Origin of the sequence: Enterococcus sp. DIV2419 (genome assembly GCF_051711865.1) — a bacterium.
Lineage (GTDB): Bacteria > Bacillota > Bacilli > Lactobacillales > Enterococcaceae > Enterococcus > Enterococcus faecalis.
This window is the reverse complement of record NZ_JBIONS010000001.1, coordinates 1228817-1286487: the sequence shown is the minus strand read 5'-3', so window position 1 is coordinate 1286487 and position 57671 is coordinate 1228817. Positions and strand designations below refer to the sequence as shown.

58 protein-coding genes, 1 other RNA gene and 2 pseudogenes (2 of these 61 running past the window's edge) are annotated in these 57671 nt (G+C 36.7%); 14 read left to right on the top strand and 47 right to left on the bottom strand.

Going from position 1 to position 57671, the window contains the following annotated elements:
- Positions 1-180 carry the 3' portion of a PfkB family carbohydrate kinase gene (locus IGI97_RS05985; RefSeq protein WP_002401795.1) on the top strand. 1734 nt of this gene lie to the left of the window's left edge, so the window shows 180 of its 1914 coding nt (coding positions 1735-1914); its start codon lies off the left edge, out of view; its stop codon occupies positions 178-180.
- A gap of 118 nt (positions 181-298) precedes the next feature.
- Positions 299-1807 (top strand): helix-turn-helix domain-containing protein, encoded by a 1509-nt coding sequence (locus IGI97_RS05980; RefSeq protein ID WP_438738194.1) that lies wholly within the window; start codon positions 299-301, stop codon positions 1805-1807.
- A 302-nt stretch (positions 1808-2109) separates the two neighbouring features.
- Here IGI97_RS05980 and IGI97_RS05975 read toward each other — a convergent pair whose 3' ends face one another.
- From IGI97_RS05975 to IGI97_RS05945, 7 genes are all read right to left on the bottom strand, one after another.
- On the bottom strand, positions 2110-2955 hold the full coding sequence (locus IGI97_RS05975) for a hypothetical protein (RefSeq protein WP_438738192.1): 846 nt from the start codon (positions 2953-2955) through the stop codon (positions 2110-2112).
- The gene (locus IGI97_RS05970) at positions 2948-3475 is read right to left on the bottom strand and encodes a 5-bromo-4-chloroindolyl phosphate hydrolysis family protein (RefSeq protein ID WP_048737323.1); all 528 of its coding nucleotides are present in this window, start codon (positions 3473-3475) and stop codon (positions 2948-2950) included. Before IGI97_RS05970 ends, IGI97_RS05975 begins: the two co-directional genes overlap by 8 nt.
- A 283-nt stretch (positions 3476-3758) precedes the next feature.
- On the bottom strand, positions 3759-4478 hold the full coding sequence (locus tag IGI97_RS05965; protein WP_002357140.1) for an MIP/aquaporin family protein: 720 nt from the start codon (positions 4476-4478) through the stop codon (positions 3759-3761).
- 7 nt (positions 4479-4485) lie between these two features.
- Complete coding sequence (gene glpO, locus IGI97_RS05960) at positions 4486-6315, bottom strand: type 1 glycerol-3-phosphate oxidase (protein WP_438738190.1); 1830 nt, start codon at positions 6313-6315, stop codon at positions 4486-4488.
- Positions 6316-6335: 20 nt separating this feature from the next.
- Entirely contained in the window at positions 6336-7841 is a 1506-nt protein-coding gene (gene glpK / locus IGI97_RS05955; RefSeq protein WP_002357138.1) for a glycerol kinase GlpK, read from the bottom strand.
- A 276-nt stretch (positions 7842-8117) separates the two neighbouring features.
- Positions 8118-9584, bottom strand: a complete 1467-nt coding sequence (locus IGI97_RS05950; protein WP_438738188.1) for a helix-turn-helix domain-containing protein — start codon at positions 9582-9584, stop codon at positions 8118-8120.
- Positions 9574-10908 carry an FAD-dependent oxidoreductase gene (locus IGI97_RS05945; protein ID WP_438738186.1) on the bottom strand — a complete coding sequence of 445 codons (1335 nt, stop codon included), beginning with the start codon at positions 10906-10908 and terminating at the stop codon, positions 9574-9576. Before IGI97_RS05945 ends, IGI97_RS05950 begins: the two co-directional genes overlap by 11 nt.
- 179 nt (positions 10909-11087) lie before the next feature.
- On the opposite strand from IGI97_RS05945, the gene IGI97_RS05940 reads away from it, so the two are divergent.
- Both IGI97_RS05940 and IGI97_RS05935 read left to right on the top strand, forming a co-directional pair.
- Positions 11088-11444: a hypothetical protein gene (locus IGI97_RS05940; protein WP_002357135.1), complete on the top strand. Its 357-nt coding sequence runs from the start codon at positions 11088-11090 to the stop codon at positions 11442-11444.
- A gap of 33 nt (positions 11445-11477) precedes the next feature.
- Positions 11478-11639 carry a hypothetical protein gene (locus IGI97_RS05935; RefSeq protein WP_002357133.1) on the top strand — a complete coding sequence of 54 codons (162 nt, stop codon included), beginning with the start codon at positions 11478-11480 and terminating at the stop codon, positions 11637-11639.
- A gap of 125 nt (positions 11640-11764) precedes the next feature.
- Here IGI97_RS05935 and tnpA (IGI97_RS05930) read toward each other — a convergent pair whose 3' ends face one another.
- The 5 genes from tnpA (IGI97_RS05930) to IGI97_RS05910 all read right to left on the bottom strand — a co-directional run bounded on the left by tnpA (IGI97_RS05930) (position 11765) and on the right by IGI97_RS05910 (position 17404).
- Entirely contained in the window at positions 11765-12220 is a 456-nt protein-coding gene (gene tnpA / locus IGI97_RS05930) for an IS200/IS605 family transposase (RefSeq protein WP_010712524.1), read from the bottom strand.
- A gap of 394 nt (positions 12221-12614) precedes the next feature.
- Complete coding sequence (locus IGI97_RS05925; protein ID WP_002385841.1) at positions 12615-13055, bottom strand: hypothetical protein; 441 nt, start codon at positions 13053-13055, stop codon at positions 12615-12617.
- Positions 13056-13124: 69 nt separating this feature from the next.
- The gene (locus tag IGI97_RS05920) at positions 13125-13661 is read right to left on the bottom strand and encodes a GNAT family N-acetyltransferase (protein ID WP_104855794.1); all 537 of its coding nucleotides are present in this window, start codon (positions 13659-13661) and stop codon (positions 13125-13127) included.
- Positions 13662-13730: 69 nt separating this feature from the next.
- On the bottom strand, positions 13731-16436 hold the full coding sequence (locus IGI97_RS05915; RefSeq protein ID WP_002377094.1) for a cation-translocating P-type ATPase: 2706 nt from the start codon (positions 16434-16436) through the stop codon (positions 13731-13733).
- Between the two features lie 317 nt (positions 16437-16753).
- Positions 16754-17404 carry a YczE/YyaS/YitT family protein gene (locus tag IGI97_RS05910; RefSeq protein ID WP_033626480.1) on the bottom strand — a complete coding sequence of 217 codons (651 nt, stop codon included), beginning with the start codon at positions 17402-17404 and terminating at the stop codon, positions 16754-16756.
- A gap of 88 nt (positions 17405-17492) precedes the next feature.
- Between IGI97_RS05910 and yeiL the strand changes: the two genes are divergently transcribed.
- The 4 genes and pseudogenes from yeiL (at position 17493) to IGI97_RS05890 (ending at position 21396) form a co-directional block, all read left to right on the top strand.
- Entirely contained in the window at positions 17493-18158 is a 666-nt protein-coding gene (gene yeiL / locus IGI97_RS05905) for a transcriptional regulator YeiL (protein WP_002362037.1), read from the top strand.
- Between the two features lie 71 nt (positions 18159-18229).
- Complete coding sequence (locus tag IGI97_RS05900) at positions 18230-18625, top strand: DUF3224 domain-containing protein (protein ID WP_002369192.1); 396 nt, start codon at positions 18230-18232, stop codon at positions 18623-18625.
- 109 nt (positions 18626-18734) lie between these two features.
- Positions 18735-19916 (top strand): multidrug effflux MFS transporter, encoded by a 1182-nt coding sequence (locus tag IGI97_RS05895; protein ID WP_002365813.1) that lies wholly within the window; start codon positions 18735-18737, stop codon positions 19914-19916.
- A gap of 77 nt (positions 19917-19993) precedes the next feature.
- A pseudogene (locus tag IGI97_RS05890) lies at positions 19994-21396 on the top strand (IS3 family transposase).
- A 72-nt stretch (positions 21397-21468) separates the two neighbouring features.
- Here IGI97_RS05890 and IGI97_RS05885 read toward each other — a convergent pair.
- Positions 21469-23304 carry an LTA synthase family protein gene (locus IGI97_RS05885; protein WP_438738182.1) on the bottom strand — a complete coding sequence of 612 codons (1836 nt, stop codon included), beginning with the start codon at positions 23302-23304 and terminating at the stop codon, positions 21469-21471.
- Positions 23305-23512: 208 nt separating this feature from the next.
- Between IGI97_RS05885 and IGI97_RS05880 the strand changes: the two genes are divergently transcribed.
- The gene (locus IGI97_RS05880; protein WP_002357118.1) at positions 23513-23662 is read left to right on the top strand and encodes a hypothetical protein; all 150 of its coding nucleotides are present in this window, start codon (positions 23513-23515) and stop codon (positions 23660-23662) included.
- A gap of 150 nt (positions 23663-23812) precedes the next feature.
- Positions 23813-24163: an iron chaperone gene (locus IGI97_RS05875; protein WP_002357112.1), complete on the top strand. Its 351-nt coding sequence runs from the start codon at positions 23813-23815 to the stop codon at positions 24161-24163.
- A 10-nt stretch (positions 24164-24173) separates the two neighbouring features.
- Here the strand turns inward: IGI97_RS05875 and IGI97_RS05870 are convergent, their stop codons facing one another.
- The 22 genes and pseudogenes from IGI97_RS05870 to IGI97_RS05765 all read right to left on the bottom strand — a co-directional run bounded on the left by IGI97_RS05870 (position 24174) and on the right by IGI97_RS05765 (position 45633).
- Positions 24174-24524: a DUF2200 domain-containing protein gene (locus IGI97_RS05870; protein WP_438738180.1), complete on the bottom strand. Its 351-nt coding sequence runs from the start codon at positions 24522-24524 to the stop codon at positions 24174-24176.
- Between the two features lie 227 nt (positions 24525-24751).
- Positions 24752-24967: a hypothetical protein gene (locus IGI97_RS05865; RefSeq protein WP_002357102.1), complete on the bottom strand. Its 216-nt coding sequence runs from the start codon at positions 24965-24967 to the stop codon at positions 24752-24754.
- A 221-nt stretch (positions 24968-25188) separates the two neighbouring features.
- Positions 25189-26826, bottom strand: coding sequence for a DUF6119 family protein (locus IGI97_RS05860; RefSeq protein ID WP_438738178.1), 1638 nt, complete (start codon positions 26824-26826; stop codon positions 25189-25191).
- A gap of 70 nt (positions 26827-26896) precedes the next feature.
- Positions 26897-26980 (bottom strand): annotated as a pseudogene (locus tag IGI97_RS05855) (toll/interleukin-1 receptor domain-containing protein); the annotation flags it as partial.
- Positions 26981-27332: 352 nt separating this feature from the next.
- Positions 27333-28631 carry a phosphopyruvate hydratase gene (gene eno / locus IGI97_RS05850; protein ID WP_002357098.1) on the bottom strand — a complete coding sequence of 433 codons (1299 nt, stop codon included), beginning with the start codon at positions 28629-28631 and terminating at the stop codon, positions 27333-27335.
- Positions 28632-28762: 131 nt separating this feature from the next.
- On the bottom strand, positions 28763-29518 hold the full coding sequence (tpiA, locus tag IGI97_RS05845) for a triose-phosphate isomerase (RefSeq protein WP_002362045.1): 756 nt from the start codon (positions 29516-29518) through the stop codon (positions 28763-28765).
- Positions 29519-29566: 48 nt separating this feature from the next.
- Entirely contained in the window at positions 29567-30760 is a 1194-nt protein-coding gene (locus IGI97_RS05840; RefSeq protein WP_002366880.1) for a phosphoglycerate kinase, read from the bottom strand.
- A gap of 126 nt (positions 30761-30886) precedes the next feature.
- Positions 30887-31888 carry a type I glyceraldehyde-3-phosphate dehydrogenase gene (gene gap, locus IGI97_RS05835; protein WP_002357093.1) on the bottom strand — a complete coding sequence of 334 codons (1002 nt, stop codon included), beginning with the start codon at positions 31886-31888 and terminating at the stop codon, positions 30887-30889.
- A gap of 39 nt (positions 31889-31927) precedes the next feature.
- Positions 31928-32965: a sugar-binding transcriptional regulator gene (locus IGI97_RS05830; RefSeq protein ID WP_002357092.1), complete on the bottom strand. Its 1038-nt coding sequence runs from the start codon at positions 32963-32965 to the stop codon at positions 31928-31930.
- A gap of 420 nt (positions 32966-33385) precedes the next feature.
- Positions 33386-34264: a YitT family protein gene (locus IGI97_RS05825; protein ID WP_002357090.1), complete on the bottom strand. Its 879-nt coding sequence runs from the start codon at positions 34262-34264 to the stop codon at positions 33386-33388.
- A 142-nt stretch (positions 34265-34406) separates the two neighbouring features.
- Positions 34407-34976, bottom strand: a complete 570-nt coding sequence (locus IGI97_RS05820; protein WP_002365825.1) for a TIGR01440 family protein — start codon at positions 34974-34976, stop codon at positions 34407-34409.
- Positions 34973-35479: an ECF transporter S component gene (locus tag IGI97_RS05815; RefSeq protein WP_002395212.1), complete on the bottom strand. Its 507-nt coding sequence runs from the start codon at positions 35477-35479 to the stop codon at positions 34973-34975. The genes IGI97_RS05820 and IGI97_RS05815 overlap by 4 nt, the downstream gene beginning before the upstream one ends.
- Positions 35463-36299, bottom strand: a complete 837-nt coding sequence (locus IGI97_RS05810; RefSeq protein WP_002385835.1) for a bifunctional hydroxymethylpyrimidine kinase/phosphomethylpyrimidine kinase — start codon at positions 36297-36299, stop codon at positions 35463-35465. Before IGI97_RS05810 ends, IGI97_RS05815 begins: the two co-directional genes overlap by 17 nt.
- 153 nt (positions 36300-36452) lie before the next feature.
- Positions 36453-38222, bottom strand: coding sequence for an aspartate--tRNA ligase (aspS, locus tag IGI97_RS05805; RefSeq protein WP_438738175.1), 1770 nt, complete (start codon positions 38220-38222; stop codon positions 36453-36455).
- Positions 38223-38239: 17 nt separating this feature from the next.
- Complete coding sequence (gene hisS, locus IGI97_RS05800; RefSeq protein ID WP_438738173.1) at positions 38240-39541, bottom strand: histidine--tRNA ligase; 1302 nt, start codon at positions 39539-39541, stop codon at positions 38240-38242.
- The gene (locus IGI97_RS05795; RefSeq protein ID WP_002383130.1) at positions 39538-39759 is read right to left on the bottom strand and encodes a hypothetical protein; all 222 of its coding nucleotides are present in this window, start codon (positions 39757-39759) and stop codon (positions 39538-39540) included. Before IGI97_RS05795 ends, hisS begins: the two co-directional genes overlap by 4 nt.
- A gap of 139 nt (positions 39760-39898) precedes the next feature.
- Complete coding sequence (dtd, locus tag IGI97_RS05790) at positions 39899-40345, bottom strand: D-aminoacyl-tRNA deacylase (protein ID WP_002357080.1); 447 nt, start codon at positions 40343-40345, stop codon at positions 39899-39901.
- 23 nt (positions 40346-40368) lie between these two features.
- Positions 40369-42582, bottom strand: coding sequence for a RelA/SpoT family protein (locus tag IGI97_RS05785; protein ID WP_002357079.1), 2214 nt, complete (start codon positions 42580-42582; stop codon positions 40369-40371).
- A 214-nt stretch (positions 42583-42796) separates the two neighbouring features.
- Positions 42797-43549, bottom strand: coding sequence for a 16S rRNA (uracil(1498)-N(3))-methyltransferase (locus IGI97_RS05780; RefSeq protein ID WP_002357078.1), 753 nt, complete (start codon positions 43547-43549; stop codon positions 42797-42799).
- 1 nt (position 43550) lies between these two features.
- A complete protein-coding gene (gene prmA, locus IGI97_RS05775) occupies positions 43551-44498 on the bottom strand; it encodes a 50S ribosomal protein L11 methyltransferase (protein ID WP_002357075.1) in 948 nt (315 codons plus the stop codon).
- Between the two features lie 15 nt (positions 44499-44513).
- The gene (locus IGI97_RS05770) at positions 44514-44999 is read right to left on the bottom strand and encodes a DUF3013 family protein (protein ID WP_438738171.1); all 486 of its coding nucleotides are present in this window, start codon (positions 44997-44999) and stop codon (positions 44514-44516) included.
- A complete protein-coding gene (locus IGI97_RS05765) occupies positions 44956-45633 on the bottom strand; it encodes a DNA-3-methyladenine glycosylase (protein WP_002364174.1) in 678 nt (225 codons plus the stop codon). Before IGI97_RS05765 ends, IGI97_RS05770 begins: the two co-directional genes overlap by 44 nt.
- Positions 45634-45761: 128 nt before the next feature.
- On the opposite strand from IGI97_RS05765, the gene IGI97_RS05760 reads away from it, so the two are divergent.
- The 4 genes from IGI97_RS05760 (at position 45762) to IGI97_RS05745 (ending at position 48296) form a co-directional block, all read left to right on the top strand.
- Positions 45762-47039 (top strand): replication-associated recombination protein A, encoded by a 1278-nt coding sequence (locus IGI97_RS05760; RefSeq protein WP_438738169.1) that lies wholly within the window; start codon positions 45762-45764, stop codon positions 47037-47039.
- A 72-nt stretch (positions 47040-47111) separates the two neighbouring features.
- Positions 47112-47305: non-coding RNA, 6S RNA (gene ssrS, locus IGI97_RS05755), on the top strand.
- 7 nt (positions 47306-47312) lie between these two features.
- Positions 47313-47645 carry a hypothetical protein gene (locus tag IGI97_RS05750; protein ID WP_025189555.1) on the top strand — a complete coding sequence of 111 codons (333 nt, stop codon included), beginning with the start codon at positions 47313-47315 and terminating at the stop codon, positions 47643-47645.
- A gap of 177 nt (positions 47646-47822) precedes the next feature.
- The gene (locus IGI97_RS05745) at positions 47823-48296 is read left to right on the top strand and encodes a universal stress protein (RefSeq protein WP_002357065.1); all 474 of its coding nucleotides are present in this window, start codon (positions 47823-47825) and stop codon (positions 48294-48296) included.
- 129 nt (positions 48297-48425) lie between these two features.
- On the opposite strand, the gene tnpA (IGI97_RS05740) is transcribed toward IGI97_RS05745, so the two are convergent.
- From tnpA (IGI97_RS05740) to rlmN, 12 genes are all read right to left on the bottom strand, one after another.
- Positions 48426-48881 (bottom strand): IS200/IS605 family transposase, encoded by a 456-nt coding sequence (gene tnpA / locus IGI97_RS05740; protein WP_010712524.1) that lies wholly within the window; start codon positions 48879-48881, stop codon positions 48426-48428.
- Positions 48882-49140: 259 nt separating this feature from the next.
- Entirely contained in the window at positions 49141-50328 is a 1188-nt protein-coding gene (locus IGI97_RS05735; protein ID WP_002357064.1) for an acetate/propionate family kinase, read from the bottom strand.
- A 24-nt stretch (positions 50329-50352) separates the two neighbouring features.
- Positions 50353-51360: a class I SAM-dependent methyltransferase gene (locus tag IGI97_RS05730; protein WP_086318227.1), complete on the bottom strand. Its 1008-nt coding sequence runs from the start codon at positions 51358-51360 to the stop codon at positions 50353-50355.
- A gap of 128 nt (positions 51361-51488) precedes the next feature.
- The gene (comGG, locus tag IGI97_RS05725; RefSeq protein ID WP_002360027.1) at positions 51489-51842 is read right to left on the bottom strand and encodes a competence type IV pilus minor pilin ComGG; all 354 of its coding nucleotides are present in this window, start codon (positions 51840-51842) and stop codon (positions 51489-51491) included.
- Positions 51842-52276, bottom strand: coding sequence for a competence type IV pilus minor pilin ComGF (comGF, locus tag IGI97_RS05720; RefSeq protein ID WP_002362055.1), 435 nt, complete (start codon positions 52274-52276; stop codon positions 51842-51844). The genes comGG and comGF overlap by 1 nt, the downstream gene beginning before the upstream one ends.
- Positions 52266-52592 (bottom strand): type II secretion system protein, encoded by a 327-nt coding sequence (locus IGI97_RS05715; protein WP_438738166.1) that lies wholly within the window; start codon positions 52590-52592, stop codon positions 52266-52268. The genes comGF and IGI97_RS05715 overlap by 11 nt, the downstream gene beginning before the upstream one ends.
- Entirely contained in the window at positions 52558-53004 is a 447-nt protein-coding gene (gene comGD / locus IGI97_RS05710) for a competence type IV pilus minor pilin ComGD (RefSeq protein WP_002366895.1), read from the bottom strand. Before comGD ends, IGI97_RS05715 begins: the two co-directional genes overlap by 35 nt.
- Positions 53001-53276, bottom strand: a complete 276-nt coding sequence (gene comGC / locus IGI97_RS05705; protein WP_002356991.1) for a competence type IV pilus major pilin ComGC — start codon at positions 53274-53276, stop codon at positions 53001-53003. The genes comGD and comGC overlap by 4 nt, the downstream gene beginning before the upstream one ends.
- The gene (gene comGB, locus IGI97_RS05700; protein ID WP_438738164.1) at positions 53276-54322 is read right to left on the bottom strand and encodes a competence type IV pilus assembly protein ComGB; all 1047 of its coding nucleotides are present in this window, start codon (positions 54320-54322) and stop codon (positions 53276-53278) included. The genes comGC and comGB overlap by 1 nt, the downstream gene beginning before the upstream one ends.
- Complete coding sequence (gene comGA / locus IGI97_RS05695; protein ID WP_048737469.1) at positions 54279-55247, bottom strand: competence type IV pilus ATPase ComGA; 969 nt, start codon at positions 55245-55247, stop codon at positions 54279-54281. Before comGA ends, comGB begins: the two co-directional genes overlap by 44 nt.
- 242 nt (positions 55248-55489) lie before the next feature.
- Entirely contained in the window at positions 55490-56818 is a 1329-nt protein-coding gene (locus tag IGI97_RS05690; RefSeq protein ID WP_002356988.1) for an APC family permease, read from the bottom strand.
- Between the two features lie 286 nt (positions 56819-57104).
- Positions 57105-57671, bottom strand: partial view of a 23S rRNA (adenine(2503)-C(2))-methyltransferase RlmN gene (rlmN, locus tag IGI97_RS05685; protein WP_438738162.1) — the 3' portion only. The gene runs 507 nt beyond the window's last position; 567 of the gene's 1074 nt are visible here — the last part of the coding sequence; its start codon lies beyond the right edge, outside the window; the stop codon is at positions 57105-57107.

Here is a 57671-nt window from a genome sequence, read left to right as displayed (position 1 = left end):
TCCTATCTTTCGAAAGGTTATCCGACTGAAGCAGCCATTCAAATAGCAATTCAGGCTGCAGGATTTTCAGTTTCTAAAGAAGGGGTGATTGATTCTTTAGTTGATCATGTCACTTTGGAAAATTATTTGATAAAAAAAGAACCCGCTCTTTTTGCTCATCGTAACACCTGTGTCGACTGACACAGGTGTTTTCCTGCTGAATATCTTGTTATTTTCTCATAAACCAATGAGAATTGTTCTTTTTTATTACAATTTATTAGGTGAACTATTATAATAAAAGAGAAGTTATAACTAAGGAGTGAGTCTCATCAAAACACAAGATGCCATAAAAACATTTTTACTTTCAAAGAAAACACAAAAAAAATTGGCTGTCTTTTTATACTTAGCAAAACAAACAAACCTTGATTTATCTAGTGTTGCCCGAAAATTCGATCTTTCTACTAAAAATTTATCAATTTATCTTCGTGAAATTCAAGAAGACTTAGCAACCCTTCCTGAAAATACCTTAGAGATTCAGATTCATCACGGAAAAATTTCATTACATACGACTTCCAATGATTTTCTTTCCCACTATTTTTTATTATTTAATTATTACTGTGTCCATTCTACTGACTTCATTCTTTTTCAAGCAATTATCAAAAAAGAAAACAATTCTGTCTGGAAAGTGAGTCAAGAAACTAATTTTAGCTCATCTTACATTTACAAACGGTTAAATAACATTAATAAACTATTTGGTTTGTATGGAATTTCCGTCCATTTTTCCCCCTCCGCGAGTAAAGTGATTACAGGTTCTGAATTTCAAGTCCTATATGCTTTTCTTGATGTCTACTGGACCATCTTTTTAAATACCTTAGCCTTACCACGTTATACCTCTACTTATTTTGAAGATATACTGACGCAACATATTAAACCAGAAATTCTTGAACGCTTGGAACACGCTTCTCTACTAAAATTAAATTTACTTTTACACATCGCAAAATATCGCTTTCCATATACTTGTGAAGATGATCTCCAAAAAGAATTTGAAGAACATCCTTATTTAAGGCTTTTCTCAGACTCAAAACAAACTATTTTTTGTTCCCAATCAAATTTTTCAGAAGATCAACAGCGGGTTGTAGATATCATTGCACCCATTGCCATTGATAATTTTGATTCAGCAAAACGAGCCAAAGATTTACTGGCTGCTCTAAATGAAATTTCTTGCCCAGAATATTTCTACGTTGATTCTTTATTAACCAATTTTTGCGAAGTTTTTCAAATTCCAAAAATACGTGAATTTGATCGTCATTACTTCTTACTTATTTTATTTAAAAATATTATCTATAACCAATTATTTATTTCACAGCAACCAAATACCGCAATTCTAGATTTTTTAGTCAATAAAAATAGTACTTATCAAAAAGATTTACAGAAAGAAATCTATGCTTTTTATCAAAACTTTTCAGCGCATTCCCCTTATCAGTTAAGATTTAAGGATCAGGAGAACCCAATTTGGACATGTGAATTGTTGTTACGAATTTATAAGCACTATAGTCCCCGCAAAAAAATTAAAATTGGTGTTGCATATTCTCGCGATTTTTACATTGCTAGCTTTATTATGATGAAAATCAAGCAAGCATTTAGTGAGGATATTATTTTTGAACGAACCGATTTTTCTAGTTGTGATATTGTGATTACTGACTATCCCTTATTTGATTTACCAAAAGAAATTGACCGAATTTACATTTTAGAAGAAGAATTAACCCGAGAAGATTGGGAACTAATTTTCAGTAAAATAAGTATCGCCATTTTTGATTTGCAATATTAAAACAAACATCAAGCGCCAACCTGTCTCACCAGCCATAATGAAAACAAGCGACCTACAAACCACTTCTGCCAGTTTTAGTCTGACAGAAAATAGTTTGTAGGTCGCTTGTATATTACTGTTCTTTTCTATGTTACCTTCAAAGACAATCTAGTAGCGTACTTCAGTCCTTAAAGTGCTACGCTTCCACTGCCGATCAGTTTTTAAGCCTGAGACAAAAATCCAAAGTGTTTTTTGTCTCAGGCTCTTACATTTTTTCAACAAAGGTATTGCTAGGCGCTACTTGAAGCTGAAAACTATTTTCTCTATCGAGATTCCTCATCAGTAGACTCAAATTTAAAACTTTTTTCTATAAAAGCGACTTCTTTTGCGTATGTTTTTACAAAAGAAGAATAGTCTTTGGGATCTTTGACCTTTTCCGATTGGTCAAAAGAGAATTCTAATTCAAATCCCGTCCCATCTTTAAAGAGATAATATTTTGAGATGTCTGTATATCCTTGATTCCGTTTTAAAATATAGCCGGTTTGTACATCAGCAATTTTATCAATTGGATATGCTTTGATAAACTCTTTACTTGTATCCAAATAATCAGAAAGACTGTTGACAAGATTGCCAGAAAGGTACATACCTGCCGATGTATAATAGTCTCTTTTTTCATAAAAACTGATATTGCCTAGATATTTTGTATCTGGATACTCCTCTGTAGAAGGTAAAATTAAAAAGTTCTTTCCGCCACTGGTTTCAATATCGGCATCGCCGATAATTTCTATTTGGTAGCCTTGATTAAATAAAAGTTTATTTTCTTCTATTGTGACTTTTAGTGGTTTTTCTAAATCAACAGGTCCAGTTGTGGTAAGTCCAGCTTCTTTTAAAGGATAAACATCTTCTGATGAAGCGGAGTAATCCCAATAATCATCTTTCTCCGCAAGATCAATATATACTATAAAGCCAATTGCTACAGCAATGCCTATCCAAATAATTTTTTTGTTCTTTTTTTGTTTTTTCTTTTTTTTCGTCTGTGGTTTTACCACTTTTTTATTTGGGTTAGGAAGTTGCTTTACTGTGTCTGTTCTTGTGACAGGAAAAAACGACCATTTTGGCTTTTGAAAAAGCGCATCATATGTATCATAAAAATTCTTTTGTTTAGCCATTTTTTCTCTCCACTAATTTTTTTGATAAGGCAATTTCCTCAGATGCTTCGGAGACTAATCTTTCATAATCATCTGTGATACTTTCCGACAATACTCGTATGGTACTTAAGATACCATTGGTTGCAAGTGTTATTTCTTCTGTTGACAATTTATCTTCTTTAATGCTTAAAAACCGTTCTGATGCTCGTAAAATCTCTGGTACCTTATGATATAAAAAATCACTAAAATGAGTAATTGCTTCAGGATACTTCACTAAGTGTTTAAAGATGCCCTTAGCGGAAGCAACACCCAGTTCTACTTGTTCAATTTTTTTTAAATTTCGTGACTTATTCGTTAGTTCGTTTAAATAAATAATTTGTTTTTTTAATTCGTCCATAATTCTTTGGTACATCTCTAGGTCACTGTCCGTTAGATGGTGCGTCGTTTGATATTTTTTTAGATTTTTTTTATAACGGAAATACGTACGACCATTTCTATAAATAACCCAACCAATGTACCCAGCGCCCACTAACAAAACCATTATCCCATTCAAATCATGTACTCCTTTTTAAATTAGTATATATTACTGAACACATTGTCCAGCTTAAAATTGACAAATAAGTATGAAATGTTACTCCCCCAATTACTTGTGCACTTTTATTGTATCATATAGGAAAATTGTTCTGTTACGTATTTGGACAAATTGTCTAAATGTCTAAGGAAATCTTTTTTTGTTTAATATGTAGCAAAAAACACTTGCAAGAATTGATTACTTCTCACAAGCGTTTTTTATTGTCTAAAACAACTATTTACATTTCATTTTATTAAATAGTGAATAAATAAATTACTGCAGCTAATGAAGCACCTAAGATAGGTCCCACAATTGGCACCCAAGAATAAGCCCAATCAGAATCACCTTTTGTTTTCACAGGAATAATTTGGTGCGCTAAACGAGGTCCTAAATCACGTGCAGGGTTAATTGCATAACCTGTAGGTCCGCCTAATGATAGACCTAGTCCTAAGACCAAAATCCCAACAAGCATTGGGTTAATGCCAGCCGCTAAGTCGTTTTGAGAAAAGGCTAGTAAGCCAAAAACCAAGACAAATGTGCCGATAATTTCTGTTAAAACATTGGCTGGATAGTTACGGACAGCTGGACCAGTGGCGAAGGTTCCTAAAATAGCACCTTTGTCTTCTGTAATGTTCCAATGGGGTAAATAAGCTAACCAGACAACTAAACCACCAATAAAACCGCCTAGGACTTGAGCTACGATATAAGGTAAAACCATGCCCCATTCAAAGTTTCCAGTAATTGCCATCGCAACTGTTACAGCAGGATTTAAATGCGCTGGACTCATATACCCAGACATGTAAACAGCTAATGTAACAGCAGCGCCCCAACCTAAAGCAATAACGACCCAACCAGAAGCAAAGGCTTTGCTTTTCTTCAAGTTAACTGCGGCACAGACGCCATCCCCTAGTAAAACTAAAATCATCGTTCCGAAAAATTCACCGAATAATTGTGTCATCATCGAAGTTCCCATTTTTTCTTCACCCTACTTTCAAATTTTTTAAATCTGATTCTTCAATTACTTTTTCTAATGTTTCAATGTGTCGTGCTCTTTCTTCCGCTGTCCATTGATAATGCTGTGCCATTTCTTCAATGACTCCCGCTTTCACTTGGTCCAAACGATCACGCATAAATAATAAGTGGTTGGTCCGTCGCAATAAAAAGTCGACGGGTGTTAAAGCCATTTCTTCTTCCATCGCATAGTTTAAAGAGACAGTTTCTGTTAAGGTTAAACCAGGAATTACTTTGGCATCATCAATCATTTCAAAAACAGTTGGTACGTTGGAGCCATATAAATGAGCTAAGTATAGTGCATCCTTTTCACTTAACCCTTTAGATACGCCATGTTTTGCCAACGCTTCTAATTCTTCGTCTACCGTTGCAGGGTTCAATTTCCCGCCTGAAACTGGATAGTTTTTAGAATCAATTAAGGTGAATTCTTTCTGGTATTCTTCTGCTAAGATGGTTTGAATCATTTTCATCGCACCTTCTGCCATTTTACGATAATCTGTTAATTTCCCACCAGCCAAAGTGAGCAAGCCATCCGCTGATCTTTCCAATGAGCTGCCTCGAGAGACAGCTGAAGGATTGACTTTATTTTCCACCAAACTGTCTTCTAGATGGTTTAGGACTTCTTCAATTTCTCGTTTATCTGTTTGATTTTTTTGGTATCTGTCAACTACATCAATGACTTCATCAATACTTTTATCTGAAAGTTTGCCATTGTTTCCCCCGTTATAATCTGAGCCACCGTTAGCAGAAATTAAAGGTCGTAAGCCAGCCCAGCTGGCTTCAATATCATCAATTGTCAATTGTACCTCTGGATAACGATTATTGACTACTTCCAATAGGTAATCCACATCACTTTGTTCTACTGTTGGATGTTGAAAGTCTCCATGGTAATCTGTATCCGTCGTCCCAAAATATGTTTTTTCTTCTCTTGGAACAACGAAGACCATGCGGCCATCTTGTTTACCTGTATCAAAATACGTTGGTTGAGGAACATTTAAACGGCTTTTGTCGACAACTAAATGAACCCCTTTGGTTGGACGCATTTGTGGTGTAAATGAATCATTTTTGTTTATGCCTCTTAATTTATCTGACCAAGGACCAGTAGTATTAATCACAACATCTGCGTGAATCTCAAACTGTTCGTCAGTTAGTAGGTCCTTTGCTTGAATGCCAGTAATTTTTCCTTCATCATTGTATAAAAAGCCCACCGCTTGAACCCGACTCACAGCATGTGCCCCGTCAGCTACTGCTTGTTTAATATTTTCAATAACTAAACGAGCATCATTATTTCGGTAATCTAAATAAACACCGCCACCTTGTAAACCTTCACTTTTTAGTTGTGGCTCACGTGCCAAAACCTCGTCTTTTGTTAACAAATAGTTGGCGTACTTGGTACCTGTTACATCAGCTAACTGATCATATAAATCCATTGCTATTTTGACAGAAAATAGATTAAATGTTGCATTTGGCTCATCATAAATTGGCAATAACATGGGATCCGCTTTAGGGATGTGTGGCGCAATGGATTGAACGACGGCTCGTTCTTTCACTGTATCTGCTACCACCTCCACGTCAAACGTTTTCAAATAGCGGATACCACCATGAACTAATTTGGTTGATCGTGAAGAGGTGCCCTCTGCGAAATCCTGCATTTCAATTAACCCTGTCTTCATTTTAGCGGCACTGGCTTGCAGGGCAACGCCTGCGCCAGTAATGCCACCACCAATAATTAAGACATCTAAGTGTTGTGTTTTTAAAGCGTCGATTGATTGTCGGCGTGTTTCTATTGAGAAAGTCATAGAAAATTCCCCTTTTCCATTTACTTATTTTTACGTTTGAATTGTTGGGTAGCTGCTACTGCTTGTTGCCAACCTTCATATAAATCTTCTCGTTCTTCTTCCGCCATAATTGGTTCAAATTGTTGTCCTTCTTCTTGGAATGCTTTGATTTCTTCTAAGTCTTTCCAGAAGCCAACCGCTAAGCCCGCCAAGAAAGCTGCGCCTAAGGCCGTTGTTTCTAAGTTATGGGCTCTTTGAACAGCAGTGTTTAAAATATCTGCTTGGAATTGCATCAAGAAATCATTGTTTGCTGCTCCACCGTCTACTTTTAAGACAGGAATGTCTATTCCTGTATCTTCTTTCATCGTGTCAATAATGTCACGAACTTGATACGCAACTGCTTGAAGTGTCGCTTTGACAAAATCTTCTCTCGTGGTACCGCGCGTCAATCCAAAGACAGCCCCACGCGCTTGTGAATCCCAATATGGTGCACCCAAACCAGTGAATGCAGGAACCACATAAACTTCATTGTGCCCTGTTGACGCTTTGGCTACTGCTTCAGATTCCGCAGCCGTTTGCAACATTTTTAAGCCATCTCGTAACCATTGAATCGCTGAACCAGCCACGAAGATACTTCCTTCCAAGGCATAATATACTTTGCCGTTAATGCCATAGCCAATAGTGGTAAGCAGATTATTTTTAGAAAGTTGAGGTTCTTCGCCAGTGTTCATGACAATAAATGAGCCTGTTCCATAGGTATTTTTAACCATCCCAGGTTCAAAGGCCATTTGACCAAATAAAGCGGCTTGTTGGTCACCAGCCATCCCAGCGATAGGAACTTCACTTCCGTAAAAATGGTAATTTTTTGTTAATCCATACACTTCAGAGTTCGAAACGACTTTCGGTAACATCACTCGTGGGATATTTAAAAGATCCAAAATTTCTTGATCCCAATCTAAATCATGGATATTAAACAACATCGTCCGACTTGCATTTGAATAATCAGTGACATGAGTATCTCCCGTTAATTTCCAAACGAGCCAAGTGTCAATTGTTCCAAACATCAATTCTCCATTTTCTGCACGTTCTTGCGCACCTTCTACGTGATCTAAGATCCAACGAACCTTCGTTGCTGAGAAATAAGCATCAATGATTAACCCAGTTTTTTCATGAATCATTTCGCTGTAGCCATCTTCTTTTAGTTGATCAGCAATAGGTGTCGTTTGGCGTGATTGCCAAACAATTGCGTTATAAATGGGTAACCCAGTTGCTTTGTCCCAAACAACGGTTGTTTCCCGTTGGTTTGTAATCCCAATTCCGGCAATATCCGTTGGTTTCACTCCTGACTCAATTAAAGAACCTGCAATAACGGATTGAACAGAATTCCAAATTTCATTGGCATTATGTTCCACCCAACCTGCATTAGGAAAATATTGAGTAAATTCCTTTTGTGAACTACCAATTTTGTTTCCTTTTTTATCAAAAATAATTGCACGAGAACTAGTCGTTCCTTGATCAATCGCCATAATGTATTTTTCTTCTGCCATGATAATTCCTCCTAAACGTTTTTGAAATCGTTTTCTTTATGTCCCTATCTTACAAACAAAAGAATAACTAAACATGTCAAAAACTTTTTTTATTTTAAAAAAATTGAAAGGATTTCTACTAAAACCAACAAAGACAACGCTTTCAATAATGCTTTTATTATCTCTAATTTTTCAATAAAAAGAAACATTTTTGTTTAAAAAAGCCTAATTTTCGACTTTTAGTTGTAAAAAGGCTGGTGCGAGGATCAGAAAATTTCCGTCACACCAACCTTTTGTTTATTTCTCCCGCAAGGTGCGTATTTTCTTTTTTAATTGTTGCACATCATAGGTCGAACTTAATTCTGACAAAACATAGACTTCCGGTGTTCCTTGATAGCTCGTTTGCTGATAATTGGTCACAATTAAATCATATGTTTGTTCAGGCTGATACCTCTCCACCAGCGTGCCATTCATATTTTTAAGACTAAGCATTAATACTTGTGTTAACGCCGCTTGATAAAGAGCATCCATTGCTAAGTGAATTCCAATTTTTATTTCACCAATCATTTTAAATTCAATTAATGCCAACACGCTTAAATATTTGACCAGAGAAAGTTCATGCAAACTATCTCCTGGTTGATACGTTTCATCAAAACAAGCTAAAGCTTTTTCTAATAACGTTGTTGAAAAAGAAGCTAATTCCCGACTAGATAATTGCTGTTCTTTTTCCCAGATATGGGCCCGATCAAAAACTTCCAATTCTCCTTTAAAAAAATACAGTTTTCCATGAATTTGTGAAAAATAGTAAGCCATGGTTTTCTCAAGAGTAGGTTCAAATTTATGGGGCCGATAATACAAGACCACATTTTCCAAGATAAACGTATCAGCTAAAGAAACAGCGGAACGACGTCCCCGAATTAAGGAATATTCATCAAAAGCTGATTCTGGTAAGACCGACATTGTGATTAGAAAAACAAAATGAATCATGCTTTCTCCTTCGTCTAATTCTAATGAATAGCGACTAGAAAAACGGAAAAACAATTGTCGAACTTGCTTAAATAACGGATCTTCTTTAAAATCACTCATTTTCTTTCTCAATTGTTGATATTTTTTTGAAGTGACCGCTAGGCGCTTTTTCGTAATACTCAACCAAAGGCTAACTTTTAACGCATTATGTTCATTAAAAGTAAAACCTAAGCCAGTCTCAATCCCTTCAATTATCCGTTTATTTAACGGCGACATCGTTTTTTTCTGGTGTATTTCATAGGGAGTAATATACCAATACAACTGAAAGTAAAAGTAACGAATCTGCAATTCTTCTCCCTGTAGTTGTCCATTTTTTATTTGCAAATCAAAGGCGGCTAACAATTGATTGAGTTCCTTAATCTTTCGAAATAAAGAAGACTCACTAATCATAAATTTAGTCGTTAATTGAACAATAGAAAACTCTTTATTACGATATAAATAATCTAAAAGTTGAAATTTAAGAGACTCTTTTACAAATGCTTCAATTAAATGATTCAACGAAAAAAAATCCGATAAGGTGATTGATAGCTGTTGGCCATCATAAGTAAGCTGACAATCCTCTCCAAAAGGTTTCAAAAAATAATGTAAATCCTCTAAGTCTTTTTCAAAGGAGGCTTTTGTGACCGCTAAAAATGCTGTTAAATCAGAGACTGAGCAGGTGCCGCCTGCTAAGATGGTTTGTTGTACCGTTAATAATTGTCGCATCGCTTTCTTTTCCAATAACGTCTCAACTTTCATCGTTCTCTCTCCAATAAGCCGAAGCACCCATCAAATTTGTAATATCATAAATATTGGTTAAGGCAGGTTGATAAAAATAATCTTTTTGTAATAGGTCTGTCAGTGTCTGACCTGTTTGGATACTTAATGCTAACGTATTTATTTTTTCTAAACAGTTATTTTTTGAACAAAGCTGTGCACCAAGGACCCGTTGCGTCACTTTATCATAGATTAATTTGCCTAAAATTTCTGTCCCATGTTGTAGAGGCGGCGCTGGCTGTCTAACAATTATGGAAGCAAGTGTTTGCGGAAAAAATAAACCTTCCGTTTCGGTTAGACCTGTACTAGCAAGGTAATAGTCCCCCACTTTTGTTCCCATTGTTCGCAAAGAGCCAATGAATCGGTGTGTTTTTTCTTCTAAATTGTTGGCGACTACTAAGCCAGTTCGTACCGCATTGTTCACTAACGGAGCATAAAAAGTTTCCGCGACTGGTTCATTCATAACTGAAATGCAATCACCGATGGCAAAAACATTCGGCACTGAAGTTTGTAAATAAGGATCCACCGCGATTGTCTGATCCAGATTCCGTTGAATTTTTTTATCCAAATAGGCTAATTGAGGATGTAAGTTTAAAGCAAAAATCCCACTGTCACAAGAAATTTCCTGCTCGCTTGTTTCAAGAACAATACCATTTGCTTTTTCTTCAATTCCTAGGACCGTTTCTTCAAAATGGAAAATTACTGCTTGTTTTTCCAAAGATTTTTGAACTTCTGCGACCATTTCTTTATCAAAATATTTAGGCAATAGATTTTCCAAGCTTTCAAAGACATGGACCGTTTTCTTCATTTTCACAAGAAAATCAATAGCTTCCATTCCAATGGGTCCTGCACCAATGACGGCTACTGTCTGGCTCTTTTCCAGTAATGGAACAGCCGCTAAAGCACCTGATAAAAATTTATATTTGAGTAATTTTTCTGTTTGACTACCACGAATTTGCGTGGAAAACTGGCTCGCGCCTGTCGCTAAAATCAATTTATCATAAGAATACCACTGTTGCTCTTCCTTTTGTGCCCAAGCAATCAATTGGTTCTCAACATCCATTGCCACGACTTCTCTATTTAAAAGCAACTGAATCTTTTGACGACGTAATTCCTCTTCCGTTATGTAACGTGCTTCGTGTAATTCATTGATGGTATGATTAAAATACGCACTTAAGCCACCAGATAAATACCCCACTGTTGCTTGCTTGTCAATTAAAGAAATTTCTGCTTGGGGATATTTTTTCCTTGAAGCAATTGCTGCGGAAATACCTGCGAATGATGCACCAATAATCACAATTTTCATTTGTTTCCTCCTCTGTCAGGACCTATTATACTTCTCTCAGTTTATCATGATTAAAAAGAATGCTAAAGCAACAACTATAGTTTTCCCTTAAAATAATTATTTTTGCTGAGCGCATTGCTTTTCAAGCACTTTCATTTTCATTTATAATAAATGTTACTACTGTTTGAGGAGGAGTTTTCATGTCTGCAACAAAAGAGCAATTGGAACTATTTTTATTTTATTTATCTGAAACCCATACAAAAAGTTTATCTTTACATGACTTAGTTACAAGTCGACCACGCCCAGAGGAAGCGCGTATTTTATTAAATATTAACGAGGTTTTCACTTACTATCATAGCGCTCGTGTTCTCTACACAAGTGTTCCTGCTCTTGAAAACAACAAGTCTGAGCCTTTTTTCCAAGCCTTCGAAAATTTTTATTTTGAATTAAAACAACATTTTTTCAATGAAGAAGATGAAACCAATCAATTGAATGAACGTCTAGAGGAAATGAAAATTGCCTTTGAACAATTGACGGATGACTACAATGTTCTATAATAGAAGAGAACAATTCGTTGAGAAGGGGTCCTTATGAAGCAAGAAGAAGTGATTGAACGTTTAAAAGAAGAACTAAATTTGCCATTTTTTAATGGTACGTTAGAAGAAAAGAACTATTCTGAAGCAGATTATCAACAAATCAAGAAAGAGTTAATTCAATACTTTGATGATTATGTGCGAAATGTTGAAAATTAGTAAATATCCACCCGCATAGCGGGTGGCTTTTTAATAGCCCTAGAAGGGCTCGCTACCTGCTGCTCCCTTTAAGGGAGCTTTTTTTAGAGACCGCCAACCGCTACCATTCTATTCTTATCTAGTTGTTACTTCCTAAATGGATCTTTATACTCTCTTTTGTTTATACTATCCCTTACTCGATCTTCTGCTTCTTGTTCTCGTATATACTTAGCTATCGTTTTTTGGTTCAATCCTACAGTGCTCACATAATAGCCTTTTGACCAAAAGGATCGATTTCCATAATTGTATTTTAAATTCGCATGACGTTCATGAATGATTACTGCACTTCTTCCTTTTAAGAAACCCATAAAACCTGATACACTCAACTTCGGCGGAATTCTTACCAACATATGGATATGGTCGGGCATTGCATGCGCTTCAATGATTTCGACTTCTTTCATTTCACACAATTTCCTTAGTATTTTCCCTATATCTCGCCTCAATTTACCATAGATTACTTTTCTTCTATATTTTGGTGTAAACACAAGATGATACTTACAATTCCAACGAGTATGTGCTAAACTTTTATCGTCGTTCGACATTCAAAAACTCCTTTCGATTTGATAACGGTTGCTAGCCTTTATCTATTATATCGAAAGGAGTTTTTATCGCTAAAGCTCTGGCCTCCACGCGCAGTACGCGTGGTTTTTTTGTCGAAATCTCTTTAGAGATTTCAACTGACTAAAGTCATTAACAAGCTAAAACAACCTTTGATTTTAATAAAATCAAAGGTTGTTTTATTATTAAATAAAAAAAATAACAAAAAAAACCACCGGCAGTTTTGCCGATGGAAAAGGAGTATTTACTCAATAAGAGTAAAATGAAAAATAAAAAGGTTGTTGTTGGTATGAATTAATAATACAATACACTTTCTCTTTTGTCCATAAAAAAGACATGAAAAAAATATTAAATTCGTTAGTTATTTTTATTAGTTTTTTATTTTTTCAAAAGAATGTTGCTCATTCGCGTAATGGCAAAGGTTAATTCATCCGTTGCTTGATCCTGCTTTTCCTCTGAAGCATTAAATAAATCTGCATCAATGCCTGTTTCTGGATCTGTTGCTAAAATCATTTCATTGCATCCTGCTACATATTCTGTATAAGCATGTTGAAATTTTTTGTGAATGCCAAGTACTTGTGGTGTTGGTTTTAATGTTCCGACTTTTTTGAGCATTAATTCATATTTTTCAGTACCTTCTTTAAATTTTGCTTGAATTTCTGCAATTCGTTCGGCTGTTAAATCATTCACTTTATTCTTATCGATCGCTTGACGAACTTCTTCGTAATATGGATTCATGACTTCGCCAATATCTTCTGTTGTTTTAACGATATCATTAATTGTTTGAACGTAAAATCCTAAATTTGGTCTCATAACCATCCCTCTTTTCCCTTTTCTCTTTCACTCCATTTTACACTTTTTCTATTCCATCTGACAAGTGGCACTTTTTCAGTCTTTATTCTTTTGATTTTTAACAGAGAAAACATAGTGAGGCATCGTTTTGCCACGGTATGTTTTAATGTATCGATCCCTAACAAGCATCTGGTTTCGAATAGCGACATTCATAGAGGCTAAGTTCGTATCACGAATCGTTGAAATAACTTCTGGAAAATTTAATACATCGAATGCGTACTGTTTTGTCGCTGCGGCAGCTTCAATCGCATACCCTTTGTGCCATTCTTTCCCACATAAATGATAACCAATTTCTGGATAGCTCTTACCTTTTACTAATTGATTGGTGAGACCACACTCGCCGATAACTTCGCCTGTTCGTTTCTTCTCTAACGCCCATAAGCCGTAGCCGTATTCTTGATAGGACTGTAAGTTCCACTTTAGCCAGTTTGCAACCTCTTCATCAGAAAAAGCGTGTTCATAGGCATACATCACATTTTCATCTTGCAAAAATTTTTTCAATTCCACTTCATCTTCCAACTGCCATTCTCTGACAATAAGTCGTTGTGTTTCGAAAATAATTTTCCGTTTCAAGCCCTTTCACTCCTTACATAAAGAAAAATTGACTGGTTTAAGTACCAGCCAATTTTCTTTTCTTATTTATTAAGCACCTTTACCTGCTTTACGTTGGAAGAACTTCACAATTTCCACAATTGGGATGATAGCAAAAGATGTACCTGCTACAATTGCCCATTGATATGCATCTAAATGTGTGACGCTGAATAAATCATTAAATCCTGGAATAACAATCGTTGCAGCTAATAGCAAGAACGAAACAAGAATCCCATAGTTAAATGATTTGTTGCGGAATAAGCCAACTTTGAAAATTGATTGATAAATCGACTTCACATTAAAGGCATGGAACAATTGAATTAATCCCAAAGTAGCGAAGGCCATGGTTAAAGCATCGCCGTGTTGTAAATCATACAACGCTTGCGCCGATAAGTTTGTGTTAGCTGCGGTATGTGCTGGGAACATAATTGACATTTTATACACAATCAAAGTCAATGCCCCTTGCGTAATCCCTTGATAAACAACACTGCTTAAAACGCCGCCAGAGAAGAAGTTCGATTTTTTACCACGAGGTTCATGGCTCATCACATCACGTTCTGCGGGTTCCACACCTAACGCAATCGCTGGGAAAGTATCCGTTACTAAGTTAATCCACAATAAGTGAACAGGTAACAAGGTATCCCAATTGAGCATTGTTGCAATAAACAAGGTTAATACTTCCCCTAAGTTAGCTGAAAGTAAATATTGAATCGTTTTTTGGATATTTGAGAAGACTTTACGTCCTTCTTCTACTGCTACAATAATTGTTGAAAAGTTATCATCGGCAAGGACCATATCTGAAGCACCTTTTGATACTTCTGTTCCGGTAATTCCCATACCAATCCCGATGTCAGCAGCTTTTAAGGCTGGGGCATCATTTACGCCATCACCAGTCATCGCAACCACTTTTCCTTCTTGTTGCCACGCTTTAACAATCCGAACCTTGTGTTCTGGTGAAACACGAGCATAGACAGAGTAGTGTCCCACGACTTGTGCGAATTTTTCATCTGACAATTCATTTAATTCAGCGCCTGTAATGACGGCATCGTCGTCACCTTCTTTGATGATGCCTAAACGTGCCGCAATTGCTTCTGCTGTATCACGGTGGTCACCCGTAATCATAATTGGACGAATACCCGCTTCTTTCGCGACTTTTACAGCATCTGCAGCTTCTTTTCTTTCTGGGTCAATCATACCGACTAAACCAGCAAATGTTAAATCTTTTTCCACAAGTTCAGAACTCATTTCGGCTGGAATCGTCTCAACATATTTATAAGCCATTCCTAAAACACGTAAGGCTTGTTTCGCTAATGAGGTGTTGGTTTTCAAAATTTCTTGACGTTTTGTTTCATCTAATGGACTTGTTTCTCCATTTGATAAGATTTCCGTACAACGTTTCAATAATTCATCTGGTGCACCTTTGACAGAAACTAGGAAGCCACCTGTTTTTAATTCATGAACAGTAGTCATTAATTTACGATCAGAGTCAAAAGGAATCTCTGCCACACGAGGTTCAGCTGCTACTTTTTCGGTTACGTTAAACGCATGATCTAAACCAAATTGTACTAAGGCAGTTTCTGTTGGGTCACCAATTAATGAACCATCTTGAGCGATTTTTGTATCATTCGTAAAGTTCATGATTTTTAGAGCCATATTATCGGCAGGGATTTCTGTGGAAGCAGATAAAACTTGACCATCTGTATACAACGCTTCAACGGTCATTTGATTTAAGGTTAACGTACCTGTTTTATCTGAACAGATAATATCTGTACTTCCTAATGTTTCAACGGCTGGTAACTTACGGACAATCGCATTTTTCTTGGCCATTTTTTGGGTACCTAAAGCCAAAATAATCGTGACAATCGCTGGTAATCCTTCTGGAATTGCCGCTACAGCTAACGAAATTGACGTTAATAACATGTCAATCCATGAACGACCATTCATCATTCCTACCACAAACATCACCGCTGCAATGACTAAAATGGCAATTGTTAACATTTTACCCAATTGGTTTAAGTTTTGTTTTAAAGGCGTTTCCGTTTCTTGTTCGCTTGCTAGCATGCCAGCAATTTTACCGACTTCTGTATTCATCCCTGTGCCAACCACAACGCCAAGACCACGTCCATACGTCACATTACTATTGGAATAAGCCATATTGATTCGGTCACCGATACCAATATCGGTTCCCTCTAAGATGGTTACTTCTTTTTCAACTGGAACAGATTCACCGGTTAACGCTGCTTCTTCAATTTTTAAGCTATTCGCTTCCAATAAACGTAAATCGGCTGGAACGACATCCCCTGCTTCTAATAAAACAATGTCACCTGGCACTAATTCATCACTTTTAACAGTAATGACGTGTCCATCACGGCGAACATTAGCATTTGGTGAAGACATTTCTTTTAATGCTTCAATGGCTTGTTCCGCTTTGGCTTCTTGAATGACCCCAAAGATGGCGTTCAAGATAACAACCACTAAGATGATAATCGAGTCTACCACATCATGGGAAAAGACGGCTGAAATGACCGCTGCCGCTAATAAAACAATAATCATAAAATCTTTGAATTGCTCAAAGAATTTCACGGCAAGTGATTTTTTCTTCCCTTCATCTAGCACATTTTCCCCATACGTTTCTAAACGCTTTTGAGCCTCCTGTGCACTTAATCCATCAGTTGTTGTGTTCATTTTCTCCAAAACAACTGTGTCGTCTTGTGCGTAAAACGCTTCAGACAATTGTGTTTTCTTTTCTTCTGACATGTTCTTCCTCCTCTATTTTTTGCAGCATCCTCCAAGTACTATTTTACATTTCATCAAAAATAAATGAAAAAAAATAGACTTGTGTATGCTACTTCGTCGAACATACATAAGTCTCACCGTTTAAGACAACACCAGAAATTGCTTTCGGAGTTGGTGATGTTGTCACAGCATAAATACTGTCAGTTACTCCCTCATGAAAAAACTATTTAACATTGATTGGAGAACCAATGTTATGAATAATTACTTAATTAGTATACCGTTTTCCACTCTTTTTTTCAAATAAAAGTTCTGCTCATTTGAAAAAAACTGAAATCCTTTCATTCGGATTCCAGTTTCTTGATTTGTATTCGTAAAATACGCTGTTGCCCCCGCTTTCGCGACCAACTAATAACCCAAGAAAGTAAGAAAAGACTAATCACGGTTCCTTCACGAACAAAAATCGGCAAATGATAACTAATGGACAATCCTAGTGCCAAACTGACACAAAAAATATCAACTAAATAACGATAAAACTGAAAATTATAGCGCGTTCTTTCAGAAATAAGTGTACAAAATTTTTCAATAGGAAATTGCAAAACACCTAGCGCAACTACCTGTCCTGTCCCGATTCCTGCTATGATTGTCCCTAAAATAAATAGAACAATTTTAACCAAATAATTTTGAAAAACAAGCGAACCAAATAATTGATATAAGAAAAAATTAATGACAAAACCAAAGCCAATTAACGCCACCAAAATAATCAAATAGTCCTGAATTTTACGCTGCTGATCTAACAACCAACACGTGCCTAAAAAAGCGAAATTGATAGCTGTGGTAACCGTCCCGACTTTTAAATGAGTAAGTGTTGCAAAGGTCACATTAAACGCATTAAAACTGCTAACCCCGATGCCTGCTTGAATTGTCAAACTGATGCCCAATGCACTAATTAAATAAAAAAGAAACGATAGTACAATTTTTTTCTTCCACATTATAAAAACTCCTCTACTCTTGATACGTCTATTATGTGCTACAATAGAAGAAACAAATAGGAGATATCTCCTATTATAAGGAGAAAAAATGCTTAAAACAGCCTACCAACGATCACCGAAACAAGAATTAGCTAAAAATACGCCTTTTTTTAATGAAACTGATTTAAAACACAGTTTTATTATCGATTTTGAAAATCAAGAATTCATTCATCACCAAGCAGAGCCATTAAATTATCTTTTTTATTTAATCAAAGGAAAAGCGAAAATTTTAAAAACAGAACGCAATGGCCGCCAATCCATTGTTCAGTTTTTAACGACAGGTGATTTAATTGGCGATTTAACATTAGTTCAAGCGGAAACGATAACCAAGGACGTTATCGCCTTAGGTGAAACCTGTTGTTTGGCTGTACCTTTAGCTTACGCAGAAACTGTTTTAAAAAACAAGGTACTTTTTATGCAGCAACTCAGCCATTATCTAGGGAAAAAAATGCTCCAACGGGTGGACCACTTTACAACGAATCAGACCTATGAACTAAGTTATCGGCTAGCGGAATTGCTATTGGTTGCCGCTAATCACGAAGATGTTTATAAAGAAAAACATACTGAGATTGCCGAATACTTAGGGGTTAGTTATCGCCATCTTATTTATACCTTCAAACAATTTCGAGAGCGCGGCTTTATTCAAAAACAAGGAACTGCTTATCACATCAACCGCTTAGCGTTACATTCTTTTGTGCAAAAAATGAAGAGTTAAAGTGGTGGATTGTTGACAAATAGTGCGCTTCCCGCTACCCTATTCTTATTAATAAGAAAGAAGGGACAGCAATGGAGCAAGCATCATTTACTGTATCTAGTTGGCAAGAACAACCGATTGACAATCTTAATGAAAATTTCCCAGTGAATCAAGCGAGCGCTACTTATCAATTGTCAGGCGCCTTATCTGGGACAGCTTCTGTGGAATACTTAATGACTTATCAAGGCTCTTCAATGGCAGATGGGCTTGAAGCTGTGGCTCAAGTGGTCGGTTTCCTACATTTCGAAGGAACTTATTTAGGAAAAAAAGGCACCTTTACTGCTTGCGAAAAAGGGACGTTTACACAGGGTCTTTTAGACTGCCCAGGTGAACTATTTCAAGCATCAGATGAGCTTGCCGGTTTATCCGGTCGCTACACTTATGAATTTAGTCAAGAAGAAGCGCTTCTTCATTTAGACTTTGTATAATAAAAAATTTCAAGGAAAGTTGGTGACATTATTTTACTTATTTTAAATTTGGCGGTTGTAAAAGACAATGGGTGTTTTTGATTAGATTAAACTTTTAAGGAGAAAAATCATGAAAAACACCCGAAACACCGTCCCATCATTACTAATTATTATTTTGCTTGTGGGATTTCCACAAATCAGCGAGTCGATTTTCACACCTATTTTACCAGCGCTTAGTTCTGCTTTTAACATTCACGATAGCGTGGCACAATTAACCATGAGTATTTATTTTGTTGCCTTTGCCGTTGGCGTTTTATTCTGGGGAATTCTATCCGATACGATTGGACGTCGCCCAGCTATGTTATTAGGAATTTTATGCTATTTAATTGGAAATATTGGCCTTTTTTTGAGTCCGACATTTCCTTGGCTGTTATTCTTCCGTTTAATTCAAGCATTTGGTGCAAGTGTTGGTTCTGTTATTACCCAATCGATGATGCGGGAAAGCTTTAACGATCTTCAAAGAGGGAAAATTTTTGCTCAAACAAGCGCTGCCCTATCGCTATCTCCTGCCATCGGACCCTTAGTCGGCGGACTTGTTCAAACCTATTTTGGCTATCAGCATGTCTTTAGCACCTTAATTGTCATGGCTGTTCTATTACTTTTCTATAGTTTTTATCGTTTACCAGAAACCTTTCACTTAGGAAATACCTTAACGAAAGCTCCTTTTTGGTCCGTGGCGAAACGCCTTTCCTTCGACTCGAAAGTTTGGTGCTACGGCTTATTGATTGGGGGCATTAATGGTTTATTGTTTAGCTACTATGCAGAAGCTCCGTTTATTTTCATCAATCACTTTGGCTTTAGCAGTGTCCAATATGGCTTTCTTGGTTTAGTTTTAGCTGTGTCTAGTATTCTTGCTGCGGTTCTTATCAATTGGTTGCTAGGATATTGGTCAGCGGAAAAAATTGCCTTTGCTGGTTTGCTGCTAAGTATCTTTGCGGCTTGCTGTTTATTAATAATGACACAATTTGAAACAATCATTGGTCTTATTTTGTTTATTTTTCTCTTTTTCTTAGGGATTAATATTACTTTGCCCAATGCCTTAAGTATGGCCTTAAAAGGCTATGAATCTGTAATTGGTACTGCCAGTGGGATTTTTAGTTTTGTCTATTACTTGTTTGTTAGTTTCTTTACCTATTTGATTAGTTACTTTCACAATGGTACCATTTGGGTCTTGCCGCTTTACTTTTTAAGTTTTGCTTGTCTGTTAGCTTTCAGCTATTATGTCATTGTTTATCGTAAAACTTTAAAATAAAAATCAAAAAACACACGAATATTGAGCCGACCTCCAAAAGTTAGACCTAGAAATCTAACTTTTGGAGGTTTTTTTGTATGGCAAAATACAGTTTTGAATTTAAACTTAAACTTGTTCATGACTACTTATCTGGTCAAGGAGGTCTAAGGTTTCTCGCAAAGAAGTATGGGTTTAAAGATAGTTCTCAAATAAGCAAATGGATAAATGCCTATAAAGAACTTGGTGAAGAAGGCCTACTTCGCAGTCGAAAAAATAAGAATTACTCTGTTCAATTTAAGCTAGATGCGATAGAGTTATATTTAACAACAGAGTTGTCCTATCAAGAAGTAGCTAATCTTCTAAAAATGAACAATCCATCATTGATTGCGAATTGGCTTAGAACGTATCAGAAGTTTGGTATAGAGGGACTCTCTAAACAGAAAGGACGTCCACCTACCATGCCTAAGAAGAAACAAAAGGAAACCCAACCATTACCAAGTGAACGATCTCAAGTAGAGAAACTAGAAAAAGAAAATAGAATGTTAAAAATTGAGAATGCCTATTTAAAAGAATTGAGGAGACTGCGTTTAGAGGACGAACAAAAAATGAACGAATCGCACGAATCATTCACAGTCTCCGAAGACACTTTCGATTAAAAGATATTTTGGAAACCCTAAGGTTTCCAAAATCTACTTACATGTACTGGCAAAAACGCCTCGACAGAACAGCTTCAACACAAATCATTGAAGAAGAAATTCAAGCGATTCGTAAAAAGCATCAACATTATGGCTATAGAAGGATGACCCAAGAATTGAAACGACGTGGATTTCAAGTGAATAAAAAGAAAGTCCAGCGATTAATACAAAAGTTAAAGTTACAAGTCAAAGCTTTTACTAAGAAATCAAGAAAATATAATTCCTATAAAGGAACCGTTGGTAAAATCGCTAAAAATTTGATTCGTCGCCGATTTAAAACCTCTGTTCCTCATCAAAAAATTACAACTGATACAACTGAATTTAAGTACTTTGAAGCAGATAACGCAGGCATCTTTCGTCAGAAAAAACTATACTTAGATCCATTTATGGATATGTATAATAGTGAAATTCTAAGCTATAGCCTTTCTACTCAACCAAATGGTAAAACAGTTATGGGAGGTCTGAAAGAAGCAATTTCTCAAACAAATGATTGTCCCTATCGGCGCACCTTTCACTCTGATCAAGGCTGGGCTTATCAAATGAATGTCTATATACAAGCATTAAAGGACAACAATATCTTTCAAAGTATGTCTCGAAAAGGAACCTGTTTAGATAATTCTCCTATGGAGAATTTCTTCAGTATCCTAAAACAAGAAGTGTACTATGGAAAAATCTATCAAAGTCAAAATGAATTGAGAGAAGCAATTGAGAACTACATTTATTATTACAATCATCACCGAATCAAGGAAAAACTTAACTGGAAAAGCCCAGTAGAATTTCGACAATTCAATCAAAAAACTGCATAAAAATAGAGTGGAAAAATCCACTCTATAAAAAGTCTAACTTTTTGGGGTCACTACATATTTCGTGTGTTTTTTTTAGCTAAAAAATTGATTTTCTAAACTATATTGCTTCCCTGAAACAATGTCATATTGAATCAGTCGGTATTCCTCATATAGTTGTTCTTGCTTTTTATTCATTTCTACTGTTTTTTTCCATTCCCCACCGAGATAGTAATTCCCCTTTTCAAAAGCAGGCAATTGTTCTTGTACCTCATTTAGCATAGCGTAAAATCCCGATTGCGGTAAGCCACTTTGTTGGAAAAGTGAGGGAGCAAAATAAAATGGACTAATGATTGCTTGATGCTGATTTTTTTCTGTTAACTGGTTCGCCGTATCATACATTAGAAATTCTGTCTGGTGAAGGGCTGCCCCTTCATTCAACGCTTGAATGTTTTCATCATAAATACTTGGTAAGTGATCTCCCCAAAAAACGACTAATGTGCGTTTGGGCATTTTTTCGATTTCTTGTAGGAATTTTTTCAAAGCTTCGCTACTGTAGGCAATATCTTGCAAATAATTATTGAGCGCGACTTGATTGCCGTTTCCTTGAGAAAAATAATTGGACGTTGTGTATTTATTTTCATAGGGCATATGTGTTTGCATAGTAACTAAATGAATGAATTGCGGTTGCTCTTTTTCTTTAAGCAGTGTCGTCACTTCCTGATACGCTGCTTGATCTGAAATGTAAGGATTATTTTCTAGTTTATCCGTATAGTTCATTGTTTTTTCATTGATAAATTGATCAAAACCTAAAATTTTATACACATCTTTTCGTTTATACATAGATGTATTGTACGGATGAATAGCCGTTGTTTGGTACTTTTGTTCCTTAAGTAATGAAACAATGGAAGGCAATTCCGTCATCTTAGGAATCATCATCGTATAAGGTGTAGTCATTTGGGCATTCATTAATTCCATCGAAAAACTTGTTAAGGCTTCAAATTCAATATTCGCAGTTCCGCCCCCGTAGTTTTGTGAAAGCATCTGGCCACTGTAAGTTTTATCAGCGATTTGCTGATAATCAGCTAAAGGATTGCCAATAATGGACAAACCTTTCAGATGATCTGGATTTGAAAAACTTTCACTCATGACAAACACAATATTTGGTTGCTCATTACTCGGCACTGTTTTCGCCTCGGCCAACTTTTGATATTTCTGAGTAATTTCTGAAATAGCTTCTTTTGAATAACCCTTTGGTTGGTCCATAGCCTCTACTTTTAAATTATATAGAAAACCACCAATAAATCCTGTATTGTAGTAATTCATTTTTTGGCTGTAAGGAATCCATAACGCGGTTTTATTATAGGCTTTACGTAACAAATTTTGCGGATTGTTAAAATCACCAATATATGAAAATAGACCAATCGAAAGAACAAGACTTAACACACGAATCGTTTGTTTTTTCTTCGATAAAAAGAAACTTTTATAAAAGGCTTTTCCTAAGAAAAAAAGTGCTACACAACCTAACGCTACCACAAAAACAAACGGCCATAAACCAACCATTTCTTTTAATAAACTAACTTCTGTGATCATTTTTAAGTCGTCTGGGTAAATAGGTTCGACACGATAAAACATCTTTTGATAGTCCGCAAATCCTAAAACACCTATTATGACACTATATAAAAGAGCGCCAACTCCTAATGAGCCTGCCAAACTACATAAAAAAAGTAAAAAAACGCTTAGCACAAAACAACCTAAGAAAAACTTTTCCGTATGCCACGAAAAAGCAAACTTGAAGGCTAAATCAACAGACAAGTTATTCTGACACCATTGCAAATATAAATTACTAAAAATAATTAATAAGATGAACCCGATTCCATACAAAAGGTAGCGGTAAGGCCATCGTCTAAATTTCTCAACTCTCTTTTTCACATCGATCTCCTATTCAAAAACTAGTAATGTATTTATTTTATGCTTCTTGAAAAAGAATGTAAAGAAGTAGCTAGCAAAGAAGTCTAAGGAATGGTAAAGAAAAAATGTTATTTGTTGCAAAAATAATTTTCCAGTGGTATAGTAACAATGGAATTTCGTTATCAGTTATCGTCGCCTTTTTAGAGTACTTTATGAAAGGAGAATAACTATGACTTACAAAGTAAAAAACATTCAATACCGTATTCAATTAGACACAGACAAAAATATTTTCATTGTTTTTGATGCAAAAAATGAAAGTAAAACAGCAACTGGTCACACAATTGAAGAAGCAATTGCACACTTAAAACAATTAAACTAAGGAGTGACAAACATTTCCATGCAAGACCCTTTAGGTAGTTATTTAAGCTAAAAGCCGTTTAGTAAAGAAAAAATACTAGACGGTTTTTTTGTATCTTCTTCGCCTTTTATTTTTTACATAGTATACTGAAACAAACGGAGGTGTTTTTATATGACCATCATTGCAAACTATATTCGCCAGCAACCCCAACATCAAACACAGTTAACAGAAATCTACCAAGCAATTTTAGCGGTTGTTCCTCAGGAGACTACTGAAAAAATCGCTTATGGAATGCCGACCTTTTACTTAAATGGCAATTTAGTGCATTTTGCGGCGGCCAAGCAACATTTAGGTTTCTATCCTACGCCATCAGCCATCCAACGTTTCAGCAAAGAATTACGCCCTTTTAAAACCTCGAAAGGTGCCATTCAATTTCCCTACACGCAAGAGTTACCTCTTTCATTAATACAGGAAATAGTTAAATTCCGTGTACAAGAGAACATGAAAACAGGGTCTCATTGAGACCCTGTTTTCATGTTCTTAAAATTTTTTCCATCGCTTTTCCCTTGGCCAACTCGTCGATTAACTTATCTAGGTAACGGATTTTTTGCATTAAAGGATCTTCAATTTCTTCCACGCGATAGCCACAAATTACGCCTTTGATCAATTGGGCGTTTTCATTAAATTTGGGTGCTTCTTCAAAAAATGTTTCCATCGTTACTTTTTGAGCCAATTGTTGTTGCAAGCCTTTTTCATCGTAACCAGTTAACCAGTAAATAATTTCGTCAACCTCCGCTTGCGTTCGATTTTTACGTTCTGCTTTTTGGATGTATAGCGGGTAAACACTGGCAAAGGTCATTGTATAGATTTTCGGTTTTGTCATTGGTTTTCCTACTTTCTGAAAAAATAACTCCTTCTCATTATACTATACTTCTCTTAAATTTAAACTTTAATACCATGTTAAAAGAATAAGTGCCGTAAAAAATTTAAAAAGCAGTAAAATTGACTCTTCTAGTAAAAATTTCTTTTGTTATTTTTCTTTATATAGGGGGCCCATTTTTTATGTTATTTAATCACAGGAACCTGATTCTATCATTGCAGAATAGGCTTTCATTCAGTATACTGTAAATAGAGGAACAAGAAACGAATTGGATAATTAGGCACTGAAAGAACGCACCACCGTTCTGAATGTTTCGAAACACACAACAGGTTATCGAAATGGCCATTGGAGAAAAATTCCTTTTTCTCCGAGGTTAGCGATTGTGACATGTTGCAATCGTTTTTTGTCCTTAAAATGTTGAGAAAAAGAAAAAAGGCACTTTGCATGTCAGCATCACCTGACAAACAAAGCCCTTCATAGACAGCACAACCTATCTATTCCAGTTGCCTTTTTTGCTAGTTACACTAGCTAATTTTAGTGTACCCGATTTTCAGTGAAATTACTAGCATCTTTAAAATTTTTACTGAAACGATCAGCCTGTGCAATGAACTAGTTTTCTTCAGCGGCGGCAACCGCTGAGAAGCTTTTTCTCAAATTTTAAGTTGCTCTACTCTATCATATAGTTTATATAGATAACTGGCTTTTTAGAAGAATATAATACATGTTTTTTCCAATTGTCTAAATAATTTTTGAATAAAAACATTTTCAAATATGTTAAGTCTGGTATTCCTTTTTCTCGCTCAATCAACTTAGTCTTCTTGTCTAATACAAGCCACAAACCTATTTTTTCTACAGACGGTATATCTTTTACTAATCCTGAGCGAATAATGTCTAAAGAAGCAAGTGACTGAGTAACTACATAACTTAGCTTGGATGATGCATCACCGATTTTAACTGCAAATAATGTTTGCGTTTCTTTACAGTATATATCTGCAATCTCAATGTCTTCATTATTAGATAGTTTGGTCAACTGACGATCATGATTCTCCAAATGTTCATTTTCTTCTGCTAGCAAGAGATTATAAACTCTTTCTTTATAGTATTTTCTTTTTATTGACTCTTTAATCTCTTTCTTTGTTTTGCCAGTAAAATCAGATCTATTTTTTTCTTCTTCATATTTCTTAGCACAAAAAGTTTCATGCCTTTTTTTAGAAAAATCATACTCAGGATTATAGATTACTGGAATTTCACTAAGTGAATCATTTAAATAATCTAGATAGTCATTATTATAAGAATACCACTCACCATTTAGTAGTGTATAACGCTCTTCTTCATCTGTGTAATCTAAGATTTTCTTTATCTCATATTTTTTTCTTTTGCCTTCAATTTCTTTACCTATAAAGATTTTAAAAATATCTTCGCCTATTAATTTGTTTTTTTCAATGAACATGCGTAAATCATTGATGTCAAATCCATCTAAAAAAACCGGTTTTCTATTTAAATAATGTACTGTATATTCCGTACTATAATCATTAAAGCTCTCTATGTTTCCTATAATGTCAAAATCTGAAAAATAAATAGGTGTTTCTCCATCAATTATTTTTTTTATTAATTTCCCGTCTAATGTCTTAATAAGATTATCATCATTCTTGTCCAATTTCTTCAATAATGGAATTTTTATTTCTTCTTTATCAGATATAATGATTCTTTTTGCATAAAATACAAGCGCTAACATGTGTGTTAGACAGTCATTTTTCAACTCAACAGATAAAGCATCCCCAATTTCGATATTTTCTTTATATATTCCAAAATATCTTGGTAATTTTTGGGTAGCTTTAACTTTTAAATAAGCTTCACCACTATCAAAATCAAAGTATTTATTATCTTTAAAAGCATCAATCATCTTTACCTTAGAACTATGCGGCGCTGCTTTAGCTGTACGCTTTATTTCTTTGTAGTCTAACTTTCTCGCAAAACGAAAGGCAAATTCTTTATCTGCAAACTTATGAACACAATGATGCGCATGACTAAAAGAAAACGCATACAACTCATCATCCAAAGAAACTGTTAAAATTCCTTTGGGTGCCCCATAAGTTTTTAGATGTATTCCTTCTGTCAATTCATCAATTATCCATTGCCATTTTGGAGTTCCCTCTAAGTTATTTCGATCAATATATAACTGAATATGTACACTTTTTTGTCTATATTGACGAACCTCATCACTTTCCATTCTATATTCTAAATTAATTTGCTCAAAAAATTCTTCCTCTTTTTCAGTTAAAATTTTATATAAATTTACTTTCATTTTTAAGACCTCCTTTAAAATTATTTCAGGATTCTAAATAAAATGCACAAGTAGCTTTACATTTATCCATTTTTTTCAACAATTGGATAAACGCATCCACATATTCTTGATCCTTTGAACTATGACTAATAAAAATCTTTTTCCCGTTGCTCACTACTCAACATCCTCCAAGTTAAATTTGTGTTTTCATTTTTTTGTGAAATTCTATACTATTTCTTTAAGCGTACAGCGTTATCTGAAACCAGTCAATACTAAAATTATAAAATAACAATTATTTTGTTTTATTAAATTTTTATATAATGTTGTTTTGTTAATGTTTTGTTATTTTTAAACAAGTGATTATAGAGCGATGTACGGTTGAAGTTATTTCTAATCTATTTTTTCAATATTTTTATAAATATAAAAAAACACGCCTTTCTTTGCAGAAAGGCGTGTTTTTACGTCCGAGTATAAGGAGAATTGGTTCATTAACCAATTGTCCCTTTAAGCGTTATTCATTAAATGAATTATTTGTTTTTTAAGTTGTAGAAAGATTTTAAGCCTTTGTATTCAGCTACATCGCCTAATTGATCTTCAATACGTAATAATTGGTTGTATTTAGCAATACGGTCAGTACGGCTTAATGAACCAGTTTTGATTTGGCCAGCGTTTGTTGCAACAGCGATATCAGAGATTGTTGAATCTTCTGTTTCACCAGAACGGTGAGATACAACTGCAGTGTAGCCAGCTTCTTTAGCCATTTCGATTGCTTCAAATGTTTCAGTTAAAGTACCGATTTGGTTAACTTTGATTAGGATTGAGTTAGCGATACCTTTTTCGATACCTTCAGCTAATTTAGTTGTGTTTGTTACGAATAAATCGTCACCAACTAATTGAACTTTGTCGCCTAATACTTCAGTTAATTTTTTGAATCCGTCCCAGTCGTTTTCGTCTAAGCCGTCTTCGATTGAAATGATTGGGTATTTAGAAACTAATTCTTCGTAGAACGCGATCATTTCTTCAGTTGTTTTTTCGCCTTCGCCTGAGTCAGCTAAAACGTAAACGCCTTTTTCTTTGTCGTAGAATTCTGAAGAAGCAGCATCCATAGCAAGAACAACGTCTTTACCAGGAACATAGCCAGCTTTTTCGATAGCTTCGATGATTACTTCGAAACCTTCTTCGTTTGAACCTAAGTTAGGAGCGAAACCACCTTCGTCACCTACTGAAGTAGCTAAGCCGCGACCTTTTAAGATTGAAGCTAATGCGTGGAATACTTCTGCACCCATACGTAAAGCTTCTTTGAATGTAGGCGCACCTACAGGCATGATCATGAATTCTTGGAAGTCAATACTGTTGTCAGCATGTGATCCACCGTTGATGATGTTCATCATTGGAGTTGGTAATACTTTTGTATTGAATCCGCCTAAGTAGTGATATAAAGGCACTTCTAGGTAATCAGCAGCAGCACGAGCTACGGCGATAGACACACCAAGAATAGCGTTAGCACCTAATTTACCTTTGTTAGGAGTTCCATCTAAATCGATCATTGCTTTATCGATAGCCATTTGATCGCGTACATCGTAACCGATGATTGCTTCAGCAATGATGTTGTTTACGTTATCTACAGCTTTAGTAACACCTTTACCTAAGTAACGAGCTTTGTCGCCATCACGTAATTCAACTGCTTCGTATTCACCAGTTGAAGCTCCTGAAGGAACCATTCCACGGCCGAAAGCTCCGCTTTCAGTGTAAACTTCTACTTCGATTGTTGGGTTACCGCGTGAGTCTAAGACTTCGCGTGCGTAAATATCAGTAATAATTGACATGTTTTGTCTCTCCTTTGAGTTTGTATTTATACTAAGGGGATTCCCTCATGTATGATTGTAGTTAATTCTCGCAAACTATGCAAACATTTTTTTGCAAAAGTCATTGAGAAAACGTTACCGTTAGTGATTTCTTATTTTACAGCATCTAATAAAGCTAAGAATGAATCTGCTTCTAAGCTTGCGCCGCCGACTAAAGCACCGTCAACGTTTTCTTTTGCCATATATTCAGCGATGTTTTCTGGTTTAACAGAACCACCGTATTGAATACGAACAGCTTCAGAAACTTCTTTGCCGTATAATTTTTCAACTGTTGAACGAACAACACCACAGATTTCATCTGCAATATTAGCATCTGCAGATTTACCAGTTCCGATTGCCCAGATTGGTTCGTAAGCGATAACCATTGAAGCAACTTGTTCGTTTGATAAACCAACTAAGCCGTTAGTGATTTGACCTTCGATCCATTCCGCTGTTTTACCAGCTTCATACGTTTCTAAAGTTTCACCACAACAGAAGATTGGTGTCATACCATTTGCAAAGATTGCTTTGGCTTTTTTATTGATATCTTCATCTGTTTCGTGGAAATATTCGCGACGTTCAGAGTGTCCGATAATCACATAGTTTACACCTAAATCTGCAATTGCAGCTGGTGAGTTTTCACCAGTGAAGGCACCAGCGTTTTCCCAGTAGCAGTTTTGTGCAGCTAATTTCACTTCAGAATCTTTTAGGTTCCAAGCTAAAGGAGCTAAGAATAATGCTGGAGATCCAATCACAGCGTCAACAACGTCGTTTGATGGAACAGCATTTTTTACTGCTTCTGCAAAGCTTTGTGCTTCGCTTAAAGTTTTGTTCATTTTCCAGTTACCAGCGATAATTGGTTTGCGCATGAAAAGCACATCCTTTTCTTTTTTTAAAAATATTGTCTTTTAAACTGATTATTTATCGTTAATAGAAGCTAAACCTGGTAAAGTTTTGCCTTCTAATAATTCTAAACTTGCTCCGCCACCTGTTGAGATGTGAGAGAATTTGTTTTCGTAGCCTAATTGAATTGCTGCAGCAGCAGAGTCCCCGCCACCGATGATTGTTGTTGCGTCTTCTAAATTAGCAATCGCTTCACAAACACCAATTGTTCCTTTGGCAAAGTTACTCATTTCAAATACGCCCATTGGTCCATTCCAAACAACTGTTTTCGCACCTTGTAATTCGTTAGCAAATAATTCAATTGTTTTTTCACCAATATCCAAGCCTTCTTCATCATCTGGGATTTCAGTTGAAGGAACCGTGTGGAAAGGAGCGTCATTGCTGAACTCTTTAGAGACAACTGTATCAACCGGTAAAACTAATTTGTCGCCAGCTTTTTCCATTAAGCTTTTCGCTAAGTCCACTTTATCTTCTTCAAGTAAAGATAAACCAACACTATAGCCTTGTGCTTTCATGAATGTGTAAGCCATACCGCCACCGATTAAAATTTTGTCGGCTTTTTCAATTAGGTTTTCAATGACAGCGATTTTGTCAGAAACTTTTGCGCCACCCAAGATTGCTACGAATGGACGTTTTGGATTTTCAACAGCTTCGCCGATGAATTTAATTTCTTTTTCCATTAAGAAACCAGCAACTGTTGGGATACCAGTTGAAGCAATTCCAACGTTTGAGGCATGTGCACGGTGTGCAGTACCAAAAGCATCATTGACAAATACATCGCCTAAAGAAGCCCAGTATTTACCCAATTCAGCGTCATTGCCGCTTTCTTTTTTGCCGTCAACATCTTCAAAACGAGTGTTTTCAAATACTAAAACGTCGCCGTCTTTCATATTGTTAACAGCGTCTTCTAATTCTTTACCACGTGTTTCTGGAACAAAAGCAACTGGTTGACCTAGTAATTCGCTTAAACGTTCAGCCACTGGTTTTAATGATTTGCCAGCTTTGTCTTCTTCTGTTTTTACACGACCTAAATGAGAGAAAAGAATTGCTTTTCCGCCATTTTCAATCACGTATTTGATTGTTGGTAAAGCCGCTACGATACGATTATCGTTTGTGATCACGCCATCTTTTAACGGAACGTTAAAGTCAACACGGACAAGGACTTTTTTGTCTTTTAAATCTACATCTTTAATTGTCTTTTTAGCCATGAGTAGACCTCCTGTATTGTCAATTTTAGGATTTTTCTTTTTTAAAAAAAGAAAGCGGAGAAGCGCGTTGCTTCCCCGCTTATTATTTCACAATTGTTCAAATTTCACTAATGATAAGAATGAATCTTATAAGTTAGCGAAGTATTCTAAAGTACGAACTAATTGAGCAGTGTATGACATTTCGTTGTCATACCAAGCAACAGTTTTAACTAATTGTTTGTCGCCAACTGTCATAACTTTTGTTTGAGTTGCATCGAATAATGAACCGTAAGTCATACCTACGATATCAGAAGAAACGATTTCGTCTGTGTTATAACCATAAGATTCGTTAGCAGCTTTTTCCATTACTGCATTCACTTCATCAACAGTAACTTCTTTGTCTAATACAGTAACTAATTCAGTTAATGAACCAGTAGCTACAGGAACACGTTGAGCAGCGCCATCTAATTTACCGTTCAATTCTGGGATTACTAAGCCGATTGCTTTAGCAGCACCAGTTGAGTTAGGTACGATGTTTGCAGCAGCAGCGCGCGCACGACGGAAGTCGCCTTTAGGATGTGGTCCGTCTAATGTCATTTGGTCACCTGTGTAAGCGTGGATAGTTGTCATTAAACCTTCAACAACACCAAAGTTGTCATGTAAAGCTTTAGCCATTGGAGCTAAGCAGTTTGTAGTACAAGAAGCGCCTGAAATTACAGTTTCTTCTCCAGTTAATGTTTCATGGTTTGTGTTGTAAACGATTGTTGGTACATCGTTACCACCAGGAGCTGAAATAACTACACGTTTTGCACCAGCAGTTAAATGTTTTTCAGCAGCTTCTTTAGAAGTAAAGAAACCAGTACATTCTAAAACGATGTCTACGCCTAATTCGCCCCATGGTAATTCTTCAGGGTTACGGTTAGCTAAAACTTTGATTTCTTTGCCGTTAACGTTGAATGAACCTTCGTGAACTTCAACTGTACCGTTGAAACGGCCTTGAGTTGTGTCATATTTTAACAAGTGTGCTAACATTTTAGCATCTGTTAAGTCGTTGATTGCAACTACTTCGATTCCTTCTACATCTTGGATACGACGGAAAGCTAAGCGTCCGATACGTCCAAATCCATTAATACCTACTTTAACTGTCATTAAAGATTTCCTCCTTATGAAAATCAAAAATTTTTTATTTTAAAGGGTTACCCCTTTTAAAATCTCGTTTGCAGCAGCTTCATCTGTGATGAGCCACGTTTGTTTTGGTGCATTTTTCATATATGCGCGAATGGCTTTGGCTTTCGTTTTGCCGCCCGCAATTGCGACGACATAGGGAATTTCTTGTAAGTTTTTTAATTGAAGACCAATTCGTGGGATTTTATAGACCACTTTTCCTTCTTCATCAAAGAAATAACCAAACGATTCTGCCACGGCATTTTTTTGTTTGAGCATAACCATTTCGTCATCAGACATTTTTCGGCGTGCCGCCATGTGCAACGCTCGACCAATACTGTGCACCACACAATTGGCATGACTAATTAACGTAAGAACTTCTTGAATCGAGGGTTCTTGTAATAAACTATTATACGTTTCACGACTCAATTGTTCTGGGACATATAACGCCCGGTAGTTACCACCCGTTTTGTTGGCCATTACAGCACTAATTGAATTGGCTTGGACAGAAACTGCTTCACCAATCCCTCCTCTGGCTGGAACAAACAAATTATGACGTTTTTCAGTTTCTAGTGATCCCATATTTTCGGCCACCATGGCCATTGTTGTCCCACCCATAACCGCAATTGTATTCTCACCATTTGGTAAGAGTAAATTCAGCGTATTGGTTAAGACATCTCCAAAGTCCGAAAGAACTTTCTTTTGGATATCACTATCTCCTGCAACAACGATACAACGTTGAATGCCAAAGTACTGTGTCATTTCTTTTTCGATTTGGTGCATGCCAAGCAATTGATTCATGACTAATTCTAAGCCTTGGTAGACTTCCAAACCGCGTTCTGTTAATGTCATTCCGCTTTTTGAAGGTTCAATCAGGTTGAGTTGCTTTAAAACATCTGTTTCTGTACGCAAGACTCGCTCTGTAATTCCCATCGTTTCTGATAAACTTCTACGTCCAATAGGTTGCATCCAATAAATATTGCGAAGAATTTGGAATCTTTCTTGTAATACATCGAGCATATCTGGAGCAACTGCTTCAATCATTTTAAATTCTTTTAACATGATGCGCTCCTTTTGTGGGTCGAAATATGTCCAAGTAAGACTGAAAACGACCTATGAACTTTAAAAAAATAGAATTGATGTTCGTTTTTCCTACTATTTATTCATAACAGTATTAAAAGTACTTATCAATTACACACTTAGTGTACCAGTTTTTTTGGGTCTTTTCAATAAAAATGATTCTTTTTTCATCGTTTTCTTTCAAATCCAAACAAAGCATTCGTTTGCGAGAAACAATAGCGACTTATTTCCGAATAATTAGATTTAATTAAACCAAAAGAAAAGGAATTCACGAACGTCTTTCAATTAACTTCTTGTTTAAATGGGAATTTCAGGTCCTCACACAAAGCATTTTTTTACTTATTTTTCAAAAAAAGCAACGAAAGAATAGACACAGCCATTCTCTCGTTGCTTCATATCCTTTTATTTGTAATCTTCTTCGTAAAAACGTCCTAAAATTTTAACATTATCTGAGATGCTGACAAAGGCATTCGGATCGCTTTCTTTCATGGCTGCTTCTAAACTTGGCAACTCAAAGCGTGTCACAATAGTTAGCAAAACAGTTTGGCGGTCGTGGCGATATGCCCCTTCCGCTTCATGAATAATTGTAATACCACGGCGCATTTTCTTTTGAATCTCATCCACGACTCGATCTGGGTTTTTGGTGACAATCATAACTTGCATTTTCTTTTGCTTAGTATAAACGGCATCTGTGACCTTCCCACTTACAAAAATTGATAACGCACTGTAGAACATGTACTGCCAGCCAAATAAATAGCCTGCAACGAAGACAATTAGTGCGTTAAAATAAATTGAAATCGAGCCAACTGAACGCCCCGTTTTTTTTCGAATGGTAATACTTAGAATATCTAAGCCCCCAGAAGAAACCCCGTTTTTTAAGACAAAACCAATTCCTGATCCAGAAATCGCCCCACCAAAAATAGCACAGATAATTGGATCTTGGGTCATCACCGTTTGCGGAACAATATGCATAAATAATGAAGTTAAAGTCACGGTAATGAAAGTAAAAATTGTAAACTTCTTACCTATTTTCTTCCACGCAATAAAGAATAACGGCACATTTAACAGATACAATGTAATAGAGACAGGCACATTAAAACCGACAATTTTTGTTGAGAGGGTTGTTAAAATTTGTGCCAAGCCTGTTAAGCCACTGGAATAAATATTTCCTGGTTGATAGAAAAAGTTCATGGCAATTGATGCAAGAATAGCATAGACAATCGACACAGAAAATTTTGTTGTATAGTCATGAACTGGCAGTCCGTCATAAATTTTTTTCATAAATAATAGCCTCGTTTCAGGTTTTCAATAAATTACATTTCTTTTCATATTATACGTGGTTTACCGAGAGAAAAAAAGAGATTCCTATAATAATTACGGAAGATTCATCAAATGTTTATAGAAATGAAAAAAGAACGAAATCTTAACGATTTCGTTCTTGGGTGGTTTCATAATGGGCTCTTGGTCCACCAATATATTTAGGACGAGAATATAATGCTGTAACATGGGCCGCACCTAACGTTCGAATGCTCAAGCGAAGAGGAACTTGCACATGTTTTACATGCATACCGATAGATGTATCGCCAATGTCAATCCCTGCTTGAGCAACAATATGTTCAACTTCCACAGGTTCATCAAATTTTTCAAAGGCAGCCACTGAACAAGAACCGCCAGCATGTAATTGTGGTACTACCGAGACAATTTCAAAGCCTTTTTCTTCAGCCACACGACGTTCCATCGCTAAAGCACGATTAATATGTTCGCATCCTTGCACAGCCAAAGAGATGCCTTTTTTGTCTAATTGTTCAATTAAGGTTGAGACAATCCATTGTCCTACTTCGGCGCTGGAATTTTTACCAATAACGCCACCTACTACCTCGCTGGTGGTACAACCTAAAACAAATAGGTCCCCTTTTTGTAAATTTCCTGCTGTAATGACTTCTTCTGTAATTGTCACTAACTGTTCTTTTAACATTTTTTCATCGATAGTCATTTGTTCATCCTTCTTTCTTCTAAACGACCATTTTTTGGTAACACACGTTTTAATGTTTGACTAAGAGGCAATGCTACAATCACCCCAAATAAGGATTGAATGATATTCCCTGGTAAAGAGGCAATCCCCGCACCCACGCCGTAAAGCCAGCTAGTCGCTAAAGCATACCCGCTAATCATAAGGAGACTGGCTAAAAGTAATCCTAGCGTTTGCATCTTTTTACTTTTATTAAAGAAGTGTCCTGCTAACCAACCTTGTCCGCCATGAATCAATAACGAAAAAACGAACCATTGTGGATAGCCTGACAATAAATCAATTAAACCACCGCTTAAAGCTCCGACTGTCAAGCCACCAATCGGACCAAAAAGTAAACTAGCAATGTAAATCCCTGCATCCGCCAATGTAACAAAGCCATTTGTTGCTGGGACGGGGATAATAAAGACCATTGACACAGCCACTGTTAAAGCGGTAATTACTGCATATAGACTAATTTTTCTTGTCATTATCCGCCACACCTCCTGCTAGTAATCCTTCATGCCACACACTTCCAAAAGCTGCATTTAGCTGGACTCCAGAAACAATGGCTTCATGAACGTATGTTTTTGCTAAATCAACTGCTTCAATTAACGGATATCCTTTAACTAAATTCGCACCAATTGCAGAGGCAAAGGAACAACCAGCGCCATCAATGGTGTGGGCCATTACTTTTTCTTTGACCAATTGAATATGTTGTTGTCCATCATAAAAAAAGTCACGTGCTTCTTGGCCAAGCCAACGATTACCACCTTTAATCACCACCGTTGCCGCTCCTAAAGAGTTTAACTCTTCCGCCGCTTGTTGGACTTCTTCGACGGTTGTTAATTTTCTGCCAATGAGTAATTCTGCTTCTTTTAAATTAGGCGTTATAATCGTTGCGAATGGAAAAAGTTTTTCAATCAATAACTGCATGTATCTTTTTTCATAAACTGAAGTCGTTTCTTTAAAAGCCAAGACAGGATCCAACACCACCGGCAGACCTGCGTGCTTTTTCAAAAAGGTTGCAATTTGTAACATACTTTCTTCACTGTGAATCAAGCCAATCTTGATGCCGTCTAAACTCCCGGCAGGTATGGAAGCGAGTTGCTCTTTCACCAAAGAAGTCTCAAGGTCATGAATCTGAAAATGATTCTTGGGGGCTGTAGCAAGGCAAGTTAAAGTTGATAAGCCAAAGACTTGATGATTTTCAAACGTTTTTAAATCTGTTTGAATCCCGCCACCTGAAAAAGGATCGGAACCGCCAATTGTTAAAATTATTTTTGTCATTTGTTTCGCTCCTTTATACACTCAGTTATCATACAAAGTTTTCTAAAAAGAAAAAACAGCCAATTGGCAGATTTTTAGCTCAGCCACTTTTTAAGTCTTTCGTTATCTTTTTCCTTTCCAAAAAAAGAGTGACCTCATCCGTCAATGAAGTCACTCTTTCTTTGGATTTAACACTTATTCGTCAATGGCTGTTACATCAATGTTTAATTCAAACAATTGTAATGGAGAAACTAAACTTGGTGCGTTGTTCATTGGGTCAATTGCTTTCCCGTTTTTAGGGAAGGCAATCACTTCACGAATATTTTCTTCCCCAGCCAATAGCATTGCTAAGCGGTCTAGCCCTAAAGCAATCCCTCCATGTGGCGGGAAGCCGTAATCTAATGCGTCTAGCAAGAAACCAAATTGGTCTTGTGCTTCTTCTTTTGTAAAACCTAACGTTTCAAACATTTTTTCTTGTAATTCTCGTGTATGGATCCGTAATGAGCCACCGCCTAATTCGTAGCCGTTTAAGACAACATCGTAAGCTTCCGCATACACAGAGGCTGGGTCTGTTGCTAAGCGGGCCACGTCCTCTGCTTTTGGTTGTGTAAATGGATGATGAGCAGAAACATAGCGGCCAGCTTCTTCATCATATTCAAACAACGGCCAATCCACAATCCATAAGAAATTGAATTTCGATTCATCAATTAAACCTAATTCTTTACCTAAACGTGTACGTACCGCACCTAAAGCAGCGGCTACGATTTCAGGTTTATCGGCACCAAACATTAAAATATCACCGACTTCTGCATTGGTAGCAGCAATTAATTCATCACTAACTTCTGTTAAGAATTTAGCAATTGGTCCTTTTAAGCCATCTTCTTCAACTTTTAACCAAGCTAAGCCTTTTGCGCCAAATTGACTCACATACTTACCTAAGTTATCCATATCTTTACGAGAATACTTATCTGCGGCTCCTTTTGCATTCAAAGCCTTCACATGTCCACCATTTTCCAACGCTGCTTGGAAAACTTTGAAGTCTACGTCTTTCACTACATCTGCAACATCAATTAATTCCATAGCAAAACGAGTGTCGGGTTTATCGCTACCATAGCGTGCCATTGCTTCGTCATAGCTCATTCGTGGAAACGGAACAGAAATCTCAATTCCTTTTGTCTCTTTCATCACTTCAGCCAACATATTTTCTGTATATGTTTGAATTTCTTCTGGTGTTAAAAAGGTCGTTTCAATATCGATTTGTGTAAATTCTGGCTGACGGTCGCCTCGTAAATCTTCATCACGGAAACAGCGAACGATTTGGTAATAGCGATCGAAGCCTGCCCCCATTAATAATTGTTTAAAGAGTTGTGGTGATTGTGGTAAAGCATAAAAATGACCGGCATGGACACGAGAAGGAACCAAATAATCGCGAGCGCCTTCTGGTGTTGATTTGCCTAAATAAGGAGTTTCAATGTCTAAAAAGTCATGATTATCTAAATAGTGACGGATTGTTTTCGTTACTTGGTGACGTAATTTAATGTTGTTTGTCATTAATGGACGACGTAAATCTAAATAACGATATTTCATGCGCAATTCGTCATTAACGTTATTGTCATCTTCAATGGTAAATGGCGTTGTTTTCGCAGTATTTAAAATCGTAATGTCAGTCGCCATCACTTCAAACTCTCCAGTTTTCATTTTGGGATTAATCGCTTCTTTATCACGATAAACGACTTGACCTTTAACTTCGATGACGTATTCACTACGACATTTATCAGCAATTTCCCATGCTTCTTTTGACTTTTCTGGGTTAAAGACCACTTGGACGATTCCTTCACGGTCACGTAAATCAATAAAGATAACGCCTCCTAAGTCACGACGTTTTTGAACCCATCCTTTTAATACAACTTCTTTTTCAATAAATTCGGCAGATACATTGCCGCAATAGGTTGTGCGTTTTGCCATTTCTCAATCTCTCCTTTTTATTCTTCAATCATTTTTGTCATCATTTCGTCATACACTTCATCAAATGAATCATGAATAGCACTTAACGGGAAGGCTTTTTCTTCGCGTGTTGCCATTGATTTTACGTTGACAATGCCTTCATTCAATTCATTTTCACCGATTGTTAAAACTAATTTTGCTTGTAATTTATCGGCCGTTTTAAATTGCGCTTTTGGTTTGCGATTCATGTAATCACGATCAGCTGAGAAACCAAAGTTACGAATGCTTTGAACAAGTTGCAAAGCTGCGACGTTGGTTTCTGAACCAATGCCAACCACATATGCGTCTAATTCAGATAACGCTGGAATCACAACTTCTTCAGCTTCCATTGTTAACAACACTCGCTCAATGCCCATACCAAAACCAAAACCTGGTGTGTCTGGGCCGCCTAATTCTTCAACTAAACCATTGTATCGGCCTCCTGCACAAATAGTTGATTGCGCACCCATTTTAGGCGCTTCACTCATAATTTCAAAAATTGTGTGTGTGTAATAATCCAGGCCGCGAACCATATTACTATCAATTTCATAAGGAATTTCTAGTAAATCTAACATATCAGTTACTGCTTCAAAATGTGCTTTAGATGGTTCATTTAAATAATCTAAAATGGAGGGCGCTTCTGCGACAATCACCTTGTCTTTTTTATCTTTGCTGTCTAACACCCGCAATGGGTTTTCGTGTAAGCGACGTTGTGAATCCTCGCTTAATTCTGCCATATGGGGCTCTAAATAATCGATTAATGCTTGACGGTACGTAGCACGTGTTTCTTTATCCCCCAAGGAATTAATAACTAATTTGATTTGTTGGATGCCTAATTGTTTGAAGAAGTCCAAAGCCATAACCATGATTTCAACATCCAATGCTGGGTTTTCACTACCAAATGCTTCCACACCAATTTGATGGAATTGACGCAAACGACCAGCTTGTGGGCGTTCATAGCGGAACATCGGCCCCATGTAATAGGTTTTATATGGTTTCGTATATTCCGGACCATATAATTTATTTTCAACGAAGGCCCGAACAATTGGCGCTGTCCCCTCAGGACGTAGCGTCACGTGACGGTCTCCTTTATCATAAAAATCATACATTTCTTTTGAAACAATATCTGTGGTATCGCCAACACTGCGAGATATTACTTCATAATGTTCAAAAATCGGGGTTCTGATTTCTTGGTATTGATAATCTTTAAAAATCAAACGAGCTGTTTCTTCCACAAATTGCCATTTTTCAGAAGTTCCTGGCAAAATATCGTTTGTTCCTTTTGGTTTTTGATAACTCATTGTCTTTCTCTCCTTCTATCATTCCACAAAAATGTGTGCGCCATTTTCTTTTTTCTAAAAATGAAAAAAGCCCTTGTATGTTGAACATACAAGGGCGTAAAAGTCTCTTTTACACGGTACCACCTAGTTTTGAAAGATTTTACTCTTTCCTCAACGATTAACGCTCGTAACGGGACGGCTTTTCTTCCGTCCATCTCCAGAATGTCTTTCACTTTCACTGTTGAAGTTGCTCTCAGCCACGGCAACTCTCTCTTCGCAGACAGATGAAACTTACTCGTTCCTTCGTAGATTTTTAATATTATCTATAAACTACTAAAGTTCTCTTAGAAAGTCAAGGGGTTCCGACAGGAAAATCAATTATTTTTCTCGTGTATCGATCACAATGGTTACTGGACCATCATTGGTCAACGACACTTGCATATCCGCGCCAAATTCTCCTGTGGCTACTGCTATTCCTTCTGCTTCTAATTGTTGATTAAATAATTCATACAAAGGAATCGCCACATCTGGACGAGCCGCTTCAATAAAACTGGGACGATTGCCTTTTTTAGTTTTTGCATAGAGGGTAAATTGAGAGATACTTAGAATTGATCCTTCAATCTCTTGAATGCTGCGATTCATTTTTCCTTCGTCATCTTCAAAAACACGTAATTTACTGATTTTGCCAACAACATAAGCCACATCTTCTGGCGTGTCTTCTTGATGGATGCCCACCAGCACCATGAAGCCTTGTTTGATTTGTCCCACTATCTGCTCTTCTATAGCAACTTGTGCTTGACTAACTCTTTGAATAACTACTTTCATCTTTTTTGCCTCACTTTTAACACTTACCCATTGGTTCGACGAACACTATAAACATCTGGTACACTTTTAATTTTGTCAACGATGGTTTTTAAATGAGAAAGGTTTTGAATTTTCACAGTGACATGAATCTGGGCCATCTTATCTTTGGATGGACGAGCTTCAACACCGACTAAATTTTTTGTCATTGAACTAATGACTTGTAAAACATCACTTAGTAAGCCACTACGATCATAGCCGTAAATCTCCAAATCGGCAGCGTATTCTTTGCGACTGTGCTCGGTATCTTCCCACTCAACTTCAATTAGACGTTGTGCTAGTTCTTCTTGATGTTGTACGTTAGGACAGTCCGCACGATGAATTGAAACGCCACGTCCTTTGGTAATGTAACCAACAATTTCATCACCAGGCACTGGATTACAACAGCGGCTTAAACGAATCAATAGGTTGTCCACCCCTTGAATCACGATGCCGCCTTCATGACGAACTTTCATTTTTTCTGATTCTTTTTTAGCTGGCTGATTTAACAACTCTTCTGCTTCTTGACGTTGGCGTTCCAACTCTTGTTCGCGGCGTTCTTTTTCTGTTAAACGATTGCACACTACTTGCGCACTTACTTCGCCATAACCTACTGCCGCAAATAAATCATCTTCCGTTTGAAATTTAAATTTATCTAGCACTTCCGCCATTTTATTCTTCGTTAAAAATTCTTTCGGTGTAAAGCCGATTTCTGTCATGTATTTAATGACAGCATCATGCCCTTTAATAATGTTATCTTCACGGTCTTGTTCTTTAAAGAAACGTTTGATTTTATTTTTGGCTTTACTTGTTTTAACCATTTTCAGCCAGTCGCGGCTAGGTCCGAAAGAATTCGGTGATGTTAGGACTTCAATAATATCCCCATTTTTTAGGACATAGTCTAACTGTACCATTTTGCCGTTGACCTTCGCACCGGTTGTTTTATTCCCAATTTCAGTATGAATGCTGTAGGCAAAATCTAGTGGTCCGGAGCCTTTTGGCAGTTCGGTTACATCTCCACTTGGCGTAAAAACATAGACTTTGTCGCTAAAAATGTCTTCTTTCACACCTTGCATAAATTCAGAAGCATCATAGCTTTCATCTTGTAATTCAATAATTTCATGGAACCAATCGACTTGCTTCGTCAGTTCATCTGTTTCAATTTTTTCCGCTTTGCCTTCTTTATAGGCCCAGTGAGCCGCCACCCCAAATTCGGCGATTTGGTGCATCTCATGGGTCCGAATTTGGACCTCTACTGGATTCCCTTTTGGCCCAATAACTGTCGTATGAATAGATTGATACATATTCGCTTTTGGCATAGCAATATAATCTTTAAAGCGACCTGGCATTGGTGTCCAACGTGTATGAATCGCCCCTAACACGGCATAGCAATCTTTAATGGAATCGACAATAACACGAATCGCTAATAAGTCATAGATTTCATTAAACTGTTTCTTTTGGTCCTTCATTTTACGATAGATTGAATAAATATGTTTTGGTCGACCATATATTTCTGCGTAAATTTCTAAATCTTCCGTAGCTAAACGAATATCTTCGACTGCTTCTGCCACATAAGCTTCACGTTCATCGCGTTTGCTTTGCATCAAATTAACAATTCGATAGTATTGGTTGGGGTTAATATAACGTAAGGCCGTATCTTCTAATTCCCATTTAATTCGACTAATCCCTAAGCGATGTGCTAAAGGCGCATAAATTTCTAAAGTTTCTTGCGCAATCCGTCGTTGCTTATCTTCACGTAAATGTTTTAATGTGCGCATATTGTGCAAACGATCGGCTAGTTTCACCATAATAACCCGTAAATCTTGCGCCATTGCCAATAACATTTTTCGATGATTTTCGGCTAATTGTTCTTCATGAGATTTATATTTAATTTTTCCTAGTTTCGTCACGCCATCGACTAACATTGCGATGTCTTCGCCAAATTCTTCTTTTAAATCGTCCAGTGTTACGTCCGTATCTTCGACAACATCATGTAAAAATCCTGTTGCTACAGTATGGGGATCCATATGTAATTCAGCCAGAATGCCTGCCACTTGAATCGGATGGATGATGTAAGGTTCACCTGATTGTCGGACTTGACCTTCGTGTGCTTTTTCAGCATAAGTTAATGCTTTTTGAACCAACTCAACATGTTCTGGTCCCATATAGGTACTTACAATTTTGATGACCGCTGGGCCTGTCAGTATTTCTTCTTTTGGCATGGTATTCACTCCTCTATGAAGGTGACCTTTGGATAAAGAACACTTCGTTCACGTTTTATCTATTTTAATAAAAAAGAAAAGTACCACTTGAAACAGTAGCACTTTCAACAACTCTATTATACTAAATTTCCCTTAAATTTCAATCACTGTCGCTTTTTTACTCTCTGTTTATTCAAAGAGAATGCCTACAAGAATTTTACAGGCGGGCTTTCGTTTAATTTAAAAGTTCCATTTGGTAGCTAACCGCACTTAAAAGATACAACGGTGCTGTTTCTGCTCGTAAAATTCTCGGACCCAACCCGCAAAGTTTCGCCCCAGCCTGCAGAAATTGTTCAATTTCTTGCGGTGCAAAGCCACCTTCAGGTCCAAAGAGCACACACAAACGTGCGCCTGGCTGGCAAGTGGATAATACTTGTGCTAATTGACTTTTTTCTCCTTGTTTTGCTGATTCTTCATACGCAACCAAGACTGTGTCATATGAGTCAAATTGTGCAATGATTTCTTGTGTTTTTTCCACCAAAGAAACACTTGGTGTCTGCTGCCGATGCGATTGCTCCGCCGCTTCTGTGGCAATTTTTTGTAATCTTTTTTCTTTGGCTGCTCTTTTTTTGTGGTCCCATTTGACAACGGAAGTTTTCGCAGGAAAGCCGATAAACTGATTGCCACCTAGCTCCGTGCCTTTTTGAACAATCCATTCTAACTTGTCCCCTTTTGGTAACCCACACGCAATCGTCACTTCAATTGGCAATTCTTTGTCCATTTCTTCTTTACTAATTTCTTTAAAGTAAACAGACGTTGAATCTATTTCCACAATCTCAGCTAAAATGGCAGTTTTATTTTGAAATACTAAATAACAACGATCATTCGGCGTCATTCGCATAACTCGCACAATATGATGATAGTTTTCATCTGCGACTTTATACAAATCTTTTTCTTGATAATCTTCTTTCATGAAATACCGTTGCATTTTACTCTTCCTCTGGTTTCTTCAAGATAATCGCATACCAATCGCCTTGATTAAAGAGTTGGTCCACCACAAAACCGACTTTCGTTAGTGCTTCTAAAACCATTGCTTTTTTATCTTCAATAATTCCAGAAATAATGAAAGTACCGTCTTGTTTTAGCAAACGCCAAGCATCTTCAATCATTAACACAATAATATCTGCCAAAATATTTGCGACGATTACATCAGCAGAATGGTCAATCCCTTTTAGTAAATCATTGGCTGACACATGAACATCGGCCGCAATGGGATTTAAATCCATATTTTCTTTTGCCGCTGCAACTGCTACTTCATCTAAATCATATGCGTAGACGTCTTTAGCCCCTAAATAGCGACTTGCAATACTCAAAACACCAGAACCCGTTCCTACATCTAGAACTGTTTCGCCACCACGTAAAACAGTTTCTAAAGCTTGCAAGGTTAAACGAGTCGTTGGATGCGTGCCTGTACCGAAAGCCATGCCCGGATCCAATGTGATAATTTTTTCTGCTTCATCTTGTGCGTGATAGGCTTCCCAACTTGGCACAATCGTTAAGAATCGTGTGACACGGACAGGATGATAATATTTTTTCCAAGCAGTTGCCCAGTCGCTTTCTGCTACTTCACTAATTGTCATTTCGTTTTTACCAATGGATAAGCCGTACTCAGGCAAGCGTAAAATATTTTCTTTCATAAATGGTAAAATTTCTGGTAAGAAGGTTGTTTCAGGAAAATAAGCCATCACAATCGCCCCTTCTTTAATGTGGGTGAATTGCTCTTTATCTAAAATTTCCCCATACAGATCACTTTCAAAATTTTCAATGTCCAACGCATCTTCAATGGCCACGCCACTTGCGCCAGCTTCCATCATAATGTTTGAAATTGCTTCAACTGCTTCGCTAGCCGTTTCTACTTTTACTTCTGTCCACTTCATGTTCTCACCTCTAAATTAATAACTTGGATACGCAATCCATTGTTCTTTTTCTGTTTCTGCCATTTTTTTAATCATCGCTTCAAAATCTGCTGGCTCCCAATGCAATTCAAAAACTTCCGCTGTTTCATCTGATAAAAAGTCTAACAAATCACTTTGCCCTTCATCTAAAACCACTTTTAAATAGTGAATGAATCCGTCTAAAACTGCTTTGCGTAGCCCTTTTTTTCCTTCATAAGGAATTGTGACTAAATACTCTTCATCATCAACGACTGACTTTTGCGGATTATAAAATAACAAGCCATCTTCAAATTCAATGAATTCTTCTTCTGAAAGCGTACCATCAACATCATCAATCGCCACTTGCTCATTGTTTTCTGCATATAAACGAACAATGACTTCGATGGTATGGTTTTTGCGATCCCAATCAAGGCCTACTTCGTAATCTCCTAAGTGTTTTTCAAGTCGTTCCTCTAAGTATGTGAGCATTGTTGCTTTTTTCATTTTCTTCATCCTTCCAGCCAAAATCTATTTGGTCTACTGCTGTTCTTTTTTGTTTAGAAATATATGGATTGCCAGCCACGACGTATCTTAAAGGCAACTCTGTCCAACGACCTTTATTGGGAATTCCAATTCGTGGTAGTGCCTCAATTTTTTTCGGAAATTTTCGTTTTTCTGGCACGAGCCGTAACGAACTAGAAAAAATCGACTGCCCATATAATTGCTTATCAATTCCTAAGGCTGCAACTAATTTACCTGGTCCATTGGTCAATTCCACGCCTTGACGTCCTTGGCGATTTTCAATCATTTTGTCGACACCTTCAACAGGTTCAATCGCGCGGATCATCACCCCTTGTGGTTTGCCTTGTTCTTGTGTCACCATATTTAAAATTAAATGCGTGTGCATAGTATATAAATAAATCGTGCCTGGTTTGTCATACATGGCTTGTAAGCGTGGCGTTTTTCTCAAGCCAAAGCTATGGGCCGCCTCATCATCAGGACCTAAATAAGCTTCTGCATCCACAATGTACCCACCTAAAACGCCTGTTGCTGTTTCGTGCTCTAAGTACATCCCTAACAAGTATTGTGCCACTTCTTCAGTTGTTTTTGTGTTAAAGATATTTATCGTTTCTTTCATTTCTTTCACCACTCCCTATCATACACGAAACCTTCCGCTATATCCATCTAAAACCCCAAAAACCACCAAAAAGCGAATGTACGTTCTTTATGTTATAATAAGATGATTATGAAAAAGGAGGTCCTTTTATGCAACAACCTTTAGCCTATCGAATGCGACCTCGTCACTTAGACGAAGTAGTTGGTCAACAACATTTAGTCGGCCCTGGTAAAATTATTCGTCGGATGGTCGAAGCCAAAATGCTTTCATCGATGATTCTTTACGGGCCGCCTGGCACTGGAAAAACCAGTATTGCCAGCGCAATCGCTGGTTCAACAAATTATGCCTTTCGCATGTTGAACGCGGCCACAGACACTAAAAAAGATTTACAAATCGTTGCTGAAGAAGCCAAAATGAGTGGCACAGTGATTTTACTGCTTGATGAAATTCACCGATTAGATAAAACAAAACAAGATTTTTTGCTCCCTCATTTAGAAAACGGACGAATTATTATGATTGGAGCCACTACCGAAAATCCATATATTACAATTAACCCTGCGATTCGTAGTCGCACGCAAATTTTTGAAGTAAAGCCCTTAACAGAAACAGACATTCAGCAAGCGATTCAAGAAGCCTTAACCGATAGCACACGTGGCTTAGGCGATTATCCTGTCCACTTAGAAGAAAAAGCATTACAACATTTGACACGCGCAACGAACGGTGACTTACGTAGTGCGCTAAATGGACTAGAATTAGCTGTTAAATCAACACCAAAAAATGAACAAGGCGAAATTAAGATCACCTTACCGATTATTGAAGAGTGCGTGCAACGAAAAGCCTTAACCCATGATAAAGATGGCGATGCCCATTATGATGTAATTTCCGCTTTCCAAAAGTCGATTCGAGGAAGCGATGTAGATGCTGCACTTCATTATTTGGGCCGCTTAGTTGAAGCAGGTGATTTACCGATTATTTGTCGTCGTTTAATGGTCATTGCTTACGAGGATATCGGTCTTGGGAATCCTGCGGCCGCCGCTCGGACAGTCACCGCTGTTCAAGCCGCCGAAAAGCTAGGGTTTCCAGAAGCTAGGATTCCTCTAGCTAGTGTCGTCATTGATTTATGTTTATTGCCAAAATCAAATTCTGCAGTCACAGCGATTGATGCTGCTTTGGCAGATATTCGACAAGGCTCTGTGGGAGACGTTCCTGATCATTTGCGTGATGCCCACTATGCTGGAGCCAAAGAATTAAACCGTGGTATTGGTTATCAATACCCACATAATTTTGAAAACGGTTGGGTCAATCAGCAATACTTACCTGACAAATTAAAAGAGGCACGTTATTACGAACCGATTGATATTGGTAAATATGAACAAGCCTTACATCAGCAACTCAAGCGTATCCAAGAATGGAAACAGAAAAAATAACAAAATAATACGCTTTCAAAAAAAGAAACAATCTCGTTGCCGATTTTGAGAGAGTATGCTATTATAAAGATGGTAAATCTGTGATGTACGCGTTGTCCTTTCACTGTGTTGACCGAACATTTTTATTGATATCTAGGGATCCTGCTTGTATCAAAGTTGGTAACATGCCTTTTCTTTTGGTAGTTCAATACTGCGATCGAGGAACCCACCTGCTTATCTTGCGGGTTCAATACTCTAGGACGATTACCGGCATCGACGGATTTTACCATTTTTATGAAGATTTCTAAACAATTTGCTCTGGCAAGTTGTTTTTTTTTGGAGGACAAGATGATTCGTATACTCGTACTATTACTCGCCATTGTCACAGGCGTAGCCAGTTATTATTTGATGAAGAAAAGTACAGCTTTTTTACCACTCTTAAAAAAAGAAACTGCAACAGAAAGTCAACAGTTTATCGAACGTTTTGGGCGTTATTACTTGATTATCGCCATTCTAGGTGTTCTAGCGGCTATTTTTAATCGCCCGTTATTGTCAATTGGTTTTATCTTTTTTGTTTTATTACTTTCAACGTTGTTTAGTTTAACTTTTGCAAAAAAAATGTCATAAAAGACGATGAATTTAAAACTTCGTTCAAAAAGATTTTTTTGAACGAAGTTTTTTTTACAAAAAAATGCCAATATTCAGAAAAAAAGAAGCGGTTTCAGTTTCTTTTTTTCTTTGTTTGTTTTACAATTATTATAGAAACAATTAATGATTTTTTTTACGCTGAAAGGAGCGGTTATTATGTTACAACAATATCAAAAAATTATGATAGCAATCGATGGTTCTGACGAAGCAGACTTAGCCTTTAAAAAAGCGGTCAACGTCGCTAAACGAAACGATGCTGAATTACTATTAGCACATGTTGTTGATACGCGCTCTTTCCAATCAGTGTCCTCTTTTGATGGTGCGCTAGCAGAAGAAGCAATGTCAATGGCAAAAGAAACCTTAGACACCTACCAACAACAAGCGGTGGATATGGGACAAACAAAAGTCTCTAGCGTTCTAGCCTATGGTTCTCCTAAGAACATTATTGCCAAAGAATTACCAAAAGAATACAACATTGATTTAATTATGTTAGGAGCAACTGGATTAAATGCCGTTGAGCGTTTATTTATTGGCTCTGTCTCTGAATCAGTTATCCGTAACGCTAGCTGCGATGTTCTCGTTGTACGGACGGATTTAGACAACAAATTACCAAAAAATGAAGAAAAATAAAGAGTAAATATCCACCCGCATAGCGGGTGGCTTTTTAATAGCCCTAGAAGGGCTCGCTACCTGCTGCTCCCTTTAAGGGAGCTTTTTTTAGAGACCGCCAACCGCTACCATTCTATTCTTATCTAGTTGTTACTTCCTAAATGGATCTTTATACTCTCTTTTGTTTATACTATCCCTTACTCGATCTTCTGCTTCTTGTTCTCGTATATACTTAGCTATCGTTTTTTGGTTCAATCCTACAGTGCTCACATAATAGCCTTTTGACCAAAAGGATCGATTTCCATAATTGTATTTTAAATTCGCATGACGTTCATGAATGATTACTGCACTTCTTCCTTTTAAGAAACCCATAAAACCTGATACACTCAACTTCGGCGGAATTCTTACCAACATATGGATATGGTCGGGCATTGCATGCGCTTCAATGATTTCGACTTCTTTCATTTCACACAATTTCCTTAGTATTTTCCCTATATCTCGCCTCAATTTACCATAGATTACTTTTCTTCTATATTTTGGTGTAAACACAAGATGATACTTACAATTCCAACGAGTATGTGCTAAACTTTTATCGTCGTTCGACATTCAAAAACTCCTTTCGATTTGATAACGGTTGGTAGCCTTTATCTATTATATCGAAAGGAGTTTTTATCGCTAAAGCTCTGGCCTCCACGCGCAGTACGCGTGGTTTTTTTGTCGAAATCTCTTTAGAGATTTCAACTGACTAAAGTCATTAATAAAAAGAAACTGAGCCAACTATCACTTTTGATAGTTGGCTCAGTTTCTCTTTATTGACCTATTAAGCACACCTTGTGAGAGCGTCTCACAAGGTGTGTTCGTTTAATTATTTTAGACGTTCTACGTCACGGGCAATCATTAACTCTTCGTCAGTTGGTACTAATAGAAGCTTGATTTTTGAATCATCAGTTGAGATAACTGCTTCTTCACCGTGTACATTATTTTTGTCATCATCGATTTCACAACCAAACCAAGTCATGCCATCAATAATATCTTTACGAACACCAACAGCATTTTCACCGATTCCAGCAGTAAAGACAATCGCATCAACGCCATTCATAACAGTGACATAGCTACCAATGTATTTACGAATACGATCGATAAAAATGTTGTATGCTGTTTGAACTTCAGGTTTATCTAAGTTTGATTGAATATCGCGCATGTCGCTTGATAAACCATTTGTTAAACCTAATAAACCAGATTTTTTGTTTAAAATATCAACCATGTCTTGTACATCAGTCAAGCCAAGTTTTGTCATTAAATAAGGCAATAGTGACGCATCAACATCCCCTGAACGAGTCCCCATTGTAACACCAGCAAGAGGAGTGAAGCCCATTGATGTATCGACTGATTTACCACCATCAACTGCAGTGATTGAAGCACCATTTCCTAAGTGACAAGTGATAATTTTCAAGTCTTCAATTGGACGACCTAACATTTCTGCAGCACGTTGAGAGACATAACGATGACTTGTTCCATGTGCCCCATATTTACGTGCAGCAAATTTTTCATAGTATTCACGCGGTACACTATATAAATAGTTGTGTTCTGGCATTGTTGTGTGGAACGACGTATCAAAGACTGCCACGCTAATGATTTCTGGTAAGATATGTTTAAATGCTTTAATCCCCATCGCATTCGCTGGGTTGTGTAAAGGTGCTAATTCAGATAAAGCTTCAATTTTTTCTAATACTTCGTCTGTAATAACAACAGAATCTTTAAATTCTTCTCCACCAGCAACTACACGGTGACCAACACCAGTAATTTCATCATAAGAACCTAAAATGTTTAAGTCGATTAATTGGTCTAGTAACATTTTTACTGCCACTTCATGGTTATCAATATCAACAATCACTTCATATTTTTGTCCTTCACCATATTTAATTGTGAAGATAGAATCTTTTAAGCCAATACGTTCAACGATTCCTTTAGCGATCACTTCTTCATTTGGCATTTGGTATAATTGCCATTTTAAACTTGAACTACCTGCATTAATTGCAATTGTTTTAGACATAATTTTCTCCTCTTCGTTACTATTTTATTTTAAATTTGAAGCTTTCCAAGCTTCAAATTGTTTAAAGAACTCCGTTACTTTATTGATATCTTTCAAAGAGGCAAGTTTTGCTAACAAAACTTCCTTCACTTGCTCAGCATCTGCACCCTTGTTTTGAACAAGCAAGATACTTTTACGTGATTGTTCTGACTTAAACAATTCATCAGGTAACTGTATCATTCCTTGTAAATAGACGTTTTTTGTCAACCAATTTTTAAAGAATTCACTTTGCTCAGTCTCTAAAATATTGGTCGGGATTAAGAATAAGCCAAACCCTGCTGGCTTCACGTATTTCATGGCTTGTTCCATTAATAAATGATGCGCATAACTATGGCCTTCCTCAGCAGCAGCAGCAAATCCCTTCGCTCGCTCATCATTTGGATAATAGCCAATCGGCAAGTCACTTAATGCTAAATCAACTGGATCCAATAACAAATCTTGCAATCCGTCTTGATGGAACAACTGAATATTGGCTTGTGACCAAGCATTGTTCACAGAAGATACTGCCAAAAGTGTTTCATCGATATCCACACCATAACCAGAAACTTTGTAACCAGCTGTTTCAAGGTTCAGCAGAACCGTTAACAGTAAATTTCCCATTCCTGAAGCAGGATCTAAAATTTTTAATGGCTCTAATTTATTTGTTAATTGTTCTACTAAATAAACAAACAAAAAGCCAATACCGTCTGGCGTCAATTGATGATTTGCTTGAAGCTGCTCTTTTCTCGTTCCTTTTAACAAAAGTAATTGGGACAAGCGTCGCACATCTTCAGGAGCTAAATCAATTTTTTTAATCGTATGATACAGCGTTTCTAATTGTTTCACTGTCTCTGGATTAGGTACTCCGTCAAGTACTCGTACTTGAAAATCATCTAAAATATTTTCACCATTTTCAATATACGCATCTAAAAAAGAAGTATCCAATGACTGTTGCAATAACTGGATTGCTTGTTCCATTGGCTCGAAAGCCTCTTCAATTTTTTCTGGGAACAAATTAGCACCTCTATTCTATTCAAAATGTAACAACTTCCATACCTGTTTTATTTTAACGAAAAAAGAAAGAATAATCAATGCCTTTACTGTCTTTCTTCTAAAATCTAATAATTTGTAGAAAAACAACGCTATTCCAGTATTGTTTCCGCTTTTTTTTGATGAGAAACTCTCTCTTGATATTGGTATTTTCGACCAGATTTGTTTAATAAAACAGTTATTCTTAATTGTTCATTTTTGTATGTATAATCGAGGGTCACTTGCGCGTATACGAGCCTTTCTTCTGTTTTTAACTTTCGTCTATTTTGTTTAACATCTGCAAGAAATAAATGAAGGATACTTTTCCCTGCATAGTATTCCTGGGTAGCTTGCGTAAATTTTTGTGTTAACTGACGTTCTTCTAGTAACTGAAGGGCGAGAAAACTCATCAAATAAACAAAGGCCATGGCCGTGAACAATAAGTTTCCTGAATATTTTTGCCTCATTAAAATTCTCCCTTTATCGGAAAAAAACTATCAAATGTTTTTTCAGAAGTAAAAGTAACTTCCAAAGTAAACGATTGTCCTTCATTTTTAAACTGTCCATTTTTGATACCAATTAACAGCGGTTGATAGCCTTTACCATTGACTCGCTTAATAATTTTATCTTCTTTGATTTGAATTGAAATAGTCTTGTTTGTTTCTGAGTCGAGGAAAGAAATCTCTTGAGCAGAACCTGTTTGGAAAACGAGCTTTTGACATTCTTTTTCTAATTGAATTAAAAAAATATGCCAGGATTTCGAATCATTGTTTTTCAAATATTGATTTCCGATAAAACTTTGTTGAATCATCAACTGAAACAATTGACACATACAACTTAAAACGACTAGTGCCACTAAACACTCTAACATTGTAAAACCCGCATATTTTTTATTGACCAATCAAAATCGCTCCTCTTGAATCTGTGACTTTTAGTATCCTTCTTCCATCGTTCTCCATCAAAGAAAATCGGTAAGTTTCTCCTTGATATATCCGCTCTTTGAAACGTAAATCACCCGTCTGCTCTAAAAATAAAATTGCTTCGTATCCTAGACGAGTACGCGTTAATTGTTGCTCCCGTTGATAATTTTGCTGAATTAATTGTGTAATAGTCAGGGAGAATATCCCTGCTACCACACATACAACACTAAAACTAACGAGACTCTCTAATAAAATAAAACCACTATAAATAGTTAATTTTCTTCGTATATTTGCCACTCCCCATCTGAAATTGTAAAATAAGTTGCTGTTTCTTTTCAGTCCAAGTAAAAATATATTTCACTAAACGGCCATTGTTCCCTGACGAATGAAGAAAACTGAGTTTGCTTGGGCCACTCACTGTCATTTTTTCAGGTACAGCTAGCGAAGTCCTTCGAGCTGATTGGTTCAATTTATCAGGAAATGAAAAGCTTTGTTGTTCTTCAAAAAACCAAACTTCTTGTGTTTCCTCTAAAACAATTGCTTGCTGTTGCGCAAAACGAAGTTGTTTTTCTACCGTAGCAAGAAACTGTTCAATTTTTAATGTTTCTTGCCAGCGGTGAATAGCGAGTGTTGGGAGCATAGTCATAAAGCAAACAATCGTCAAACTAGCAAGTGTTTCCATTAATGTGAATCCTGCTGACTTGTTCATTGCTTTTCTGCTGTATATTTATCTAACTGCTCTTTAGTAATGTAGCCTTCGTTGACTAATTCATTTAAAGAAGGCGTCTTATTTTTTTCTAGTGTGTAGAGCTCGATTTGTGATTCTACAATTTTTACGATTGCTTCATTGCCTTTTTTATCAACTGTTTCTTTATGTTTTGCTAAGTTAGGAACAAAAAGTAAAATCAATACGGAAATAATCAATAAGACAATCAACATTTCTAATAATGTAAACCCTGCGTATTTTTGTTTCTTTTTCATTATAAAACTCCTTCCATATTGCCATAAATAGGCAGCAACATTGCCCCATAGACACCGATAATTAGACAAGCAATTATGATAAAAATAAATGGTTGAACAAGGGTAATGACTCGTTCAATTTTTTTGAAAAAACCTTGGAAACAGACATTACTATAAACCATCAACTCCTTGCCTAATTTTCCTTTTACTTCCCCTTGTCGAATCATTAAACCCAATGCTTTCGTAAAAAAAGGATAAGCAGCTAATTGTCTATGTAAAGTTTCACCAACTAGCAGTCCTTCACTAATTGCTCCAGCTAATTCTTTCATTAAGGGGTAATTGGTTGTATGGCGCATCAAATCGATGACCTCTTTCATTTCTAATCCTTGTGCAAGCAACTTCCCCCATTCTAGTGCAAAAAAAGCACTGACGTATTCCCGATAGAGGCCACGGATAATTGGCAGTTTTAGATATACGAAGGCCCGCTGAATAGCAGACTGATGCTTCAAATAACGGTTTAAAATGAAGAAACTAAATGAGAGGACAAAAACTAAGGTAACCAGAATGTATGGACTGTAAACAATCAGAAGAATCCCAATATTTTTAGAATAACTATTGGCATCATTTTCCATTAATTGGGGCAATAAAAATTGCCGAATACCAACAATGACGAGAATCAAAAAAACAATCAGGAGCAGCGGATAACTAATTATTTTATAGAACTGTTGCCGATATTTTTCCGTTTGAAAAAAATGTTCGGAAATCGCTTGTAGTGTCCCTACCAAATCCCCGTGTGCAGTAGCAAACGACAATTGTGCCGAGACCATTGTTGAAAATCCTAATTCTTCGACTAAAGCTTGTAAGGCAACGCATGAGGAAAAGCCTTCAACTAAAAAAGTTATACTGTGCTGAGGTAAGGCGTTTGATTTTTTCATGAAGGAAAAACTTTCTTGTATATTAAAACCATTTGCAAGTAAATCCGCTAATAGTTTCAGAAAAAGCTGCTGTTGTTTTTTCGTTAATTTATTCGATGGCTTGAAAATACGTTTTTTCTGTAATAAACCCATACGCCCACGCCTTTCTTAGATTCTTTTGCCAACTACTCTTTATAACGGCTTCCTTAAAGAAGAAATAATCATAAAGAATTCCCGCTACTTGTTCCTTATTAATCGTGGTTGTCAAAATCTGTTGATAAATGATACCTTGCAAGCATTCGGCCAATTCATGCTCTGGGCCACCTAATTCTATCAAACGCCGTTGCACCCCCAATAAGTTACGGGCGTGAATTGTCGCAAAAATAGTATGACCCGTTAAGGCGGCTCGAATAACTGCTTGAGCCGTCTCGCCATCACGAATTTCACCAATAATCAAAATATCAGGATGATGGCGCAAGCAAACTTTGATTAGGGCTTCATAAGTTAACTGAATTTTTTCATTTGTTTGCAACTGTAAAAACTGCTTTTCCTCAATTTCAACAGGATCCTCAATTGCTATCACTTGTTGTTCGCCACTTCTTTGTTTAGCCACACGATACATGGTTGTTGTTTTCCCGGAACCAACTGGCCCACTGAATAAATAAAGTCCTCGTTTCTGACAAGATGCTTCAATTTCATTTAGCTGGTGGGGAAAGAAAAAATGTTCAGCTTGTTCACCAAATCGGTGCAAAAAACGAATTACCAAGCTCTCTCGATTCTGAAAATCTCCCACAGATGATAAACGCAAGCGTTGCTTCGTCTCGCCAATTAGATAAGTTGTCGCACCTAATTGTGCTTTTCGTCTTTCCCCGACATCCATGCCGCCTATAAATTTAAAGTGGAAAATTAACTTTTCGCCTATTTCTGCGGAAACTTGTGTGTAAGGTGTCCGTTGCATCCCTGTCCGAAAAGAGATAGCTATTTCGGTATCATTGGGTAAAAAATAAACGTCTTGCGCCCCATGAAGGACGCCCCATTCAATTAATTGATGGGCTAATTTTTTTACATTTTTAGTCATTCATTTCCTCCTCTCACTAATAAACTACGCATTTATTTTATGATTTCAGCAAAAAAAAAAGAACCTTCACCAATAAGATGAAGGTTCTTTTTTTGAAGTTTGCGCTGTCCATCTATCTTCCCCAAAATAGTGGAACTCCTAGACACTTAGTATTATACTAAAAAAATCTTGCGTTTAGTTTTCAAAAATTTCTCTGAATCACAAAATTTTTGAGAAAAACTATGATAATCCGATTGGATCGTTTACGTTTTTGGCTTCATTTTTTGTTTATTAACTAAATAAACTGGAATTCCTAGAAGCGTAATTCCTATACCAATCAATGCTAGAATAGGCTGTGTAATACTCGTTGTAACCAAGATAAAGATACCACCTAGACTTGCGATAATTGGAATAATTGGATAGCCAGGAACTTTATACGGTCGTTTTAATTCAGGTTCTCGTTTTCTTAAAATAAAAACGGCTAAGAAAATTAATAGATTAAACAGCCACATAACAAAAACTAACATATCCGTCAATAAATCGAAGGTCCCGAAAAACATCATGATAATGGCTACAGCTAACTGGAAAATTCCAGCAACGTAAGGAACAACAAAGCGTTTAGACAACTTTTGAAACTGACGACTAAAAGGCATCAGATTATCTAAGGCTAAGGCATAAGGAATCCGAATCCCTGTCATTGTGTAGCCGTTTAACGCACCATATACAGAGATTAAAATCCCAATAGTTACGATTTTGCCACCAATTGGTCCAAAAATAGCCACAGAAGCATCCGAAGCTGCATTCAAATTCCCAGCGATTTGCTCAATTGGTAATGTTTTTAGAAACACAAAATTAATTAAAGCATAAATTAAAGTAATCAATAACAAACCAAAAATAATGGCTTTAGGCAAGTCTCTTTCTGGTCGCTTCATTTCACCAGCCACGTTACCCACACCTAGCCAGCCATCATAAGCAAACATGGTGGCGACTAAGGCGCCACTAAAAGCAACTAAAAAGCCAGTATTCGCTGTTGTTTCAACAGGAAAAAGTGAAACAGCTACCTGTCCGGGAGTAAATAATCCTACTAAAGAAATCAAGGCAATTGGAATCAGTTTTACTACCAATGTCGTTGATTGGACCAAAGAAGCAATTTTTGTTCCTAATAAATTAATTATCGTGATACTGGTTCCCGCAAGAATGGCAATTGGAATCAATAAATTTGCCGATAGATGAAACAAATTGATTAGTTGTGTACTAAAAATAATGGATAACGCCGAAATGTTGGCAGGATAATAAATGATACTTTGTGCCCACCCTAAAAGAAAACCAGCTAATTTACCATATGTATATTCAATATACTTCACTGCGCCACCTGTTTCAGGGATTGCTGTAGCAAGTTCGGCGCTGGTTAATCCTGCACAAATGGTTAAGGCACCACCTAACACCCAAGCAAAAATAGCTAAACTAGCTGACTGTGCGTGTCCAACGACACTCGCAGCTTTAAAGAAAACGCCAGCGCCAATCACCGTACCCATTACCGTGGATAACGCACCAAACGTTGTTATCTCTCTTTTTAATTGCTTTTTCTCCATAGACTCCCTCATTTCATTTAAACTAAACAAGCGTAACAAAATTTCCACTTTTTTGAAAAGATAACGAAAATAATAGCTGTTTTCATGAAAAATTCTGTAACGATCTCTTTTCAGTATAGCTATTTCTTTTAGAATTTCAAGTTTGAAAACCACAAAAAGAAAATTTGTCATAAAAGTTTTAGAGCATTCATCTTTTGTTTATAAACAAGAATTGAGAAATTTACGATTTTTCATTAAATAAAAAATCGGATCAAAAAGAAACCTTTTTGATCCGATTTTAACTACGTTATTGGTTTTTGACTTTTTCTTTTTTCATTTGTTTGCTGCGTAATTGTCCGCAAGCCGCATCAATATCTGTTCCGTGCTCTTTACGAATAACACAATTGATGCCATTCTTTTTGAGTACATCATAAAATTTTAAAACCGCTTCTTTAGAGCTTCGGCTATATTGATCGTGTTCACTCACCGGGTTATACGGAATCAGATTAACATAAGAAAGTTTTTTCTTATTCCGTAGTAAATCTGCTAATTGTTGAGCATGTTCTGGTCGGTCGTTCACTTGACTCAACATAATATATTCAAATGTAACACGTCGGTTGGTTTTTTCAATGTATTCATCAATTGCTGCCATTAATTTTTCAATTGGAAAACTACGATTAATCCGCATAATTGATGTACGAACTTCGTTGTTAGGAGCATGTAATGAGATTGCTAAGTTTACTTGTAGTCCACTGTCTGCAAATTCACGAATTTTTGGCACTAAACCACTTGTTGAAACTGTAATATGGCGGGCACCAATAGCCAAGCCTTTATCATCATTAATCGTTCGTAAAAAGTTCATGACATTGTCATA

Bases quoted from the DNA above. Each gene is read 5' to 3' on its own strand.
- IGI97_RS05975 (WP_438738192.1), bottom strand. From the start codon at position 2,955: ATGGCTAAACAAAAGAATTTTTATGATACATATGATGCGCTTTTTCAA.
- IGI97_RS05970 (WP_048737323.1), bottom strand. From the start codon at position 3,475: ATGGTTTTGTTAGTGGGCGCTGGGTACATTGGTTGGGTTATTTATAGA.
- IGI97_RS05965 (WP_002357140.1), bottom strand. From the start codon at position 4,478: ATGGGAACTTCGATGATGACACAATTATTCGGTGAATTTTTCGGAACG.
- glpO (WP_438738190.1), bottom strand. From the start codon at position 6,315: ATGACTTTCTCAATAGAAACACGCCGACAATCAATCGACGCTTTAAAA.
- glpK (WP_002357138.1), bottom strand. From the start codon at position 7,841: ATGGCAGAAGAAAAATACATTATGGCGATTGATCAAGGAACGACTAGT.
- IGI97_RS05950 (WP_438738188.1), bottom strand. From the start codon at position 9,584: ATGAAAGTTGAGACGTTATTGGAAAAGAAAGCGATGCGACAATTATTA.
- IGI97_RS05945 (WP_438738186.1), bottom strand. From the start codon at position 10,908: ATGAAAATTGTGATTATTGGTGCATCATTCGCAGGTATTTCCGCAGCA.
- IGI97_RS05940 (WP_002357135.1), top strand. From the start codon at position 11,088: ATGTCTGCAACAAAAGAGCAATTGGAACTATTTTTATTTTATTTATCT.
- IGI97_RS05935 (WP_002357133.1), top strand. From the start codon at position 11,478: ATGAAGCAAGAAGAAGTGATTGAACGTTTAAAAGAAGAACTAAATTTG.
- tnpA (WP_010712524.1), bottom strand. From the start codon at position 12,220: ATGTCGAACGACGATAAAAGTTTAGCACATACTCGTTGGAATTGTAAG.
- IGI97_RS05925 (WP_002385841.1), bottom strand. From the start codon at position 13,055: ATGGTTATGAGACCAAATTTAGGATTTTACGTTCAAACAATTAATGAT.
- IGI97_RS05915 (WP_002377094.1), bottom strand. From the start codon at position 16,436: ATGTCAGAAGAAAAGAAAACACAATTGTCTGAAGCGTTTTACGCACAA.
- IGI97_RS05910 (WP_033626480.1), bottom strand. From the start codon at position 17,404: ATGTGGAAGAAAAAAATTGTACTATCGTTTCTTTTTTATTTAATTAGT.
- yeiL (WP_002362037.1), top strand. From the start codon at position 17,493: ATGCTTAAAACAGCCTACCAACGATCACCGAAACAAGAATTAGCTAAA.
- IGI97_RS05900 (WP_002369192.1), top strand. From the start codon at position 18,230: ATGGAGCAAGCATCATTTACTGTATCTAGTTGGCAAGAACAACCGATT.
- IGI97_RS05895 (WP_002365813.1), top strand. From the start codon at position 18,735: ATGAAAAACACCCGAAACACCGTCCCATCATTACTAATTATTATTTTG.
- IGI97_RS05880 (WP_002357118.1), top strand. From the start codon at position 23,513: ATGACTTACAAAGTAAAAAACATTCAATACCGTATTCAATTAGACACA.
- IGI97_RS05875 (WP_002357112.1), top strand. From the start codon at position 23,813: ATGACCATCATTGCAAACTATATTCGCCAGCAACCCCAACATCAAACA.
- IGI97_RS05870 (WP_438738180.1), bottom strand. From the start codon at position 24,524: ATGACAAAACCGAAAATCTATACAATGACCTTTGCCAGTGTTTACCCG.
- IGI97_RS05865 (WP_002357102.1), bottom strand. From the start codon at position 24,967: ATGCAAAGTGCCTTTTTTCTTTTTCTCAACATTTTAAGGACAAAAAAC.
- IGI97_RS05860 (WP_438738178.1), bottom strand. From the start codon at position 26,826: ATGAAAGTAAATTTATATAAAATTTTAACTGAAAAAGAGGAAGAATTT.
- eno (WP_002357098.1), bottom strand. From the start codon at position 28,631: ATGTCAATTATTACTGATATTTACGCACGCGAAGTCTTAGACTCACGC.
- tpiA (WP_002362045.1), bottom strand. From the start codon at position 29,518: ATGCGCAAACCAATTATCGCTGGTAACTGGAAAATGAACAAAACTTTA.
- IGI97_RS05840 (WP_002366880.1), bottom strand. From the start codon at position 30,760: ATGGCTAAAAAGACAATTAAAGATGTAGATTTAAAAGACAAAAAAGTC.
- gap (WP_002357093.1), bottom strand. From the start codon at position 31,888: ATGACAGTTAAAGTAGGTATTAATGGATTTGGACGTATCGGACGCTTA.
- IGI97_RS05830 (WP_002357092.1), bottom strand. From the start codon at position 32,965: ATGTTAAAAGAATTTAAAATGATTGAAGCAGTTGCTCCAGATATGCTC.
- IGI97_RS05825 (WP_002357090.1), bottom strand. From the start codon at position 34,264: ATGAAAAAAATTTATGACGGACTGCCAGTTCATGACTATACAACAAAA.
- IGI97_RS05820 (WP_002365825.1), bottom strand. From the start codon at position 34,976: ATGACTATCGATGAAAAAATGTTAAAAGAACAGTTAGTGACAATTACA.
- IGI97_RS05815 (WP_002395212.1), bottom strand. From the start codon at position 35,479: ATGACAAGAAAAATTAGTCTATATGCAGTAATTACCGCTTTAACAGTG.
- aspS (WP_438738175.1), bottom strand. From the start codon at position 38,222: ATGGCAAAACGCACAACCTATTGCGGCAATGTATCTGCCGAATTTATT.
- hisS (WP_438738173.1), bottom strand. From the start codon at position 39,541: ATGAGTTATCAAAAACCAAAAGGAACAAACGATATTTTGCCAGGAACT.
- dtd (WP_002357080.1), bottom strand. From the start codon at position 40,345: ATGAAAGTAGTTATTCAAAGAGTTAGTCAAGCACAAGTTGCTATAGAA.
- IGI97_RS05785 (WP_002357079.1), bottom strand. From the start codon at position 42,582: ATGCCAAAAGAAGAAATACTGACAGGCCCAGCGGTCATCAAAATTGTA.
- IGI97_RS05780 (WP_002357078.1), bottom strand. From the start codon at position 43,549: ATGCAACGGTATTTCATGAAAGAAGATTATCAAGAAAAAGATTTGTAT.
- prmA (WP_002357075.1), bottom strand. From the start codon at position 44,498: ATGAAGTGGACAGAAGTAAAAGTAGAAACGGCTAGCGAAGCAGTTGAA.
- IGI97_RS05770 (WP_438738171.1), bottom strand. From the start codon at position 44,999: ATGAAAAAAGCAACAATGCTCACATACTTAGAGGAACGACTTGAAAAA.
- IGI97_RS05765 (WP_002364174.1), bottom strand. From the start codon at position 45,633: ATGAAAGAAACGATAAATATCTTTAACACAAAAACAACTGAAGAAGTG.
- IGI97_RS05760 (WP_438738169.1), top strand. From the start codon at position 45,762: ATGCAACAACCTTTAGCCTATCGAATGCGACCTCGTCACTTAGACGAA.
- IGI97_RS05750 (WP_025189555.1), top strand. From the start codon at position 47,313: ATGAAGATTTCTAAACAATTTGCTCTGGCAAGTTGTTTTTTTTTGGAG.
- IGI97_RS05745 (WP_002357065.1), top strand. From the start codon at position 47,823: ATGTTACAACAATATCAAAAAATTATGATAGCAATCGATGGTTCTGAC.
- tnpA (WP_010712524.1), bottom strand. From the start codon at position 48,881: ATGTCGAACGACGATAAAAGTTTAGCACATACTCGTTGGAATTGTAAG.
- IGI97_RS05735 (WP_002357064.1), bottom strand. From the start codon at position 50,328: ATGTCTAAAACAATTGCAATTAATGCAGGTAGTTCAAGTTTAAAATGG.
- comGG (WP_002360027.1), bottom strand. From the start codon at position 51,842: ATGAGGCAAAAATATTCAGGAAACTTATTGTTCACGGCCATGGCCTTT.
- comGD (WP_002366895.1), bottom strand. From the start codon at position 53,004: ATGAACAAGTCAGCAGGATTCACATTAATGGAAACACTTGCTAGTTTG.
- comGC (WP_002356991.1), bottom strand. From the start codon at position 53,276: ATGAAAAAGAAACAAAAATACGCAGGGTTTACATTATTAGAAATGTTG.
- comGB (WP_438738164.1), bottom strand. From the start codon at position 54,322: ATGGGTTTATTACAGAAAAAACGTATTTTCAAGCCATCGAATAAATTA.
- comGA (WP_048737469.1), bottom strand. From the start codon at position 55,247: ATGACTAAAAATGTAAAAAAATTAGCCCATCAATTAATTGAATGGGGC.
- IGI97_RS05690 (WP_002356988.1), bottom strand. From the start codon at position 56,818: ATGGAGAAAAAGCAATTAAAAAGAGAGATAACAACGTTTGGTGCGTTA.